At 66.7% G+C, this 41187-nt stretch carries 38 protein-coding genes; 20 read left to right on the top strand and 18 right to left on the bottom strand.

The window, feature by feature from the left end; genetic code table 11:
* Nucleotides 1-130: 130 nt before the first annotated feature.
* Complete coding sequence (locus V3B41_RS08675; RefSeq protein ID WP_180849142.1) at nt 131-292, bottom strand: hypothetical protein; 162 nt, start codon at nt 290-292, stop codon at nt 131-133.
* A 209-nt stretch (nt 293-501) separates the two neighbouring features.
* On the opposite strand from V3B41_RS08675, the gene V3B41_RS08670 reads away from it, so the two are divergent.
* The 3 genes from V3B41_RS08670 to cfa are packed head-to-tail and all read left to right on the top strand — an operon-like array spanning nt 502 to nt 2858.
* A complete protein-coding gene (locus V3B41_RS08670) occupies nt 502-804 on the top strand; it encodes a GNAT family N-acetyltransferase (RefSeq protein WP_005417588.1) in 303 nt (100 codons plus the stop codon).
* 37 nt (nt 805-841) lie between these two features.
* Nucleotides 842-1723, top strand: coding sequence for a DUF3298 and DUF4163 domain-containing protein (locus V3B41_RS08665; RefSeq protein ID WP_049429120.1), 882 nt, complete (start codon nt 842-844; stop codon nt 1721-1723).
* Nucleotides 1724-1742: 19 nt separating this feature from the next.
* Nucleotides 1743-2858, top strand: a complete 1116-nt coding sequence (gene cfa, locus V3B41_RS08660; RefSeq protein WP_049429113.1) for a cyclopropane fatty acyl phospholipid synthase — start codon at nt 1743-1745, stop codon at nt 2856-2858.
* Nucleotides 2859-2964: 106 nt separating this feature from the next.
* Here the strand turns inward: cfa and V3B41_RS08655 are convergent, their stop codons facing one another.
* A complete protein-coding gene (locus V3B41_RS08655; RefSeq protein WP_049429114.1) occupies nt 2965-5133 on the bottom strand; it encodes a M3 family metallopeptidase in 2169 nt (722 codons plus the stop codon).
* A gap of 130 nt (nt 5134-5263) precedes the next feature.
* Here V3B41_RS08655 and V3B41_RS08650 point away from each other — a divergent pair, with 130 nt between their 5' ends.
* Nucleotides 5264-5743 (top strand): glutathione peroxidase, encoded by a 480-nt coding sequence (locus V3B41_RS08650; RefSeq protein ID WP_049429115.1) that lies wholly within the window; start codon nt 5264-5266, stop codon nt 5741-5743.
* 94 nt (nt 5744-5837) lie between these two features.
* Here V3B41_RS08650 and V3B41_RS08645 read toward each other — a convergent pair whose 3' ends face one another.
* From V3B41_RS08645 to V3B41_RS08630, 4 genes are all read right to left on the bottom strand, one after another.
* Nucleotides 5838-6617 (bottom strand): ferredoxin--NADP reductase, encoded by a 780-nt coding sequence (locus tag V3B41_RS08645; RefSeq protein ID WP_049429116.1) that lies wholly within the window; start codon nt 6615-6617, stop codon nt 5838-5840.
* An 80-nt stretch (nt 6618-6697) separates the two neighbouring features.
* A complete protein-coding gene (locus V3B41_RS08640; protein WP_049429117.1) occupies nt 6698-8551 on the bottom strand; it encodes an ABC transporter ATP-binding protein in 1854 nt (617 codons plus the stop codon).
* A gap of 360 nt (nt 8552-8911) precedes the next feature.
* Entirely contained in the window at nt 8912-9361 is a 450-nt protein-coding gene (locus V3B41_RS08635; RefSeq protein WP_049429431.1) for a carboxymuconolactone decarboxylase family protein, read from the bottom strand.
* A gap of 36 nt (nt 9362-9397) precedes the next feature.
* On the bottom strand, nt 9398-10294 hold the full coding sequence (locus V3B41_RS08630; protein WP_049429430.1) for an RNA polymerase sigma-70 factor: 897 nt from the start codon (nt 10292-10294) through the stop codon (nt 9398-9400).
* Between the two features lie 148 nt (nt 10295-10442).
* On the opposite strand from V3B41_RS08630, the gene V3B41_RS08625 reads away from it, so the two are divergent.
* From V3B41_RS08625 to V3B41_RS08615, 3 genes are all read left to right on the top strand, one after another.
* Nucleotides 10443-11960, top strand: a complete 1518-nt coding sequence (locus V3B41_RS08625) for a fumarate hydratase (RefSeq protein WP_049429429.1) — start codon at nt 10443-10445, stop codon at nt 11958-11960.
* Nucleotides 11961-12082: 122 nt separating this feature from the next.
* Nucleotides 12083-12421 carry a hypothetical protein gene (locus tag V3B41_RS08620; RefSeq protein WP_049429428.1) on the top strand — a complete coding sequence of 113 codons (339 nt, stop codon included), beginning with the start codon at nt 12083-12085 and terminating at the stop codon, nt 12419-12421.
* Between the two features lie 58 nt (nt 12422-12479).
* Entirely contained in the window at nt 12480-13115 is a 636-nt protein-coding gene (locus V3B41_RS08615; protein WP_049429427.1) for a glutathione S-transferase family protein, read from the top strand.
* Between the two features lie 93 nt (nt 13116-13208).
* On the opposite strand, the gene arsC is transcribed toward V3B41_RS08615, so the two are convergent.
* The 3 genes from arsC to V3B41_RS08600 form a co-directional block, all read right to left on the bottom strand.
* Entirely contained in the window at nt 13209-13550 is a 342-nt protein-coding gene (gene arsC / locus V3B41_RS08610; protein ID WP_049429426.1) for an arsenate reductase (glutaredoxin), read from the bottom strand.
* Nucleotides 13550-14704, bottom strand: a complete 1155-nt coding sequence (locus V3B41_RS08605) for a phospholipase A (protein WP_049429425.1) — start codon at nt 14702-14704, stop codon at nt 13550-13552. The genes arsC and V3B41_RS08605 overlap by 1 nt, the downstream gene beginning before the upstream one ends.
* 119 nt (nt 14705-14823) lie before the next feature.
* On the bottom strand, nt 14824-15309 hold the full coding sequence (locus V3B41_RS08600) for a DUF456 domain-containing protein (protein ID WP_049429424.1): 486 nt from the start codon (nt 15307-15309) through the stop codon (nt 14824-14826).
* Nucleotides 15310-15545: 236 nt separating this feature from the next.
* Here V3B41_RS08600 and V3B41_RS08595 point away from each other — a divergent pair, with 236 nt between their 5' ends.
* Nucleotides 15546-15755, top strand: a complete 210-nt coding sequence (locus V3B41_RS08595) for a cold-shock protein (protein ID WP_005410290.1) — start codon at nt 15546-15548, stop codon at nt 15753-15755.
* 73 nt (nt 15756-15828) lie between these two features.
* Here the strand turns inward: V3B41_RS08595 and V3B41_RS08590 are convergent, their stop codons facing one another.
* Nucleotides 15829-16323 (bottom strand): glycine zipper 2TM domain-containing protein, encoded by a 495-nt coding sequence (locus V3B41_RS08590; protein ID WP_005410289.1) that lies wholly within the window; start codon nt 16321-16323, stop codon nt 15829-15831.
* 136 nt (nt 16324-16459) lie between these two features.
* A complete protein-coding gene (locus V3B41_RS08585) occupies nt 16460-16894 on the bottom strand; it encodes a cytochrome c (protein ID WP_049429423.1) in 435 nt (144 codons plus the stop codon).
* A gap of 80 nt (nt 16895-16974) precedes the next feature.
* On the opposite strand from V3B41_RS08585, the gene V3B41_RS08580 reads away from it, so the two are divergent.
* Entirely contained in the window at nt 16975-17799 is an 825-nt protein-coding gene (locus V3B41_RS08580) for a tRNA threonylcarbamoyladenosine dehydratase (protein ID WP_049429422.1), read from the top strand.
* 64 nt (nt 17800-17863) lie between these two features.
* Here the strand turns inward: V3B41_RS08580 and V3B41_RS08575 are convergent, their stop codons facing one another.
* Entirely contained in the window at nt 17864-18637 is a 774-nt protein-coding gene (locus tag V3B41_RS08575; protein ID WP_197620240.1) for a TatD family hydrolase, read from the bottom strand.
* Nucleotides 18634-18852 (bottom strand): DUF6116 family protein, encoded by a 219-nt coding sequence (locus V3B41_RS08570; RefSeq protein ID WP_005410285.1) that lies wholly within the window; start codon nt 18850-18852, stop codon nt 18634-18636. The genes V3B41_RS08575 and V3B41_RS08570 overlap by 4 nt, the downstream gene beginning before the upstream one ends.
* A gap of 163 nt (nt 18853-19015) precedes the next feature.
* Between V3B41_RS08570 and V3B41_RS08565 the strand changes: the two genes are divergently transcribed.
* The 11 genes from V3B41_RS08565 (at nt 19016) to V3B41_RS08515 (ending at nt 32686) form a co-directional block, all read left to right on the top strand.
* Nucleotides 19016-19858, top strand: a complete 843-nt coding sequence (locus V3B41_RS08565) for a glycine zipper 2TM domain-containing protein (protein ID WP_049429434.1) — start codon at nt 19016-19018, stop codon at nt 19856-19858.
* A 126-nt stretch (nt 19859-19984) separates the two neighbouring features.
* Nucleotides 19985-20533, top strand: a complete 549-nt coding sequence (locus V3B41_RS08560) for a GNAT family N-acetyltransferase (protein WP_049429420.1) — start codon at nt 19985-19987, stop codon at nt 20531-20533.
* A gap of 155 nt (nt 20534-20688) precedes the next feature.
* Nucleotides 20689-21345, top strand: coding sequence for a glutathione S-transferase family protein (locus V3B41_RS08555; RefSeq protein WP_329860692.1), 657 nt, complete (start codon nt 20689-20691; stop codon nt 21343-21345).
* 62 nt (nt 21346-21407) lie between these two features.
* Entirely contained in the window at nt 21408-23687 is a 2280-nt protein-coding gene (locus V3B41_RS08550) for a transketolase C-terminal domain-containing protein (RefSeq protein WP_329860690.1), read from the top strand.
* A gap of 3 nt (nt 23688-23690) precedes the next feature.
* Entirely contained in the window at nt 23691-25634 is a 1944-nt protein-coding gene (gene asnB, locus V3B41_RS08545; protein ID WP_049429418.1) for an asparagine synthase (glutamine-hydrolyzing), read from the top strand.
* Nucleotides 25635-25700: 66 nt separating this feature from the next.
* Nucleotides 25701-26261 carry an NAD(P)H-dependent oxidoreductase gene (locus V3B41_RS08540; RefSeq protein WP_197620681.1) on the top strand — a complete coding sequence of 187 codons (561 nt, stop codon included), beginning with the start codon at nt 25701-25703 and terminating at the stop codon, nt 26259-26261.
* Nucleotides 26262-26607: 346 nt separating this feature from the next.
* Nucleotides 26608-28038 carry a replicative DNA helicase gene (locus V3B41_RS08535; RefSeq protein ID WP_005410278.1) on the top strand — a complete coding sequence of 477 codons (1431 nt, stop codon included), beginning with the start codon at nt 26608-26610 and terminating at the stop codon, nt 28036-28038.
* 172 nt (nt 28039-28210) lie between these two features.
* Nucleotides 28211-30454 carry a TonB-dependent receptor gene (locus V3B41_RS08530; protein WP_197633734.1) on the top strand — a complete coding sequence of 748 codons (2244 nt, stop codon included), beginning with the start codon at nt 28211-28213 and terminating at the stop codon, nt 30452-30454.
* A complete protein-coding gene (locus tag V3B41_RS08525; protein ID WP_197633733.1) occupies nt 30454-32046 on the top strand; it encodes an alkaline phosphatase D family protein in 1593 nt (530 codons plus the stop codon). Before V3B41_RS08530 ends, V3B41_RS08525 begins: the two co-directional genes overlap by 1 nt.
* Before the next feature lie 173 nt (nt 32047-32219).
* Nucleotides 32220-32432 carry a hypothetical protein gene (locus V3B41_RS08520; RefSeq protein ID WP_010486834.1) on the top strand — a complete coding sequence of 71 codons (213 nt, stop codon included), beginning with the start codon at nt 32220-32222 and terminating at the stop codon, nt 32430-32432.
* Nucleotides 32429-32686: a hypothetical protein gene (locus V3B41_RS08515; protein ID WP_197620686.1), complete on the top strand. Its 258-nt coding sequence runs from the start codon at nt 32429-32431 to the stop codon at nt 32684-32686. The genes V3B41_RS08520 and V3B41_RS08515 overlap by 4 nt, the downstream gene beginning before the upstream one ends.
* Before the next feature lie 161 nt (nt 32687-32847).
* Here the strand turns inward: V3B41_RS08515 and lpdA are convergent, their stop codons facing one another.
* The 5 genes from lpdA to V3B41_RS08490 all read right to left on the bottom strand — a co-directional run bounded on the left by lpdA (nt 32848) and on the right by V3B41_RS08490 (nt 40928).
* A complete protein-coding gene (lpdA, locus tag V3B41_RS08510) occupies nt 32848-34284 on the bottom strand; it encodes a dihydrolipoyl dehydrogenase (RefSeq protein ID WP_197620688.1) in 1437 nt (478 codons plus the stop codon).
* 63 nt (nt 34285-34347) lie between these two features.
* Complete coding sequence (sucB, locus tag V3B41_RS08505) at nt 34348-35550, bottom strand: dihydrolipoyllysine-residue succinyltransferase (RefSeq protein WP_005410272.1); 1203 nt, start codon at nt 35548-35550, stop codon at nt 34348-34350.
* A gap of 39 nt (nt 35551-35589) precedes the next feature.
* The gene (locus V3B41_RS08500) at nt 35590-38421 is read right to left on the bottom strand and encodes a 2-oxoglutarate dehydrogenase E1 component (RefSeq protein WP_049429412.1); all 2832 of its coding nucleotides are present in this window, start codon (nt 38419-38421) and stop codon (nt 35590-35592) included.
* Between the two features lie 186 nt (nt 38422-38607).
* Nucleotides 38608-39504, bottom strand: coding sequence for a GNAT family N-acetyltransferase (locus V3B41_RS08495; RefSeq protein WP_295551243.1), 897 nt, complete (start codon nt 39502-39504; stop codon nt 38608-38610).
* An 8-nt stretch (nt 39505-39512) separates the two neighbouring features.
* Nucleotides 39513-40928, bottom strand: a complete 1416-nt coding sequence (locus V3B41_RS08490) for a cupin domain-containing protein (protein WP_329860680.1) — start codon at nt 40926-40928, stop codon at nt 39513-39515.
* Between the last annotated feature and the right edge of the window lie 259 nt (nt 40929-41187).

Here is a 41187-nt window from a genome sequence, read left to right as displayed (position 1 = left end):
CCCCCCCCCCCCCCCACCCCCCCCCCCCCCCGCCCCCCCCCCCCCCCCCCCCCCCCCCCCCGCGGGGGGGGGGGGGGGCCGGGGGGGGGCCCCGGGGCCCCCCCCCCCGGGGCAGGGCCTCCGCTCCTGGTCAGGCGCGGGTCTGCTGGCCGTAGGTGTCCAGCAGACGGGCGAACACTTCTTCGCCGATGCGCTGGAAATCCTGGTCTTCGGTCTGCCCTTCCACCGCCAGTTGCAGCAGGCCCTCCAGCAGGGCGTGGTCGGTATCGGAATGGGAATCGCTGGGGTGCATCGGGGCCTCCGCGGTGATGCGCATGGTCAACGGTCGCAAGGGCCGTGCCAGCCTGGCCGTACCCCTCCACAGGCGATAGCGGCCGTCCTCCCTCCAGCTTGAGGGTCGAAATCTGACGTGAATGGATTGGACTTGCCCCTGTTCAGGCTTCACGCGATCATGGCGCCCGGCTGCGCACCATCCACGCAGTCGCCGCAGGAGACAGTTCCATGGCTTCGGTCACGCCCCCCGGTCTGGCCTACGAGGTCGAACACGACCTGGCCAACCATCGCTTCACCGCCCGTGTGCGCGGACAGCTGGCGGTGCTCGATTACCAGATCAAACGCAAGCGCATGGTCATCACACATACCGAAGTGCCCGAGCCGATTGCCGGCCGTGGCATCGCAGGCGAGCTGACCCGTGTGGCGCTGCGCTTTGCGCGCGAGCAGAAGTACAAGGTGGTGCCGGCATGTTCGTATGCCGAAGCCTTCCTGCAGCGGCACGAGGAGTACCACGACCTGCTCGTTGGCTGAATGCCAGCGGGCCACGCTTCAGCCATGGCAGGCGATGATGTACAAACATGAACAGGGGATCCCGATGAAGATTGGAAACAACCGGCCATTGCGCGGCAGCGTGCTGGCCGGCGTGGTGGGCGTGCTGTTGCTGGCCGGTTGCCAGCGCGAGAGCGAGCCGGCACCGGCGACCGATGCGGCCCCCGCCGCCGAGGCCAGCGCTGCAGGTGAGACGCCGGCCACGGAGGCGCCGCTTGACCTGCGCGACGTGATCGAGAACAACGAACGCGAGGTGGTGGGCATCAGCTACCCGGCCGGCATCGACCGTTACCCGGGCCTGGCGCGCGCGCTGCAGGACTATGCCACCAGCGCGCGCAGCGACCTGCAGCAAGCGCTGGACGGACTCGGCAACGACAAGCCGACCATGCCCTACGAGCTGTCACTGAGTTTCGAGAAGCTGCTGGAAACCCCGCAGCTGGTGGTGGTCAGTGCCGATGGCAGCCGCTACACCGGTGGCGCCCACGGCGAGCCGCTGGTGGCCCGCTTCGTATGGCTGCCGCAGCACCAGCAGATGCTCAGCGCGGAGAAGCTGGTGGCCGATGCCAAGGGATGGAAGGCAATCAGCGATTTCGTCGCCGACCAGCTGCGCGAACGCGTGGCCACCCGCCTCAGCGGCGAGGACATGGACCCCGCCCAGCTGCAGGAATCACTGCGCAACGCATCGCGCATGATCGCCGACGGTACCGGCCCGCAGGCCGACAATTTCAGCCAGTTCCAACCGCTGACCGACGACAAGGGGCAGATCACCGCGCTGCGCTTTGTGTTCCCGCCGTACCAGGTGGGCCCATACTCGGACGGCACCCAGACCGCCGATGTACCGGCGGCGGTGCTGTTGCCGCACGTGGCCAAGGACTACGTGGAGCTGTTCGCACGCGGTTGACCGCAGTCGAGGAGGTGGCGTGGATACAGGGTTGCAGGAGCGGGTCGCCGGCCTGCTGCAGGAAGCCGGGGTCCGCATCGGCGGTACCCAGCCACAGGACATCCAGGTGCATGACCCGCGCTTCTTTGCGCGGGTCATGGGCCACGGCTCGCTGGGTCTCGGCGAGAGCTACATGGAGGGTTGGTGGGATGCCAACGTCCTCGATGAATTCCTCGTCCACCTGATGCAGGCGCACCTGGACGAACGGGTACATGGCTGGCGCGAGGTGGCCGATGCCCTGAAGGCGCGCCTGTTCAATCTGCAGGCCGGGCAGGGCAGCTACGAAGTTGGCCGCCGCCATTACGACCTCGGCAACGACCTGTACCAGGCCATGCTCGGGCAGCGCCTGGTGTACAGCTGCGGCTACTGGCGCACTGCCGATGATCTGGACGCCGCGCAGGAGGCCAAGCTCGACCTGGTCTGCCGCAAGCTGGGACTGCGTCCGGGGCAGCGCGTGCTGGACATCGGCTGTGGCTGGGGCGAGGCGCTGAAGTTTGCCGCCGAGCGCTATGGCGTCAGCGGTGTCGGCGTGACCATTTCGCAGGAGCAGGCCGAATTCGCCCGCCAGCTGTGTGCCGGCCTGCCGATCGAGATCCGCCTGCAGGACTACCGCGAGCTGGACGAACCGTTCGATGCGATTTTTTCGATCGGCATGTTCGAGCATGTCGGCGACAAGAACTACGCCAGCTTCTTCGAGGTGGCCCGGCGCTGCCTGTCGCCGCGTGGCCTGCTGCTGTTGCACACCATCGGCACCAACATCTCCCGGCATCGCACCGATCCGTGGATCGCGCGCTACATCTTCCCCAACTCGATGCTGCCTTCGGCGGTGCAGATCACCCGGGCGTTCGAAGGTCGGTTCGTGCTGGAAGACTGGCACAACTTCGGCACCGACTACGACCTGACCCTGCAGGCCTGGCGACGCAACGTGGAAGCCGCGTGGCCGCGGCTGGATGCCCGTTACGACGAGCATTTCCGCCGCATGTGGCGCTTCTACCTGGCCGGATCGATGGCCACCTTCCGCTGCCGGCATGCGCAGCTGTGGCAGCTGGTGCTGTCGCCGGAAGGCGTGCCGGGCGGGTACGTGGCGCCGCGCTGAAGAGCGGGGTCAGATCCCTTTTCGCAGAAGAGGGCTCTGACCCAGCCACAACAAAAAACCGCCCGGTCTCCCGGGCGGTTTCCGTTTCAGGCCGGTACGCGGGCGATCAGTTGCCAGCGCCGGTCAGGCCACGCTTTTCCAGCAGCGGTTCGATCTGCGGCTCGTGGCCGGCGAAATCGCGGAACAGCTGCATCGCATCCACGCTGCCGCCCTTGGACAGCAGGGTGGCGCGGAAGTGGTCGCCGTTCTTGCGGCTCAGGCCACCGTTGTCCTTGAACCACTTCTGGGTGTTGGCGTCGAGCACTTCCGACCAGATGTAGGCGTAGTAGCCGGCCGAGTAGCCGCCCATGATGTGGCTGAAGTACGGGGTCTTGTAGCGCGGCGGAACCGGCGCGTAGTAGATGCCGTCCTTCTCCAGCGCGGCGCGCTCGAAGGCCATCACGTCCTTGGCGGCCGGCACCTGGTCGGCGCCGATCTGGTGCCAGCGCTGGTCCAGCATGGCCGCACCCAGGTACTCGGTGGTGGCGAAGCCCTGGTTGAACTTGGCGGCAGCCAGCACCTTGTCCAGCAGTGCCTGCGGCATCGCCGAACCGTTCTGGTAGTGCTTGGCGTAGTTCTTCAGGATGACCGGGTTGTCGGCCCACATCTCGTTGACCTGCGAGGGGAACTCGACAAAGTCACGCGGCACCGAGGTGCCCGAGAAGTACGGGTACTTCACGTTGGAGAACATGCCGTGCAGGGCGTGGCCGAATTCGTGGAAGGTGGTGTTCACCTCATCCCAGGTCAGCAGGGTCGGCTGGCCCGCCGGCGGCTTCGGGATGTTCAGGTGGTTGGCGACCACCGGCTTGAAGCCGGTCAGCTTGGACTGCGAGACGTAGGAGTTCATCCACGCGCCACCGCGCTTGGAGGCACGCGCATACGGGTCGAAGATGAAGATCGCCAGCTGGCTGCCGTCGGCGTCGAACACGTCGTAGACAGTGACGTCATCGTGGTAGACCGGCAGGTCGGTGCGCTGCTTGAAGGTCAGGCCGAATTCCTGACCAGCGGCGTAGAACACGCCGTTCTCAAGCACGTTCTTCATTTCGAAGTACGGCTTCAGCTGCGACTCGTCGAAGTTGTACTTGGCCTGGCGTACCTTCTCGCTGTAGAAGGCCCAGTCCCACGGTTCCAGCTGGAAGGTCGGCTTGCGCGCAGCCTTCTGTTCCTTGTCGATCATCGCCTGCAGGTCGGCGGCTTCGCGCTTGGCGTTGGCCACGGCGGCCGGAGCCAGCTTGCCCAGCATCGCGTTGACCGCTTCGGGCGTCTTGGCGGTCTGGTTGGTCAGGTTGTAGGCGGCGAAGTTCGGGAAGCCCATCAGCTTGGCCTTGTCGGCACGCAGCTGCATGATGCGCGAGACCAGCGCGGTGTTGTCGAACTCACCGCCGCGGCTGCCACGGCTGACCGACGCTTCGTAGATCTTCTGGCGCAGGGCGCGGTTGGCCAGGTTGGTCAGCGGCGGCTGCCCGGTGGTGTTGAGCAGAGTGATCACGTACTTGCCGTCCTGGCCGCGGGCCTTGGCGGCTTCGGCGGCGGCGGCGATCTGCTCCTTGGACAGGCCGTCCAGTTCCTTGACGTCATCGACGGTGATCGCCGAAGCGTTCACTTCCGACTGCACGTTCTGGCTGAACTTGGTGCCCAGGTTGGCCAGCTCGGCATTCATCTCCTTCAGCTTGGCCTTGTCGGCCTCGGACAGCTTGGCGCCTGCGCGCACGTAGTTGTCGTAGTACTTCTCGACCAGGCGCACGCCTTCGGCGTCCAGGCCCAGCTGGCTGCGGGTGTCGTACAGCGCCTGGATGCGGGCGAACAGCTTGCCGTTCAGCGCGATCGCATCGCTGTGCGCGGCGAACTTCGCCGAGTAGTCGGCCTGCAGCTTCTTGCGGGTGTCGTTGGTATCGGCGCCCACCAGGCTGAAGAACACGGTGGTCGCGCGGTCGAGGATGTCACCGCTCTTTTCCAGGGCGATGATGGTGTTGTCGAAGGTCGGCTTGGCCTTGTTGTTGGCGATGGCCTCCACTTCCTTCAGCTGCTGCGCCATGCCGGCGTCGAAGGCCGGGGCGAAGTCGCTGTCCTTGATCTTGTCGAACTGCGGGAAGTGCAGCGGCAGCGGGCTTTCGGCAAAGAACGGGTTGGCCTGCTGGGCGGCGGTGCTGGCGGCCGGGGTGGCGGCGCCGGCCGAGAAGGCGGGCAGGGCAAGGCCGAGGGACATGGCCACGGCAAGGGCAAGGCGAGTGGTCAAGGTAGGAACTCCGGTAAGGCAGGCAAGGGCCCGAGGTTAACCCGACCGGCGGCGCCTGCACTTGTGTCAAAAGGCATGTTGCCGGCTCGGGTCGCGGGTACCATGCATTCACCGCCCACGGCCGGCCATCATGACCAGCGCCTACGATTTCAGCTTCCGTGACCTCGACGGCCAGCCGCAGGCGCTGGCCCGTTATCAGGGCCACCCGTTGCTGCTGGTGAACGTCGCCAGCCGCTGTGGCTTCACCCCGCAGTACACCGGCCTGGAACAGTTGTGGCAGGACTACCGCGAGCGCGGCCTGGTGGTGATCGGCTTCCCGTGCAACCAGTTCGGTGCGCAGGAGCCGGGGGACGCGGCGCAGATCCGCCAGTTCTGTTCGCTGGACTATCCGGTCAGCTTTCCGCTGTCGGAGAAGATCAAGGTCAACGGCGAGGGCGCTGATCCGTTGTGGGCCTGGATGACGCACGAAAAACGTGGCCTGCTCGGCAGTGCCCGCATCAAGTGGAATTTCAGCAAGTTCCTGGTCGATCGCCAGGGGCAGGTGGTGTCCCGGCATGCGCCCAACACCAGGCCGGAGCAGTTGCGCAGCGCGATCGAAGCGCTGTTGTAGAGCCGAGCCCACGCTCGGCTGCTCGTCCGGCCGACATTGAGGGCGCGCGGTGCGCGCGAGCCGAGCGTGGGCTCGGCTCTACAGGCGCAACGGTTTACTTCTCGACGAACGCGCGCTCGAACACGTAGTGGCCCGGTTGGCCGATGCGCGGCGAAACCTGGAAACCCCGGGCATCGAGCACGGTGCGAAGGTCGGCCAGCATCTGCGGGCTGCCGCAGATCATCGCGCGGTCGTTCTCCGGGCTCAGTTCCGGCAGGCCGAGGGTGCGCTGCATCTCGCCGCTCTCCATCAGCTGGGTCAGGCGGCCCTGGTTGGCGAACGGCTCGCGGGTAACGGCCGGGTAGTACAGCAGCTTGTCGCCGATCATCTCGCCGAGGAACTCGTGCTCGCGCAGTTCCCTCTCGAAGTAATCGCGGTAGGCCAGGTCCTTTTCGTAGCGCACGCCGTGGCACAGGATCACCTTCTCGAAGCGCTCGTAGGTTTCCGGGTCCTTGATGACCGACAGCCACGGCGCCAGGCCGGTGCCGGTGCCCAGCAGGTACAGGTTCCTGCCGGGATGCAGGTCGCTGATCAGCAGGGTGCCGGTGGGCTTCTTGCCGACCAGTACCTTGTCGCCCGGCTTGATGTGCTGCAGGCGCGAGGTCAGCGGGCCGTCCTGCACCTTGATGCTGAAGAACTCCAGCTGTTCTTCCCAGTTGGCACTGGCAATGGAATAGGCGCGCAACAGCGGTCGCGCCTCGGTTTCCAGGCCGATCATCACGAACTGGCCGTTCTCGAAGCGGAAGCCGCTGTCGCGGGTGAGGGTGAAGCTGAAGTAGGCGTCGGTCCAGTGGCGGACCTCAAGCACCGTTTCGGCGCCGAAAGCGGAGGACATGGGCGTATCTATCGAAAGTCGTCGGGGATGATTCTATCTCAAATGAGACAGGTTCTCATTAGGCGGAACGAGAGGCGTTCTCAGCGGTAGCCCGCTGCCTGCAGCTCGAACAGCTCGGCGTACCGCCCTCCCTGGGCCATCAGTTGTTCATGGGTGCCGCTGGCCTCGATCCGGCCATCGGCCAGCACCAGGATGCGGTCGGCCATGCGTACCGAGGAAAAGCGGTGGGAAATCAGTACTGCGGTGCGATTATCCGCCAGTTCCCTGAACCGCTGGAACACCTCGAACTCACTGCGGGCATCCAGCGCTGCCGTTGGCTCATCCAGGATCATCACCTGCGCATTGCGCATCCATGCGCGGGCAATGGCGATCTTCTGCCACTGGCCACCGGACAGGTCCACGCCCTGCTTGAAGCGGCGGCCGATCTGCTGGTCGTAGCCGCCGGGCAGGTCGTCGATGACTTCCTCGGCCATGCCGCGTCGCGCCGCGTCAGCGATGCGTGCCTGGTCGTCCATCGCCTCGACCTGGCCGACGCCGATGTTCTCGCCGGCGCTGAGGTTGTAGCGCACGAAGTCCTGGAAGATCACCCCGAGGTTGGCACGCAGGTCATCCAGGTCGTAATCGCGCAGGTCGCGGCCATCGAGCAGGATGCGGCCTTCGTCCGGTTCGTACAGCCGCGCCAGCAGCTTCACCAGGGTGGTCTTGCCGGCGCCGTTCTCGCCGACCAGGGCCAGCACTTCGCCGGCGTGCAGCTGGAAATCCAGATGGCGCACCGCCCACTGTTCGGCATCGGGGTAGCGGAAGCCGACGTTCTCGAATACGAAGCCCTGGCGGATCGGTTGCGGCACGCGCACGGCCCCATCGCGCGAGTGGATTTCCGGCTGGATCTGGAAGAACGAGAACAGGTCATCCAGGTACAGCGCCTGGCTGGCCACCTGCGAGAAGCCGATCAGCAGGCCTTCCAGCAGCTGGCGCAGGCGCAGGAAGCTGCCGGCGAGGAAGGTCAGGTCGCCGATCGAGAAGTCGCCGCGCACCGTGCGCCAGGCGATGTAGGCGTAGGCGGTGTAGTACCCCAGTGTGCCCAGCGCAGCCAGCAGCGTGCCCCAGAACGCGCGGCGCCGGGCCAGGGCTCGGTTGGCCTGGAACAGCGCCACCGACAGCCGCCGGTAGCGTTCCACCAGGAAGCGGTGCAGGTTGTAGATCTTCACTTCCTTGGCCGTTTCCACGCTGGCGCCGAGCTGGCGCAGGTAGTCGAGCTGGCGGCGCTCGGGCGTCCACTGGAAGTTGAGGCTGTAGCCGGCCGCATTGAAGTGCGATTCGCCGATGAAGGCCGGCACCAGCGCCAGCGCCAGCAGCAGGATCAGCCACGGCGCATACACCAGCAGGCCGACGGCGAGGCTGGCCACGGTGATCGCATCCTGCACCTGGCCGAACAACTGGCTCATCAGGTTCATCCGGCCCATGGTCTGGCGCCGCGCACGGTCCAGCTTGTCCTGCAGGTCCGGGTCCTCGAAGTCCTCCAGGTCCAGCGTGGCGGCATGTTCCATCAAACGGATGCTGGTGACGTTGGCGAACAACTCCGAGAGCAGGGCATCGGCATAGCTGACCAACCGGCCGAGCAGGTCCGAGGCGATGGCCAGGCCGAACTCCACCGCCAGCAGGCCCAGTAGCGGGTTGAGCAGGCCGCTGGACAGTGCCTCGGCCAGCGGCGGGAAGCCGGCATCGTGCTGGCTCAGGTGCAGCGCGCTGTCGATGATCAGCTTGCCGACGTAGAGCATCGCCACAGGCAGCAGGGCGCGGATCAGGCGCAGCCCGAGGCTGGCCAGTGTGAGCGCGGGGCTGGTCTTCCAGACCATGCGCAGGAACGGGGGCAGGTTGCGCATCGCCCTGAAGCGCTGGCGCAGGCTGGGTTTCTTTTCGGAGGCAGCAGGCATCCGTTTATTGTGCGCGCCCCGGCCGTGCAGAGGGGGTCAGTGCAGGCGTGCGGCCCGGGGTCAGATCCCTTTGTCCTGCAACGGGATCTGACCCTGCTGCATCCACGCATGGCGTGGATCTACCGTGTCGACCAGGGTCGACACCTACCAGCAGCAGTAGAAGTCCGTGGAGGGCGGGGTGGGTCCGGTTGCGGGAGTGTCAGCCGCATGGATGCGGCTGCCAAGCCCCCAAGGACGGGTTTACGGCGTCTCCCGTAACCGGATCCACCTCGCCATCCCTCAGGAAACCAGCTTCTGACGTTGCTGTTGTTTCGGCTGTTGCCTCTGCGGGTGCCGGGCGGCAGCCCGGCCAGCCCCCCTTTACGGCAGCGGCGGCAGCAGCCCCGCACCCAGCCGGTTCCAGGCGTTGATCACCGCAATGCCCATGCTCAGGTCACTGATGCCCTTCTCATCGAAGTGCGGGGCCAGTGCATCGAACACTTCCTGCGACGGTGCACCGTCGGTCAGCCGGGTCAGCGCCTCCGCCCAGCCCAGCGCCGCGCGTTCGCGCGCATCGAAGAAGCGGCTTTCATGCCAGGCCGGCAGCGTGTCCAGCTTGCGCGGCTCGATGCCGCCCTTGCGCAGCGCAGTGCCGTGCATGTCCATGCAGTAGCCACAGCCGTTGAGCTGCGATACGCGCAGGAACAGCAGTTCCATCAGGGTCGGATCAATCGAGCTTTCATGCACCGCCTTGCTGGTGGCCAGCAGGCCCTTGAAGGCCTCGGCGGCCAGGCGGGTGTACGGAACGCGGGGAGAGGCGTGGTCGGACATTTTCGGCTCCACGGCGGCCACAGTGGCCGCCTTTCACTACCAGGACGCCGTACCGTCGCCGCGCGTGACAACATCCGGCAGCTTTTCCGGATTCAGCACGCTGTACACATTGGCAATACGGCCATCGACCACCTCGATGGTGGTGACTGAGTGCAGGCGGTCGCCGATGAAACGCAGGATCGCCGGCTCGCCGTTGACGTAGCCCAGCTGCGCTGGATGCACCGCGCCACGACGTGCGATCGCCCAGAACAGGCGGCCGATGCGCTCGGCGCCCAGCAGTGGACGCACTGCCGCGGTGACCACGCCGCCGCCGTCGGACACCAGCAACGCGTTGGTGTGCAGCAGAGCCTGGATCGCCTCGCTGTCGCCACGTTGCGAAGCATCCATGAAGCGCGCCAGCAACTGCCGGTGCTGGCTGGCGTCGGCGTTGAAGCGGGGCCGCCCGGACTGCAGGCGCTGTTTCGCTCGGTGCACCAGCTGCCGGCAGTTGGCCTCGCTGTGGCCGATCAGGTCGGCGATCTCGCGATAGTCGTGGTCGAAGGCTTCCTTCAGCAGGAAAGCGGCGCGCTCTTCAGGGCCCAGCTGCTCAAGCAGGGTCAGGAAGGCGACCGAGACATCGTCGGCCAGCGCGTGCAGCTGGGCCGGGTCGGGCGCAGGATCGGGCTCCAGCGTGACTGCCAGCGGCTCCGCGAGCCAGGGGCCGACGTAGTGCGCGCGCTCACGCTTGGCGGCACGAAGGCGGTCCAGGCCGAGTCGTGTGGTGGTGGTGACCAGCCAGGCCTCGGCATCGCGGACCCCGGTCGGATCGGCGCCGGACCAGCGCAGCCAGGCATCCTGGACCACGTCTTCGGCGTCGGCGCGGCTGCCGAGCAGGCGGTAGGCCAGCGCCATCAGGCGCGGGCGGTGGGTCTGGAAAGCGGTTTCGGCGTTCATGTAGGCAAGGACGCCGCAGCGGCGCGTGGCGTGACAGGGGGCCAGGGTCAGATCTTGCCGGCCAGCGGCCGGCACTACCACCCTGCGGCCGGGGGAGGGGGTAAAATGGGTGGATTACCCCCGCCAGCCTCGAGCAAGCGAGCAAGCCGTGACATCGATCAAGCAGGAAGACCTCATCCAGTCCATCGCCGACGCGCTGCAGTACATCTCGTACTACCACCCGGTCGACTACATCAAGAACCTCGCCGCCGCCTATGAGCGCGAGGAGTCGCCGGCCGCGAAGGAAGCGATGGCCCAGATCCTGATCAATTCGCGCATGTGCGCCGAAGGCCACCGTCCGATCTGCCAGGACACCGGCATCGTCACCGTGTTCCTGGAAATCGGCATGGACGTGCGCTGGGACGACGCCACCATGGGCGTGGAAGACATGGCCAATGAAGGCGTGCGCCGCGCCTACATGCACCCGGACAACAAGCTGCGCGCCTCGGTGCTGGCTGATCCGGCCGGCAAGCGCATCAACACCAGGGACAACACCCCGGGCGTGGTGAACGTGAAGGTGGTGCCGGGCAACACGGTCGATGTGATCGTGGCCGCCAAGGGCGGTGGTTCGGAAGCCAAGACCAAGTTCGCCATGCTCAACCCGTCCGACTCGATCGTCGACTGGGTGCTGAAGACCGTGCCGACCATGGGCGCTGGCTGGTGCCCGCCGGGCATGCTTGGCATCGGCATCGGTGGCACCGCCGAGAAGGCGATGCTGCTGGCCAAGGAAGCGCTGATGGAGCCGATCGACATCACCGAGCTGCAGGCCCGTGGTGCCTCCAACCGCATCGAAGAGCTGCGCCTGGAGCTGTACGAGAAGGTCAACGCCCTGGGCATTGGCGCCCAGGGCTTGGGCGGCCTGACCACCGTGCTCGACATCAAGATCAACGATTACCCGACCCACGCGGCCAACCTGCCGGTGGCGATGATTCCGAACTGCGCTGCGACCCGCCATGCGCATTTCACGCTGGATGGCAGCGGCCCGGTGATGCTGGACCCGCCGTCGCTGGAAGACTGGCCGAAGCTGACCTACGACGCGTCCAAGGGCACCCGAGTGGACCTGGACACGATCACCCCGGAAGACGTGGCCAGCTGGAAGCCCGGCCAGACCCTGCTGCTCAACGGCAAGCTGCTGACCGGCCGCGACGCCGCGCACAAGCGCATGGTCGACATGCTCAACAAGGGCGAGGAACTGCCGGTCGACCTGAAGGGGCGCTTCATCTACTACGTCGGCCCGGTCGATCCGGTGCGCGATGAAGTGGTGGGCCCGGCAGGTCCGACCACGGCGACCCGCATGGACAAGTTCACCCGCCAGGTGCTGGAGCAGACCGGCCTGCTGGGCATGGTCGGCAAGGCCGAGCGCGGCCCGGCGGCCATCGAGGCGATCCGTGACAACAAGTCGGCCTACCTGATGGCCGTCGGTGGTTCGGCCTACCTGGTGTCCAAGGCGATCAAGGCGGCCAAGGTCGTCGGCTTCGCCGACCTGGGCATGGAAGCGATCTACGAGTTCACCGTGCAGGACATGCCGGTGACCGTGGCGGTTGATTCCACCGGCGAGTCGGTGCACAAGACCGGCCCGCGCGAATGGCAGGCCCGCATCGGCAAGATTCCGGTAGTGGTGGAGTAAGCCTTCCGCCGCGGACCAGGAAACGGCGCCCGTGTGGCGCCGTTGTTGTGTGGGCAGAAGGATTAACGCTCCTGTAGCGGTTACTCTGCTACGGTCGGCGCACGCTCGCACAGGACGTGTCCATGGCCCTGCATCGATTCATCGTGGTAGGCGTGCTGCTGGCCCTGGCCGGCTGCAGCACCCCTGCGTCGTACGAAGGCGCGGATTTCCCCGCATCGGCGCAATGCCGTGTGCAGTGCCAGGCCGGCTATCGCAGCTGCATGGCGCAGAATGACTCCCTCGGCAGCCGCCAGGGCAATTGCGAGCAGCAGGTGGTGCCGGCGCCGGACAAGCGTTGCAAGGACGTGGACAACCCGGACCTGCGCCGTGCCTGCGAACTGAAGGCGCATGACTGCACGATGCGCGCACCGATGATGTCCTGTGGCGAACGCCGGGATTCCTGCATGAGCAGCTGCGGCTGAGCAACGATCGCGCGCGTGGGCGCATAATCGGCTGATCCACCTGCACAGGATCTTCCGCATGAGCACCACGCTGTATGGTTCGACCAGTACCGCCGCCCTGGTTGTGCACTGGCTGCTGATCGAGCTGGGCATCGAGCATGAACTGGTGCTGCTGGATTTCGATACGCGCGAGCACAAGTCGGCGCAGTACCTGGCGCTCAATCCGGCCGGTGTGGTGCCGACACTGCTGATCGATGGCCTGGTGCTGACTGAAGCGGCGGCCATCGCGCTGTATCTGGCCGATCGCCATCCGGACGCCGGCCTGCTGCCCGCGGTGGGTACACCGCAGCGCGCCGATGCCTATCGTTGGATGTTCTGGTGCGCCAATACGCTTCAGCCGGCCTACCGTGCCTGGTTCTATCCGAACGAGGTGGCGGGCGAGGCGAACGTCGAGGCCAGCCGCGAGATGGCACGTCAGCGCCTTGAAGCGGCCTGGCAGCATGTCGCCACGCACCTGCAGTCACATGGTCCCTACCTGCTGGGCGCCACGCCCTGCGTGGTCGATTACATGCTGGTGATGCTGATGCGCTGGTCGCGCAACATGCCCAAACCCAGCGACACCTGGCCGGTACTGAAGGCGCACGCCGCGTCGATGAAGGCGCGCCCGGCGTTCGCCGAGGTGTATCGCCGCGAAGGCATCACCGACTGGCTGTAGCCGTTCTGTAGAGCCGAGCCATGCTCGGCTGCATTCACGGGTTGCACGCGAAGCGCAGCCGAGCATGGCTCGGCTCTACCAGAGCGGTGCGGGTTACAGGATCTCCAGCACCGTTTCCGGTGGACGGCACAGGCGCGTGCCCTTGTCGGTGCGCACCACGGGGCGGTTGATCAGCCGCGGGTGTTCGGCCATCGCCGCCAGCAGCCTGGCCTCGTCCGCATCTTCCAGGCCCAGTTCGGTGAACTGCGCTTCCTTGCTGCGCACCAGCGCCTGCGCGTCCAGCCCGGATTCGGCCAGCACCTGGCGCAGCGCGGCGACGTCCGGCGGGCTGTCCAGGTAGTCGACCACCACCGGCTCGAAGCCCGCATCACGTATCAGCTTCAGTGCGCCGCGCGAGTTGCTGCAGGCCGGGTTGTGCCAGATCGTCACGTGCATCAGAACCACTCCAGCAGGGATACGCCCACGCCCACGTAGGTGGCCTTGTGGTTGTAGTCGATCAGGCTTTCGCCGTAGCCGTCGAACACCTGTACATGGCCGCGCAGCAGGTTGCTGATCGGGAAGCCGTAATCCAGCTGCAGGGCACCGTGCGAGCGGCTGCCGGTGCGCAGCGAGTGGCGCGCCATCAGCGAGACCTCATGGCCGTTGCGGTTCCAGGTCAGGGTCGCATCACCGCGGCCCATGTAATCCTCGATGTCCGGGTTGTTGTCGTCGCTGCGGGTCTCGGGAATGCGGTACCAGGGGCGCAGCACCAGCGCCCAGTTCTCACGGTCCAGGCCGATGTTGAGCATCACCCGGTTCCAGCTGCGCGACAGCGGGTCGGCGCGGCCATTGGACTGGTGGTTCAGCGCGATGCCGGTCATGCGCCCGCGCCAGCCACCGATCGAGTAGCCATTGCGGAACACCATCATCACTTCCGGCTCGTAGTTGGTTTCGCGGAACGGGCGCGAATCCTCGCCGTTGTAGGCCTGCCAGCGCGAGCTCTGGGTGTAGCCGGCCCAGATGTCGCCGTTGTCGCCGAACAGGTTCTCGGCGATCTTGGTCTTGAAGCTGATCTGGAATTTCAGTTCGGCACTGTCCAGCACCTGCGGCGTGGTGACCGTGTTGGCCGGGTTCGGCGAGTGCGGCGTGGTGTTGCGGTCGCTGGTCCAGAACGCCGGCAACAGGTACACCGGCTTGTAGGCGCGCAGCTGGAACGGGCCGAGCTTGGAGTCTTCGGCCAGCTCCCAGCGGCTGTCCAGCAGCGAGCCACGGCCGGCATTGGCCAGTGCGCTGTCAGGGGCCGCTGGGCGGAACAGGTCACTGACCCGCTCGCGCAGTTTCTCTTCGCCCTGGCTGACGCGTGCAGTCTGGCGTTCTTCGCGACGGGCCTGCGCGGCTGCCTCGGCCGCAGCGTCGGCCTCGGCGGTGGCCTGCGGGGTACGCCCGAACTGGCGGTCATAACAGGCCAGGCGGGCAGCGTCGGTGGTAATTGCCGCGCACGCGGCCGGCGAGGCGTCGGCACTGGGCGCGAACTCCTGCGCGGCCAGTGGCGCACTGGCCAATGCCAGCGCCAGCGGCGCGAAGCGGGGAAGCAGCGGAGACAGGGTCATTGCAGCAGGCCCTTCGGTGAATACGGGAATCGCACAGTGTGGAGGCTGCACCGGATCACGGCCAGCCCCCACGGTTTATGCACGGCCACCGCGTGCGCGTGGCGTGAAGGAGAGGTTGGTCACAGGAACCAGGCGAACGCAAACAGCCCCAGCATCGCGATCACCACCGCCAGCTTCAGCGCCAGGCCGAGCAGGATGCCAAGCCATGTGGCCAGGCCTACCTTGGTCGAGCGCCCCAGTTCGCGGGTGTGCCAGTACTCGCCCAGCAGGGCGCCGATCAACGGGCCGGCGAACAGGCCGATCGGCATGAAGAACAGGCCGACGATGCTGCCGACGAAGGTTCCCCACAGTGCCTTGCGGCTGGCACCGACCCGCTGCGCCCCCACCACGGTGGCCAGCACGTCCACCAGCAACGAGAGCAGGGTCAGTACCCCCAGCGCAACCAGGGTCGGCCAACCAACGTGGGCGAAGCCGTCCGCCCACGCTGCCAGCAGCAGTCCGATGAACACCAGCGGGATGCCGGGCAGGGCCGGCAGGATGATTCCGGCGATGCCGACAAGGACGAAAATGACCGCTAGCAGATATAAGATGAATGAGAGTCCCATGCTGTCCCGTATGGTGGCCGTTTTGGGGTTGACAGTGAAAGATTTTGCCAGTTGCTTTTTCGTTTTGGGCGGGTTAAGTTGCAGTCGCTGAGCTTGGCAAGGTCACCGTGGATCGTGGCCTGATGAAGCAAGATCTTCCCGATCCGCTGCATCGATGCACCTCGCTTCCCCCTTGCTTGTCAGCCGCCCACCAGGCGTTTCCTACAACAAGAGAGAGTCACCAGGGAGTTAGTGAGATGTCTGATCGCGAGACCGGTACCGTCAAGTGGTTCAACGATGCAAAGGGCTTCGGCTTCATCAGCCGTGAAAACGGCGAAGACGTGTTCGTGCACTTCCGTGCCATCCAGACCCAGGGCTTCAAGAGCCTGAAGGAAGGCCAGAAGGTCACCTTCACCGTCGTGCAGGGCCAGAAGGGCCTGCAGGCCGACGCCGTGCAGCCGACCTGATCGCGCTGCAAGCCGTCACATGAAAAAGGCCCGCGCAAGCGGGCCTTTTTCTTTGCCGTCGGCCCGGTGCAGGTCAGCGCAGGATGACCTTGCCGTTGACCACGCGCACATAGGTGTTTTCGCGGATGCCGCCGAGGTCGCGCTGGTTGACCACGATGGTGCGGCCATCATCCATGCGCACGCTGATGTCGTAGGTATCGCTGGTGACGTTCTTCTGGATCTGGTTGCCCGCCAGCGCACCGCCGACCGCGCCTGCGGCCGCGGCAATGTTCTTGTTGCCACGGCTGCCGCCGGTGTGATCGGAAATCTCATGGCCGGCCACGGCACCGACGATGCCGCCGAGGATGGCGCCGGTCGCGCTGGGCGCGGTGCGGCCCGACGGCACGGTGTTGATGCGGGTGACGATGCCGCAGTCGGCGCAACGGCCCTGATTGTAACCGCCGTTGTTGCCGTAGCCGCCATTGTTGTAGCCGTTGTTGTAACCACCGCCACCGTAGCCGGGCGAGGTGGCACAGCCAGCCAGGGCGAGGGTAGCGATGGCGCTGGCGGCAATGAGCTGGATCTTCATGGGGCGTCTCCTGGCCGTGAAGGCGGGTGCGTTGGGTGGTACTGCGTCATGCAGCAGGGTGGACGAATCCTCTCCTTTCGAACGTGAACAAGGTGCCAACCAGGCGTGGCTTGCCCGGCTACAGGATGAATGCGCGTCAGCGGAAGTCCTGGTGGCAGGCCCGGCAGTCGGCCTGCACGGTTTCCACCACCTTGGCCAAGGCGGTGCAGTCACTGGGCGGCGCCGCCAGCGCGGCGTTGAGGTTGCCGCGCAGCTGGCTGGCGTGCTGCTGGAACCGGCTATTGTCCTTCAGCCCGGGAAAGGCCAGGTCGAGGTCGTTGGACAGAAGGCGCAGGGCCTGCAGCCGCGGCACGCTGTCGGCCAGGCTGCAGCGGTTCTGCTGCTGGGCCTGCTGCAGCAGCTGCGATTGCCGCTGCATCACCTGCATCAGGCTGTCCGGGAACGGGTCGCGGCGGGCCTGCAGGGCGCGGCCGACCATGACCGTGGCAACCAGGCCGATCAGCAGGCCCAGGCACAGCACGAACAGGTAGCGATGGGCAGTGGACGGGCGGCGGGGCGGGCTGGCGTTCATGGCGGGCTCTCCGGGCGTGCAACGGTGGGTTCGATGCCGGCGCGCTGTAGGCGCTGACGCCTGCACGTTAAAATAGCCGGATGAACGAACAGGTCAAACAACGCTTCGCCGGCATCGAACGGCTGTATGGCGTAGGTGCGCTTGAGCGCCTGCAGGGCAGCCGCGTGGCGGTGGTGGGCATGGGCGGGGTCGGCTCGTGGGTGGTGGAAGCGCTGGCGCGTTCGGCGGTCGGCCACCTGACCCTGATCGACGCCGATGACATCTGCGTGTCCAACACCAACCGGCAGCTGCCGGCGATGGAGGGCAACTACGGCCGCAACAAGGCCGAGGCAATGGCAGAGCGCTGCCGCGCGATCAACCCGGACATCGAGGTCGATGCCGTGCAGGCGTTCCTGACCGTGTCCAACATGGCCGAGTTGCTGGACCGTGGATTCGATCTGGTGATCGATGCCTGCGACAGCTTCCGGGTCAAGGTCGAGACGATCGCCTGGTGCCGTCGCCGCAAGCTGCCGCTGCTGACCGTGGGGGCTGCCGGTGGTCGCACCGATCCGACCCTGGTGCGGATCCGCGATGTCTCTCGCACCGAGCATGACGCCATGCTGGCGCTGATCCGCAAGAAGCTGCGCAGCGAGTTCAATTTCCCGAAGAACGCCAAGCGCTATTTTGGCGTGCCGGCGGTGTACTCGCTGGAAAACGTGAAGTATCCGCAGGCCGATGGCAGCGTCTGCGGCATCCGTCCGAACCTGGGTGCGGATGCAGCACTGAAGCTGGACTGCGGCGCAGGCCTCGGTGCGGCAACGCACATCACCGGAGCGTTCGCGTTCGCTGCGGTGGGCAAGGCGCTGGAAATGCTGCTGGAGCCGAAGAAGGTGAAGGCCGGGGTGGCTGAGGCCAGCGAGGCCTGATGGATCGTGCCGGCCGAGGTCGGCACCTACCGGATGGCGTGCCGGCCAGCGGCCGGCACGACCGTCAGATGGCTGGCAGGCCGAACAATCGGCGCGCGTTCTCAGTCGTGGCATGTGCCACGGCTTCAACATCCATTCCGCGCAGTGCGGCCACGTGGCGGGCGATGACCGCCAACCGCGCCGGTTCGTTGCGCTGGCCGCGGATGCCGGCATCGGGCTGATCCGGTGCATCGGTTTCCAGCAGCAGTTGTTCCAGCGGCATCCCGCGCACCAGGCGCTGCAGCCGTTGCGCGCGTTCGTAGGTCAGTGGACCGCCAAGACCAAGCAGGAAGCCTTGCCGATGCAGTTGCGCGGCCTGTTCCGGGCTGCCGGAAAAGCTGTGCACCACGCCACGCAGGCCGCCGATGCGACGGATCGCGGCGATCACTGCGTCCACCGCGCGTCGCGCATGCACGATCACCGGCAGCTCGAACTCGCGGGCCAGTTCCAGTTGGCCGATGAAGTACGCCTGCTGTGCCTCTGCGTCCAATCCCTCGACGAAGAAATCGAGCCCGCATTCGCCGATCGCACACGGTCGTTCGCGCTCGATCCACTCGCGCAGCAGCGGCAGATGCTCGGGCCGGTGCTCGGTCAGGAACATCGGATGCAGGCCGTAAGCCGGGTACAGCCCCGGTGCCTGCCGGCAGACCTCGCGCAGCTTCGGCCAGCTGGCGGCGGTGACGGCCGGTACCACCTGCTCGCGCACGCCTGCGGCGCCTGCGCGCTCGATCACCGCCGTGCGGTCAGCATCGAATTCACTGGCATCCAGATGGCAGTGGCTGTCGACCAGCGGGGTCAACGCTGTTCCAGCGGCGGCGGGGCCGGGACGGTATTGCGGCTCTTCCAGTTGGCCAGCAGCAGGGTACCGAAGCCCAGTACCAGTTCGTCGACGAACGGGATCGGGTCGGGGATGAACAGGGTCAGTACGAACAGGCCGGCGGTGAGCTTGAACAGGGTGGGGTAGCGCAGCCGGCGGGCCCACTGCAGTACCGGCAGCAGCATCGGGTTGGCCATGGCGTGGATCCTCCTGGGGAATATGCAAACGCTACCACGGGCCCAGCATTTCCCGATGCTGAATGGGTTACAGGAATGAGCAGGAAATGTGGAGATTCCGTTCAGGCAGTGCATGCTGCAATCTGGCCCGAGAACGTTGCGGATGGTCCGCAAGGAGCAGGTCATGAAAAGCACAACTACAACTGTCCTGGTCGCAGCGGGCGCGCTGCTGGTCGGTGGCATCGCCACCGCCGCCTTCATGAAGAGCGGCGACAAATCGCCAGATTCCATCAGCGCCGGAACCCCCAACGGTGAATCACGCCTGGTTGACGGCAACGCCGTTGACGATGGCGCACGTGGTGACAAGCTCGACCCGTCTGCGCCGCGCGGGCTGGAATATGCCGACGTGCTGAAGGTCGACCCGATCACCGAGAAGCAGAAGGCCTACGCCACCGTGATCGGCACCGATGCCGTGCGCGAGACCTCCACCACCCAGACCCCGCACGAGGTCTGCCAGGACGTGACCGTGCAGGAGCGCCTGCCGGAGCGTGACGGCAATGTCGGCGGCACCGTGGTCGGCGCGGTGGTCGGCGGCCTGCTCGGCAACCAGGTTGGCGGTGGCAACGGCAAGAAGGCCGCGACCGCCGCCGGTGCCGTGGCCGGTGGCTTCATCGGCAACCAGATCGACAAGCGCCACGTGGGTGGCCGCGTGGTCAACCGTACCGAGCGCCAGTGCCACACCGAGACCGCCACCTCCGAGTCGAGCCGTGTTACCGGCTACAACGTGACCTACCGCAACGAGGACGGCACCACCGGCACCATGCGAATGGCCAGCAAGCCGGGCAACCGCATCGCCATGGGCACCAATGACGTGGTGAAGGGGTACAACGTGACCTACCGCTACGACGGCGCCGAGAAGACGGTGCGCATGGACAACAAGCCGGCCAGCGATCGCCTGCCGGTGGTCGATGGCCAGCTGGTCACGCAGACCGCCGCTGCCGGCGCCACTGCGGCCACGCGCCAGTAATCCAGAACACCCCCTGCTGTACCCGACGGGCCGGCTCATGCCGGCCCGTTCTTTTGTGAGCGCGGGCATTCATCCGTGTGGACGCGGAATCCACCATCATGGTGGCCCCTTCGACATGGAGTCGGCATGAGCATCTTCGACCTGCGCATCGAAACAGAGCGCCTGATCCTGCGCCCGCTGCTGCGCGAGGACTACGAACCTTACCTGGCGTTCTGCGCCGACGAGGAAACGATGCGCACCCTGGGTGGCGTGCAACCGGCGTCGGTGGCATGGCGCGGTTTCTGCAGCCTGGCCGGCGCCTGGCAGCTGTTCGGCTTCTCGATGTTCAGCGTGATCGAGAAATCCAGCGGAGACTGGATCGGGCGGCTGGGCCCCTGGCAACCGCAGGACTGGCCGGGTACCGAGGTGGGTTGGGGCATCCGTCATGCCAGCTGGGGCCGGGGCTATGCGCCGGAAGCTGCCGTGGCGGCGATCGACTGGGCCTTCGACACGCTGGGTTGGGTCGAGGTGGTCCATACCATCGCCGAGAACAACGACAACTCGCGGGCGGTCGCGCGCAAGCTCGGCAGCACGCTGTTGCGGATGGGCGAACTGCCGCCGCCGTACAACGACAAGCCGATGCAGATCTGGGGCCAGTCGCGCGAACAGTGGCGGCAGCGCCGTTCACCGTTGTAGAGCCGAGCCCATGCTCGGCTGCTGTCCGCCAAATGCAGCCGAGCATGGGCTCGGCTCTACAGATTGTCGGCATGCTGCACCCGCGCTTGGCATTCCCTGGCGCACTTGCCAGACTGCACGCAGCCGGCCGCCGGCCGGATTCGATGGAGCAGGCAATGGTGGAAGCGCGCGTCCCACTGACGGTGCATGGCATGTCGGTCTCGGGCAATTGCCACAAGGTCCGGCTGCTGCTTGAGCAGCTCGGCAGCCGTTACCGCTGGGTGGAGGTGGACAGTGCCCATGGCCAGACCCACACGCCCGAATTCCTGGCGCTCAACCCGAATGCCAAGGTGCCGCTGATCGTGCGCGACGACGGCCGCGTGCTGACCGAATCCAACGCGATCCTGTTCTGGCTGGCAGAAGGCACGCCGTACCTGCCCAACGATGGCTGGGAGCGCGCGCAGGCATTGAGCTGGATGTTCTTCGAGCAGTACACGCATGAGCCCTGTGTGGCAGTGGCGCGCTTCATCCGCGGCTGGACCGCGCCCGATTCGCCGCGCCGAGCCGAACTGCCGCGCCTGCACGAGCGTGCCGCCACTGCACTGGCAGTGATGGAGCAGCACCTGCGCCAGGCACAGTGGTTCACTGGCGGCGAGTACGGCATCGCCGATATCGCGCTGTTCGCCTATACCGATGTGGCGGGCGAGGGCGGCATCCGCCTGGAGCCGTTCCCGGAAGTTCGCGCCTGGCTGCAGCGCGTGCGCGAGCAGCCACGCTTCCTGCCGATGCCGGCAGTGACGGCCGAGGTGCGCGCGCGCTTCGAAGCCGCGTGATCCGAACAGGGTAACGCCGGGGCAGGCCCGGCCGAACGCAACAACGACACGGAGGGTGTTCGATGTTCGCTGTGGTTCCCGATCCGATCCCCGCACGCATGCGCGTGCTCAACCGCGCCGATGTGTGCGATGTCAATTTCCTCGAGGCGGTGCGCGGTTGGCGCGGTACGCCACGCCCGCGACCCGCAGCGGATGCCCCGATCCTGCCGGACAGTACGCTCAGTGCCGCCGCGTTCGGTGAACTGTTCGAGTCGCAACTGGTCAGCCGCCAGCTGGACCTGATGGCACGCGTACTGCGCGTGCAGAACAAGGTCTTCTACACCATCGGTTCCTCCGGCCATGAAGGCAACGCGCTGCTGGCGCGGGCCTGCCGTCATACCGATCCGGCCTTCCTGCACTACCGTTCCGGCGCCTTCATGGCCGAGCGTTCGCGGCAGGTGCCGGGCATCGACCCGCTGCGCGATGCCGCGCTCTCGTTCGCCGCCAGTGCCGAGGATCCGGCCAGCGGTGGCCGCCACAAGGTGTGGGGCAGCAAGCCGTTGTGGGTGCTGCCTCAGACCTCGACCATCGCCTCGCACCTGCCCAAGGCGCTGGGCACCGCGCTGGCCATCGAGAGTGGCAAGCGCTTGGGGCAGGCGCTGCCGGTTCCGCCCGACAGCATCGTGCTGTGCTCGTTCGGCGATGCTTCGGCCAACCACGCCACCGCGCAGACCGCCTTCAATACCGCGATGTGGTCGGCCTACCAGAAGCTGCCGGCGCCGATCCTGTTCGTCTGCGAGGACAACGGCCTGGGCATCTCGGTGAAGACCCCTGACGGCTGGATCGCCGAGCGCTTCAGCCATCAGCCGGGGCTGGACTATTTCTTTGCCGATGGCCTGGATCTGGCCATCGGCCACACGCAGGTACAGGCGGCGGTGGAGCACTGCCGGCGCACCCGGCGGCCGACCTTCCTGCATCTGCGCACCACGCGCCTGATGGGCCATGCCGGTACCGACTTTGAAGTGGAATGGCGCGCGCTGCCGGAGCTGTGTGCAGCCGAAGCCCAGGACCCGCTGCTGCGTTCGGCGCAGATCGCACTTGAATCAGGCTGGATGGATGCGGCCGCCATCGAAGTGGCCTACGAGACGATGCGCGCGCGCTGCATGGCCGCCGCCGCCGATGCCGAAGGCAGTGCGAAGCTGCAGTCGCTGCGGGAGGTGATGGCGCCGCTGGCACCGTACACGCCCGCAGCGGTGCAGGCCGAAGCGCAACGCGAGGTCGCTGCCGAAGCGCGCGAGGCACTCTATGGCGATGCCGAGGCATTGCCCGAACGACAGGCGCCGCGGCATCTCGCGATCCAGATCAACCATGGCCTGCAGGAACTGCTGGCCAAGTATCCGCAGAGCCTGTTGTTCGGCGAGGACGTGGCGCAGAAGGGCGGTGTCTACACCGTCACCAAGGATCTGCTGCGCCGCTTCGGGCCGCGCCGGGTGTTCAACACCCTGCTGGACGAGACCATGATCCTGGGCATGGCACAGGGCCTGGCCAACATGGGCATGCTGCCGATTCCGGAAATCCAGTACCTGGCCTACCTGCACAACGCCATCGACCAGCTGCGCGGCGAGGCCTGTTCGCTGCAGTTCTTCTCCAACGACCAGTACCGCAACCCGATGCTGGTGCGGGTGGCCGGGCTGGGCTACCAGAAGGGTTTCGGTGGCCATTTCCACAACGACAACTCGATCACCGCGCTGCGCGACATCCCCGGGCTGGTGGTCGGCTGCCCATCGCGCGGCGACGATGCCGTGATGATGCTGCGCACGCTGGCGGCGCTGGCGCGGGTGGATGGGCGCGTGGCCGTGTTCCTGGAGCCGATCGCGCTGTACATGAGCAAGGACCTGCACGCACCCGGCGACGGCCAGTGGCTGTTCGACTACCCGGCCCAGGGCCAGGCGCTGGTGCCGGGCGAGGGTCGTGTGTACGCGCCGGAGGCTGGCGACCTGGTGGTCTACACCTACGGCAATGGCGTGCCGATGGCGTTGCGTGCGGCGCGGGCCATCGAGCAGCAGCTGGGCTGGGAGGTGCGGGTGGTGGACCTGCGCTGGCTGGTGCCACTGGATGCCGGCTTCATTGCCGCCCAGGCCGCCAGTGCGCGGCGGGTGCTGGTACTGGACGAAGGACGCCACAGCGGCGGAGTAGGCGAGGGGGTGGTCACCGCACTGGTCGAGGCCGGTTTCGGCCACCTGCCGCTGCGCCGGGTCTGCGGTGCCGATACCTATACCCCGCTGGCGGGGGCAGCAATGTTCGGGCTTCCAAGCGACAATGCAGTGATTGGCGCCGCCCTTGAACTGGCGCAGGAACCCTGATGCATGTGTGGATTGGCGGGAATGTTGTTGCCGGCGCCGGTGGCGTCGGCCGAGGTGCTGCAGGCGCAGGTCCTGGCCATGGGCGAGGCACTGCACCACCGCGGGCCGGATGATGGCGGCAGCTGGGTCGACGCCACGGCCGGCATCGCGCTGGCGCATCGCCGCCTGAGCATCCTCGACCTGTCGCCGCTGGGGCATCAGCCGATGGCCTCGGCCGATGGCCGTTACGTGATGGCCTACAACGGCGAGGTCTACAACTTCGCTGCCCTGCGTGCCGAACTGGAGCCGCTGGGGCACACCTTCCGTGGCCATTCGGATACCGAGGTGCTGCTGGCAGCGATCCTGCAGTGGGGTATCGAGGACACCCTGCAGCGCTGCAACGGCATGTTCGCCATCGCCCTGTGGGACCGCCAGCAGCAGTGCCTGTGGCTGGCCCGCGACCGCGTCGGCAAGAAGCCGCTGTACTACGGCTGGGCGGGTGACAGGCTGGTGTTCGGCTCTGAACTGAAGGCGCTGTGGCAGCACCCGGCGTTCGACAACGACATCGACCGGGATGCACTGACGCTGCTGCTGCGGCTGGACTACATTCCTGCACCGCACAGCATCCACCAGCGCTGCTACAAGCTGATGCCCGGGCGCGTGCTTCGGCTGGACGCCGAAGCCGTAGCGGCGGGTGCGGCCGCGCACCGCCCGGAGCAGGCACAGCGCCCCTACTGGGATGCGCGTGCGCGCATGCAGGCCGCGCTGGCGGCCCCGTTCCAGGGTCGCATCGAGGAGGCCGAGGAACAGCTGGACACGCTGCTGCGCGATGCGGTCGCGCTGCGAATGGTGGCCGACGTGCCGGTGGGCGTGTTCCTGTCCGGTGGTACCGATTCGTCACTGGTGGCCGCGCTGATGCAGGCGCAGAGCGGGCAGCCGGTGCACAGCTTCAGCATCGGCTTCACCGATTCGGGCCACGACGAGGCACCGCTGGCCAGGGAACTGGCCACGCATCTGGGTTGCGACCACACCGAGCTCTACGTCAGCGGCGCGGATGCACTGGCAGTCGTGCCACAACTGCCGGCAATGTTCGACGAACCTTTCGCCGACGCTTCGCAGGTGCCGACCGCGCTGGTCGCGCGCCTGGCGCGTCAGGGCGTGACTGTGGCGTTGTCGGGTGACGGCGGTGATGAGCTGTTCTTCGGCTACACCCGCTACGTGCGCGCACTGCGCAACTGGCAGATGCTGGGCCGCGTGCCGGGCCCGCTCCGGCGCTGGATGGGCGCGCGCGCGCAGCAGCAGGGCGAGGCCTCGCGGACCGGCGGACTGGCCGCGCTGCTGGCCGAGTCCGGCGCGCGTGGCATCGGCGACGTGTACCGCAACCGCATCTCGCGCTGGCGCGATCCGGCGGCGGCAGTGCCGGGCGCGCAGGCTGCCGGCAGCTTCTACGACCTGGCCGATCCGTTGCACGGCGCCGGCACACCGGCCGACGCGATGATGCTGGCCGATTACGTGACCTACCTGCCGGATGACCTGCTGTGCAAGGTCGACCGCACCTCGATGGCAGTCAGCCTGGAGGCACGCGCGCCGCTGCTGGACTGGCGCGTGGCCGAGTTCGCCTGGTCGCTGCCGCTGGGCTTCAAGCGCAGCGAAACCACCAGCAAGGTGCTGCTCAAGCGGGTTCTTGGCCGCTACGTGCCGCAGTCGATGGTGCACCGGCCCAAGCGCGGATTCGGTGCGCCGGTCAGCGACTGGCTGAAGGGCGACCTGCGGCCGTGGGCCGAAGACCTGCTGCAGCCGGCACGCCTGGAGCGCGAGGGAGTGCTGTCGGCGTCGGCGGTGCAGCCGCTGTGGCAGCAGTTCCTGGGGGGGCAGCGCAAGTGGCATACCCACCTGTGGAACGTGCTGATGTTCCAAGCCTGGCAGGCGCATTGGCGGCAGGTGCGGGCCGGCGTGACCGGCGGCTGATCTTCACCGGACGACACGGGCCCGGCGTCTAGGCTGGGCCTCCCGCACCGTGAGGAGTATGTCCCGATGTCCGTCCCTACCATCGCCGTGTTCGTCGGCAGCCTGCGCAAGGATTCCTGCAACCGCAAGCTGGCCCATGCGCTGGAGAAGATCGCTGGCGACCGCGCGCGCTTCCAGTACGTGCAGATCGGCGATCTGCCGCTGTACGACCAGGATTTCGATGGCCAGTACCCGCCGCAGGGCACCCGGCTGAAGGATCAGGTGCGTGCCGCCGACGCGGTGCTGTTCGTGACCCCCGAATACAACCGGTCGGTGCCGGGCGTGCTGAAAAACGCCATCGACATCGGCTCGCGCCCGTACGGTGACAGTGCGTTTGCCGGCAAGCCGGCGGCGGTGATCGGCGCCTCCATCGGCCAGATCGGTACCGCCGTGGCCCAGCAGCACCTGCGCATCAGCCTGGCTTTCCTGGACATGCATGTGCTCGGCCAGCCCGAAGCGTTCATCCACTTCAAGGACGGCCTGATCGATGCCGACGGCACGATCCACAACGAGGGCACGCAGAAGTTCCTGCAGAGCTACGTGGACCGGTTCCTGGCACTGATCGCGGTGCACGTGAAGGGCGATTGAGGCCGATGGGTCAGAGCGCTCTGCGTTGCAGAGGGATCCGACCCCAACCACGCCCGGGGTCGGATCCCGGCGCGCAGCGACGGGCTCTGACCCCACGCCCCGCTAAGCGGGCCAGAGCGCGTACGCTGCACGGAATCCGACCTTGGTGGCCTGATCTGCGATAATGCTCAACTCGGGCGTCGCAACGGCGCCCGTCGCAGGCACTGCGACGCCCCCGCGCCAGAGTGGCCAGGCACTGGCGGATATCCCCCGTTTCTCCACGGCTTATCCACAGGCTTGTCCATGGCTGCCGGGGTCGGCGCATGACTACACTCGTCCGGCCCACTTTTGCAGGAAACACCGCAGCATGTCCGCTCGTTCCGGCTTCCGTTCCAACCGCAGAGAGCGCGGTGATGGCTTCGATCGCGATCGCGACGAATCGCGTATCGACCAGCTGCGCGTGCCGCCGCATTCGGTGGAAGCCGAGCAGGCGGTGCTGGGGGGCCTGATGCTGGCGCCGGAGGCCTATGATCGGGTCAACGATCAGCTGACCGAGGGTGATTTCTACCGCCGCGACCACCAGATGATCTACCGCGCGATCCGCGAACTGTCCGAGCGCGAGCGGCCGTTCGACGCGGTGACCCTGGGCGAGTGGTTCGAATCGCAGGGCAAGCTGGAGCTGGTGGGCGATGGCGCCTACCTGATCGAGCTGGCGAGCACTACGCCATCGGCGGCCAACATCGTGGCCTATGCCGAGATCGTGCGTGACAAGGCGGTGCTGCGGCAGCTGATCCAGGTCGGCACCGACATCGTCAACGATGGCTTCCAGCCCGAAGGCCGTGACAGCAGCGAGCTTCTGGCATCGGCGGAAAAGAGCGTGTTCGCCATCGCCGAGCAGGGGGCACGCGGACGTACCGACTTCGTGGCCATGCCTGGCGCGCTGAAGGATGCCTTCGAGGAGCTGCGCAACCGCTTCGAGAACGGCGGCAACATCACCGGCCTGCCGACCGGCTACAACGACTTCGATGCGATGACCGCCGGCCTGCAGCCGACCGACCTGATCATCCTCGCCGCGCGCCCGGCCATGGGCAAGACCACGTTCGCACTGAACATCGCCGAGTACGCGGCGATCAAGTCGAAGAAGGGCGTGGCGGTGTTCTCGATGGAAATGTCGGCCTCGCAGCTGGCGATGCGCCTGATCTCCTCCAACGGCCGCATCAACGCGCAGCGCCTGCGTACCGGCCAGCTGGAAGACGAGGACTGGAGCCGCGTCACCAGCGCGATCAAGATGCTGAAGGAAACCAAGATCTTCATCGACGATACGCCAGGCGTGTCGCCGGAAGTGCTGCGTTCCAAGTGCCGCCGCCTCAAGCGCGAGCACGACCTGGGCCTGGTGGTGATCGACTACCTGCAGCTGATGAGCGTGCCGGGCAACAGCGAGAACCGCGCGACGGAAATCTCGGAAATCTCGCGTTCGCTGAAGGGCCTGGCCAAGGAACTGCACGTGCCGGTGATCGCGCTGTCGCAGCTCAACCGCTCGCTGGAAACGCGTACCGACAAGCGCCCGGTGATGGCCGACCTTCGCGAATCGGGCGCAATCGAGCAGGATGCGGACATGATCGTCTTCATCTACCGCGATGATTACTACAACAAGGAAAATTCGCCGGACAAGGGCCTGGCCGAGATCATCATCGGCAAGCACCGTGGTGGCCCGACCGGTTCGTGCAAGCTGAAGTTCTTCGGCGAATACACCCGCTTCGACAACCTGGCCCACGACTCGGTCGGTTCGTTCGAGTAACGACCGTGCCGGCCGCCGGCCGGCACCACCTCCTGGTCGGCAAACCATTCGAAACGCCCATCTTCCGTATGTGGCGTGTAAATGACATGTAACGCGACGCTTCTACGATTCCGCCGCTGCTGCCCTTCGACGCCGCCCTTCGGCGTCCAGCGTGCCCAAGGAATCCGCCCCCATGTCGTCCCACGCTCCGCTCCGCCGCAATCTGCTGGCCTTGCTGGTCTGTGCTTCGCTCCCCTCGTTGGCCGCTGCTGAAACCGCCCCCGGCACTGATGCCCAGTCGGCCACCACGCTCGATTCGATCTCGGTGATCGGTCGCGGCGAAGCCCGGCAGGTGCAGCGCGTGACCGCCGAGGACATGAAGGTGCTGCCGCCCGGCGCCAACCCGCTGAAGCTGCTGGCGACCAAGCCGGGCGTGCATTTCGAATCGGCCGATGCCACCGGCGCCTACGAATGGTCCACCACCATCAGCCTGCGTGGCTTCAACCAGAACCGCCTGGGCTACACGCTCGATGGCATTCCGCTGGGCAACATGGCCTACGGCAACAGCAATGGCCTGCACATCAGCCGCGCGGTGATCAGCGAGAACCTGGGCGGTGCCGAAGTCTCCACCGGCATCGGTGCGCTGGGCACGCCGTCGACCAGCAACCTCGGCGGCGTGTTCCAGTTCTATTCGATCGATCCGTCCACCGAGTATGGCGTGGTGCTGGCACAGAGCTTCGGCAGCGACAGTGCGCGCCGCAGCTATGCGCGCCTGGAGACCGGTGAACATCAGGGCTTCGCTGCCTACCTGTCCGGCGTGTATTCAGAAGGCGACAAGTGGAAGGGCAAGGGTTCGCAGGAGCTGAAGCAGTTCAACGGCAAGGCCACCTACAACTTCGGTGCGGACAGCAGGATCACCGCACTGTTCAACGCATCGCGCCGCGTCGAGGCCGACTACCAGGACCTGTCGCTGGAGATGATCGATCGCCTGGGCTGGGACTGGGACAACTACGCCCCGGACTGGGATCGCGCGGTGGCCGCCGCACGCGGCACGTTCAGCGGCGGCGTCAACAGCCCGTGGGACGCGTATTACTCCGGCCACGGCCTGCGCAATGACGATCTGTCCAGCATTGCCGGCGATTTCGGCCTGAACGAGTCGATGCGCCTGAAGGTGAACGTCTACAACCACAGCAACCGTGGCCAGGGCCACTGGTTCAGCCCGTCCAATCCGTCGAACCCGGGCACCAGCCGCGAGATCCCGATCTCGATCCGCACCACCGAGTATGCGATCGACCGCACGGGCGTGACCTCAGCGTTCACCTGGAACGTGGCGGGCCACGAACTGGAAGCGGGCCTGTGGTACGAAGACAACGGCCACAGCGTGCAGCGCAACTTCTATTACATCGACGGCCCGATCACCGACGATTTCTTCCTGCGCAATCCGGACCAGCGCGTGTGGCACCAGCGCTACACCACCATCACCCGCCAGTTCTACGTGCAGGACCGCTTCCGCCTGTTCGATGACCGCCTGACCATCGACATCGGTGCAAAGTCACCGAACACCCGCACCCGCGTGCGCACGCCGCTGGGCAGCTATGCCAGCAACAGCAGCCTGACCTCGAAGAAGGGTTTCCTGCCGCAGGCCGGCTTCAACTTCAAGCTCAACGAAGGCAACGAGATCTTCGGCTCGTTCGCCAAGAACATCGCCGCCTATGCGCTGGGCGTGGGCAGCCCGTTCAACGTACCGCAGGCCGCATTCGATGCCAGCGCGAAGAACCTGAAGCCGGAACAGTCGCGCACCCTCGAGCTGGGCTGGCGCGGCTACGGCCAGGGCTATGAAGCCTCGGTGGCGGTGTACGACGTGAAGTTCGACAACCGTCTGCTGGCCATCGCGCAGTGCGTGGGCATCCTCGGTTGCCCGGCGCTGTTCTCGAACGTCGGTTCGGTGACCAGCCGCGGCGCCGAGGCGACCCTGCAGCTGAAGCCGATGCAGGGCCTGACCTGGTCCAACGCGCTGTCGTGGAATGACAGCACCTACGACAACGACTACGTGAACAACGGCGTGGTGCCGACCCGGGGCAAGAAGACCGTCGACACCCCGGAATGGATGTTCGCCAGCACCCTGGCCTGGACGCCGGGCCCGTGGGACCTGCGCCTGGCCGCCAACCATGTCGGCAAGCGTTACGTGACCTATACCAACGACGTGTCGGTGCCCAGCTACTGGCTGGTCAACGCTTCGGCGGCCTATGACTTCGGCAAGCTCGGCCCGGCACAGAACCTGACCGTGGCGCTGAACCTGACCAACCTGACCGACAAGCGTTATCTGTCCTCGATCAACACCAACGGCACCTACGCCGCCGACCCGACCCGCAGCCTGGCGACCATGCAGGTGGGCGCGCCGCGGCAGGTGATGGCGACCGCTACCGTGCACTTCTGATGCGCGGGCCAGTCGATCCGGAAAGCCGTCGTCGCCTGCTGCGCATGGCGTGGCAGGGTACGGGAGCGGCGATCGCGCTGGCAGCGATGCCGGGGCTGGCTACGGCCGGCCCACGCCCGCGGTTGGGACGTGATCCGTTCACCTTGGGCGTCGCCGCCGGCGATCCGGATCCGCAGGGAGCGGTGCTGTGGACGCGGCTGGCGCCGGACCCGCTCAACGGCGGCGGCATGCCGTCGCGGGCGGTGCCGGTGCGCTGGTTCGTGGCCGAAGACCCGGGCATGCGCCGGCTGGTGCAGCGTGGTGTCGCCGCGGCGGTGCCCGAGCTGGCGCACTCGGTACATGTGGAGGTCAACGGCCTGCGCCCGGGCCGTGACTACTACTACCGTTTCGCCTGCGATGGCGATGAGGAAAGCGCGGTCGGTCATTTCCGCACCGCGCCGCTGCTGGACACGCAGCTGCAGCAGCTGCGGCTGGCACTGTGCACCTGCCAGGCCTGGAACAGCGGCTACTACCCGGTGCTGCGTGACATCGCGCAGACCGACGTCGACCTGGTGCTGCATGCCGGTGACTACCTGTACGAATACAGCCCGCTGCAGAATGCGCGCGGACGCACGCTGGATGCCGGGCGCTTCAGCGGCGAGACCGTCAGCCTGGAGCGCTATCGCAACCAGTATGCGCTGTACAAGCTCGATCCCGATCTGCAGGCCGCGCACGCCGCACACGCGTTCGCGGTGATCTGGGACGACCACGAAGTGCAGAACGATTACTCCGGCATCCATCCGGAGAAGCCTGGCGTCTCGACGGAGGACTTCATCGTTCGCCGCGCGGCGGCCTACCGCGCGTTCTACGAGCACCTGCCGATGCGCGGCACGCCTGCGGGCAACGGTGGCCTGCGCGTGCATCGGCGCCTGCGTTACGGCGATCTGGCACAGCTGACCCTGCTCGACTGCCGCCAGTTCCGTCCGGCCAACCCCTGTGGGGTGGGCGAGTCGCCGCGCTGCGAGGCGGCCCTGGACCCGCGCATGAGCATGCTGGGCGTGGGCCAGGAAGCCTGGTTCGCGCAGTCGATGGCGGCCGCACGCGGCACGCGCTGGAACGTGGTGGTGCAGCAGCTGCTGATGGCGCAGCTGCGGCTGGACGGCGGCAAGCCGCGCGAACGTTTCTGGAACGATGCCTGGGACGGTTATCCGGCGGCACGCAACCGCCTGCTGCAGGCGATGCAGGCGGGTGGGCAGGGTAATGCCATCGTGCTGGGCGGGGACTGGCATTCCACCTTCGTCAACGACCTGAAGCTGGACTTCGATGCCGCCAGTGCGCCGGTCGTGGCCACCGAATTCATCGCTCCGGCGATCAGCAGCGGCGGCGACGACACACCGTATGGACCGTATTACGGGCCATCGATTCCGCAGAACCCGCACATCCGTTACTTCGACGGCGACCGCCGCGGCTGGTGGAAGCTGCAGCTGAACCGGCAGACCGTGGACGCCGAGCTGCGCTTCGCCGACAGCGTGCTGCGCGCGGATGCGCCGGTGCGTACTGCGGCGCGCTTCCAGGTCACCCACGGCCGTCCGGGCGCAGTGCAGCTCCTGTAGAGCCGAGCCCACGCTCGGCTGCTTCTGGAAAGCCGAGCGTAGGCTCGGCTCTACAACGGCGCTGGATCGCTTTCATCGCCCCCAGCCCGGTTTCGTCGCAAACCATTTGCGGCCGCCGGGGCAGGGCGCCAAGGTGGTCCCAGGCGGCAGGGTGCCGCCCCAAGGAGACCGTGATGAAGACCCTGTTCGCGCTCGGTGTGTGGTGCCTGCTGTTCGTGCTGTGCTGGCCGCTGGCGATCCTCGCCCTGATCGCCTGGCCGTTCGTCTGGCTGCTGAGCCTGCCGTTCCGCCTGGTCGGCATCACCTTCTCGGCCCTGTTCGCCTTCCTGCGCGCGCTGTTCATGCTGCCGGCGCGGTTGCTGGGTGGCCGGGCGGTGGCCGCATGAGGATGGTGCTGCTGGTCGGTCTGGCCCTGTTGTCAGGCCCGGTGCTGGCCGCACCGCCCGCGCCACCGTCGGCGTGGCTGGAGCGGCAGCAGGCAGCCGGTGCTGATGAAGCGAATGCTGCGGGGGCGAAACCCTCGACGGTACCGAAGGCCAAGGAGCGCTGCCGGGTCACGAAGGAGTGGAAGGTCGGCGAGACGGTGGTGCAGCACAGGGTCTGCGACGATCCACCGAAGAAGCCGGCTGGAAAGGTGTAGCGCCGAGCCGATGCTCGGCTGTGCCTTCACGGACCGCCAAGTGCGCAGCCGAGCGTAGGCTCGGCTCTACATGAAGAAGGGCAACAAAAAGCCCCGCCGAGGCGGGGTTTTCTGTTTGCAGGAGTGTGCCGACCAACGGTCGGCACGCACCCGGATGCAGGTCAGTTCGCCTTGTGGATGGCGCGCTTGCTGACCGCCATCGCCGCGTCGTGGATCACTTCCGACAGCGACGGGTGGGCATGGCAGATGCGGGCCAGGTCATCGGCCGAGCCGCTGAACTCCATGGTCAGCACACCTTCGTGCACCAGCTCGGAGACGTTGGCGCCGACCAAGTGCATGCCGAGGATGCGATCGGTTTCGGCGTGGGCCAGGATCTTCACGAAGCCGGCCGGTTCGATCATCGCCACGGCACGGCCGTTGGCGGCGAACGGGAAGCTGCCAGCCTTGTACGGAATGCCTTCGGCCTTCAGCTGGGCTTCGGTCTTGCCGACCCAGGCCAGTTCCGGCTCGGTGTAGATGACCCACGGGATGGTGTCGAAGTTGACGTGGCCCGGCAGGCCGGCGATCAGCTCAGCCACCGCGATGCCTTCCTCGAAGCCCTTGTGCGCCAGCATCGGGCCGCGCACGCAGTCGCCGACCGCCCACACGCCGTTGACGCCGGTGTGGCAGTGCGCGTCGACTTCGATCTGGCCGCGCTCGTTGATCTTGACGCCGGTGCCTTCGGCCAGCAGGCCCTTGGTGGCGGCGCGACGGCCGACGGCCACCAGCAGCTTGTCCACGGTCAGGGTCTTTTCGCCTTCAGCGTCGGTATAGGTGACGATGACTTCCTTCTTCTTGCCCTTGCCGGTGATCTCGGTCTTGGAGACCTTGGCGTTGAGCTTGATGTCCAGGCCCTGCTTCTTGAATTCCTTGGCAGCGGCCTTGGCCACTTCGGTGTCGGCAGCCGCCAGGAACTCCGGCATGGCTTCGAGGATGGTGACTTCAGCACCCAGGCGCTTCCACACGCTGCCCAGTTCCAGGCCGATCACGCCGGCGCCGATCACCGCCAGGCGGTTCGGCACTTCGGTGAAGTCCAGGCCGCCGACGTTGTCGACGATGGTCTCGCCGTCGAACTTGGCAAACGGCAGTTCGATCGAATCCGAACCGGCCGCGATGATGACGTTGGTGCCCTTCAGCTCGACGATGGAACCGTCATGCTGGGTGACCTTGACCACGTTGCCCGGCTGCAGTTCGCCGAAGCCGTAGTAGGCGGCGACCTTGTTGGCCTTGAACAGCATGCCGATGCCGCCGGTGAACTGCTTGACGATCTTGTCCTTGCGGCCAACCATCGCCTCGACGTCGATCTTGGCATCCTTGAAGCTGATGCCGTGGTCGCCAAAGATGTGGCCCATGTTCCAGAACTGGCGCGAGGAATCCAGCAGCGCCTTGGACGGGATGCAGCCCACGCGCAGGCAGGTGCCGCCGAGGGCCGGCTTGCCGTCCTTGCCCAGCGCTGCGTCGATGCAGGCGGTCTTCAGGCCCAGCTGGGCCGCGCGGATGGCAGCGTGGTAACCGGCCGGGCCGGCACCGATGACGACGACGTCGAATTGTTCAGCCATTGAATTATTCCTTGATGCATTACCAGAACCCCTCCGCGCAGGCGCGGAGGGGCGGGAGGTTTCTTACAGGCCGAACAGCATGCGGCCCGGGTTTTCCAGCTGGTTCTTGATGTCCACCAGGAACTGCACCGAATCCTTGCCGTCGATGATGCGGTGGTCGTACGACAGCGCCAGGTACATCATCGGCGCGATCACGACCTGGCCGTTCTGGGCGATCGGACGCTCCTTGATGGCGTGCATGCCCAGGATGGCGCTCTGCGGCGGGTTGATGATCGGGGTCGACAGCAGCGAACCGAAGGTGCCGCCGTTGGTCACGGTGAAGGTGCCGCCCTGCAGTTCATCCAGGCCCAGCTTGCCGTCACGCGCCTTCTTGGCGTAGTCGGCGATGGTCTTCTCGATGTCGGCGAACGACATGCGCTCGACGTTGCGCAGGACCGGGGTGACCAGGCCCTTCTCGGTCGACACGGCGATCGAGATGTCCGAGTAGCCGTGGTAGATGATGTCGTCGCCGTCGATCGAGGCGTTGACCAGCGGGAAGCGCTGCAGCGCATTGGCCGCGGCCTTCACGAAGAAGCTCATGAAGCCCAGCTTGATGCCGTGGGCCTTGACGAACTCGTCCTGCAGTTCCTTGCGCGCCGCCGACACCTTGGACAGGTCGACTTCGTTGAAGGTGGTCAGCATGGCAGTGGAGTTCTTCGACTCCATCAGGCGCTCGGCGATGCGCTTGCGGATGCGGGTCATCGGCACGCGTTCTTCCGGACGTGCGCCACCGGCCTTGCCGGCGCCGCCATTGCGAGCGAAGTTGACGATGTCTTCCTTGGTGACCGCGCCGCGACGGCCGGTGCCGTCGACGTCGGCCGGGTTCACACCTTCGGTGATGGCGGTGAAGCGGGCGCCCGGCGGCAGGGCATCGGCAGCCGACTTGGCAGCCGGGGCCGGAGCGGCGGCAGCCGCCGGAGCAGCAGCGGCCGGGGCAGCGGCTGCTGCCGGAGCGGCTTCAGCAGCCGGAGCCGGGGCAGCAGCCACGGCGCCTTCTTCGATGATCGCCACGACCTGGCTGGAGGTCACGGTCGAGCCTTCGGCGAACTTGATTTCCTTGAGCACGCCGTCGACCGGCGACGGCACTTCCAGGACGACCTTGTCGGTTTCCAGGTCAAGCAGGTTTTCGTCGCGCTTGACGGCGTCGCCCACCTTCTTGTGCCAGGTGGCGATGGTGCCGTCGGCGACGGATTCGGGCAGTACCGGGGCTTTGACTTCGGTGGCCATTGCGGGAGCTTCCTGGTTTGTCTTCTAAATAGGGGAGGATTATTCAGCGAACGTGTCGTTGAACGGGTTGACCAGTGCGTCGGCGACCAGCTGCTGCTGTTCGCGGACGTGGTCAGCCATGTGACCGGCAGCCGGCGAAGCCGAACGTGCGCGACCGGCGTAGTGCAGGTTCTGGCCATCGGCCAGGCAGAACTGCAGGTGGTGGCGGATCTGGTACCACGCACCCTGGTTCTGCGGTTCTTCCTGCGTCCACACCACGTCGGTGGCCTTGCCGTACTTCTTCAGTTCGGCAGCCAGCAGCGCACGCGGGAACGGATACAGCTGCTCCACGCGGATGATCGCCACGTCGTCCTGGCCACGCTTGGTCTGGTCTTCCAGCAGGTCGTAGTAGACCTTGCCCGAGCACAGCACCACGCGCTTGACCTTCTTGGCGTCCGCGTTGGCGTCGCCGATCAGGTGCTGGAACTCGCCGTTGGCCAGTTCGTCCAGGGTCGACACGGCCAGCTTGTGGCGCAGCAGCGACTTCGGCGACATCACCACCAGCGGCTTGCGGGTGGTCATGTGCAGCTGGCGACGCAGCATGTGGAAGGCCTGCGCCGGGGTCGACGGCACGACCACCAGCATGTTCTCCAGCGCGCACAGCTGCAGGAAGCGCTCCAGGCGCGCCGAGCTGTGTTCCGGGCCTTGCCCTTCATAGCCATGCGGCAGCAGCAGGGTCAGGCCGGAAATGCGGCCCCACTTGGCTTCACCGGCGGCGATGAACTGGTCGATCACCACCTGGGCGCCGTTGGCGAAGTCGCCGAACTGGCCTTCCCAGATGCACAGCGTGTTCGGATCGGTGGTGGAGAAACCGTACTCGTAGGCCATCACCGCTTCTTCGCTCAGCAGCGAATCGATGACGGTGGCCTTCTCCGGCGAATCCACCAGCTGCCGCAGCGGCATGTAGTAGTTGTCGGTCTTCTGGTCGTGCAGGATCGCGTGGCGGTGGGTGAACGTACCGCGGCCCACGTCCTGGCCGACCAGGCGCAGTGCGTTGCCCTCGTCGAGCAGGGTGGCGTAGGCCAGGTTCTCGGCAAAGCCCCAGTCGCCCGGGATCTCGCCGGCAGCCATCTTGCGGCGGTCGTCGTAGACCTTGGCCACGCGCGAGTGCAGCTGCACGTCTTCGGGAATGGTGTTGATCAGCTTGGCCAGCTCGACCAGCTTGTTCTTCTCGACCTTGGTCGAGATCGGATCGGACAGCTTGCCTTCCAGCAGCTTCGGCCAATCGACGAACAGCGGGCTCGTCGGCGGGGTCTTCTCGACCTTGGCCAGCTCGGTGGTCACTTCACCGGCATCCAGCTTCTCGCGGTAGGCATCGACCATCGCCTTGCCGGCGCCGGCGGCGATCACGCCTGCCTTTTCCAGCTGCTCGGCGTACATCTCGCGGGTGGTGGCGTGCTTGCGGATCACCTGGTACATCAGCGGCTGGGTGATCGCCGGCTCGTCGGCCTCGTTGTGGCCCCAACGGCGGTAGCACATCAGATCGATGACCACGTCCTTGGCGAACTTCTGGCGGAACTCGAAGGCCAGCTGCGCGGCGAACACGACGGCTTCCGGATCATCACCGTTCACGTGAAGCACCGGGGCGGCGATCATCTTCGCCACGTCGGTGGCATAGCGCGTGGAGCGCGTATCCAGCGGGTTGGAAGTGGTGAAACCGACCTGGTTGTTGACCACGATGTGCACGGTGCCGCCGACGGCGAAGCCGCGGGCCTGCGACATCTGGAACAGCTCCATGACCACGCCCTGGCCGGAGAAGGCCGCGTCGCCGTGGATCAGGATCGGCATGACCTGCTTGCGGGCAGTGTCCTTGCGGCGCTCCTGGCGCGAACGCACGGAACCGGCCACGACCGGGTCGGCGATTTCCAGGTGCGACGGGTTGAACGCCAGCGCCAGGTGCACCGGGCCACCGTCGGTAGCCACATCGGCCGAGAAGCCCATGTGGTACTTCACGTCGCCGGCCGAGGCGTGCTCGTCGTGCTCGAACTTGCCTTCGAACTCGTCGAACAGCTTGCGCGGGTTCTTGCCCAGGGTGTTGACCAGCACATTCAGGCGGCCGCGATGGGCCATGCCGATCACCACGTCCTTGACGCCATCCTTGCCGGCGCTGCGGATGATGGTGTCCATCATCGGGATCAGCGAGTCGCCGCCTTCCAGCGAGAAGCGCTTCTGGCCGACGTACTTGGTGTGCAGGTAGCGCTCCAGGCCTTCGGCCGCAGTCAGGCGCTCCAGGGTGCGGCGCTGGGTGTCAGCGTCCAGCTGGTAGTTGCCACCGGCCGCTTCCAGCTTCTTGTAGATCCACTGGCGCTGCTCGACCTCGGAGATGTGCATGAACTCCGCACCGATCGAGCCGGTGTAGGTCGCCTTCAGGCGTGCCAGCAGGTCGCGCAGCTTCATGCGCGGCTGGCCGCCGACGCCGCCGGTGCTGAACTCGGTGTTGAGGTCGCCATCGGACAGGCTGTGGAACGGCAGGCCCAGGTCCGGGGTGTTGACCGGCGCGGCCAGGCCCAGCGGGTCCAGGCGGGCGTCCAGGTGGCCGCGCGAGCGGTAGGCGGTGATCAGACGACCGACATTGCGTTCACGCTCGTCGCCCGCACCGTTGCCGGTGCCGGCCTTCAGCGCTTCCTTGGCCGCGTCCGCAATGTGGGAGATGACGGCCGAGTGCGGAATGTCGCCTGCTTCGCGGCCCTTGAAGCCGTCGAAGTAGGTCTTCCATTTGGGATCGACACTGTCCGGGGAGACCAGGTACTGCTCGTACAGGTCCTCGACATAGGAGGCGTTGCCGCCGGCGAGCTGCGAAGATTGCGCAAACTGCTTCAGTTGATTGTCCACGATGGAGGGTGTTGATTCGCTTTGTGGGGTATGGCTTCAGAAGGACCCGGCAGGAAGATGAATAGCCCTGCGCGGGCGCGTTCAAACAGCCAAATTGTACCCCCATCCGGACAGGAAGGGGCACCAAAACGGGCATCCCGGGTCCCCCGGTGCCGCTTCCAGACAGGTTGAGTGGGCGGTACCCGCTCAGATGCCGAGCGCACGCAGTTCGCTGCAATCGCGCGAACGGTCCCAGACGCGCTGCAATTGCTGCTCGAACGGCTGCGAACGTGCAGGCAGCGCAATGCCGGCCTCGCCGTCGAGGCGATGACCGATCAGACGAAAGTAGAAGTCGCCTGCATCGTTGAGCAGGCAGGCCGAGGCCAGCGCACGGTCGACCCGGTCGGTGACCTCGCGGAACTGGATCACACTGGGCAGGCGCTGGGCCAAGGCCAGCAGCGGTGCATCGGCGGAGGCGATCGCCGCTGCATCGTGCACGATCACCCGCAGCAGCTTGTCGTGGCGGGCGGTGACGAAGCGGCGCAGGGCGGCCTGTACCGGCGGCGCGTCCAGCAGGCCGGGGTCCAGCTGGCGGCTGTGCAGCCACAGCTGGCGACGGGCGCGGTGGATGATGGCCGTGGTGATCGCCACCGCCTCGGCGCGGTCGTCGATGGCGCTGGCCGCGCCCAGTCGGCGACGCATCTGCTGGTGGCCGATGCCGGCCTCGTCGAACACCCCGCCCTCCGGCAGGAAGCCCTGGCGGGCGTAGAAATCACGCGCCGGCAGCTGCGCGTGCAGGTGCAGCTCGTCCAGGCCGAGCCGGCGCCCGGCCTCGACCAGCGCCTCCAGCAGGGCTTCACCGACGCCGCGGCTGCGATGGCTGGCCAGCACCGCCATGCGGCCGATGCGACCATCCGGGGCCAGCCGGCCGGTGCCGATCGGTTCGCCGTCGGTGTCCAGCGCCAGCACGTGGGCGCTGACCGGGTCCAACGCATCGCGTTCCAACTCGGCGGCGATGCCCTGTTCCTGCACGAAGACGCGCTGGCGTACCTCGTGGATGGCGAAGTGGGCGTCGGCGTGGCTGACCTGCTGGACCCGGATCATGGCAAGGCTCAGGCGCGGCCGTCGTCGCTGTCGTCTTCGTCGTGGTCTTCGAAGTTGACGATGACCTCGATGCCGTCGTCGTGCACGGTCACGGTGTGGACATCGTCGGATACCGCATCGGCGTCGATCGCGTCGACACGGTCACGGCACTCGACCACTTCGCCGAGCACCACGGCGTCCTCGCCGTCGTCCTCGTCTTCAGCGTCATACGTCTCGTTCGGATCGATCAGCTGGAACACACCACCGACCAGCAGCTGCTGGACCACCGCGCGGCCCTTGTCGGACAGGCCGCGATAGGCGGCGGCGTCGAGCTGCTCGGCACCGGCCAGGCGCTGTGCGTCCTTCACCGGCAGCGCGAAATCCTGGCCGCTGACATACAGGCTGGCGCCACGCTTGGCCCGGCGCCAGGCCAGGCGCGCCCACGGGTGGCGCTGCAGCAGCAGGCCGGACGCCAGTGCTTCGACGACTTCCTCCTGTGCCGGTGCGGCCTGATGCGCCATCACCTCACCGGCAGCGCGGTAGGTGGTGATGAAGCGGCCGAACCAGTCGCCCAGCTTGTCCGGGTCGTTCATGCGGATGGCGTTGAGCGCAGTGATCACGCGCGCCATCGCCACCGTGTCGATTTCGTTCGGGTCGGCCGGCACCTTCAGGTCGGCATCCTGGTAGCGGATGTTCTCGTCGGCATCGGCGATCAGGGTGTCCAGGTAGTCGCTGATCAGCTCGGCCGAGGCCGGTGCGCGCATGCCGAACGAGAAGGTCAGGCACGGATCTTCGGCGACACCGTGGTGCGGCACGTTCGGCGGCAGGTACAGCATGTCGCCCGGCGCCAGCACCCAGTCGTGGGTCGGCTTGAACACCTTCAGCAGCTTCAGTTCCACGTCCGGGCGGAAGCCCAGCGGCGGCTGCTTGCCCTTGATCGATTCGCTGGCATCGATCTGCCAGCGGCGGTGGCCATGGGCCTGCAGCAGGAACACGTCGTACTGGTCGACATGGGCACCGACCGAGCCACCGGTGGCGGCGAAGCTGATCATCACGTCATCCATGCGCCAGCGCGGCAGGAAGCTGAAGTGTTCGATCAGGGCGCGCACGTCCTTGTCCCACTTGTCCACGTCCTGCACCAGCAGGGTCCAGTCGTGGTCGGGCAGGGCGGGGAAGATGTCTTCCTGGAACGGGCCGCTGCGCACGCGCCAGCTGTCCTGGGCCTTGTCGTGTTCGATCAGGCGCGCCAGCACGCCCTCCTCGCAGGCCAGTCCGGCCAGGTCTTCCGGCTGCACCGGGGTCTGGAAGTCCGGGAAGGCGTTGCGGATCAGCAGCGGGCGTTTCTGCCAGAAATCGCGCAGGAACACGGCCGGGGACATGCCCAGCGGTTGGCCGCGGCGGGCGGTAACTTCGATGAGCGGAGCGGAGGACTTGCGGGCGGCCATGGGGGAATCCTTGCAGCGGAAAGCGGGAGGGGCGGCGCGGCGGGCCGCCAAGGCCTCCATTGTCCGACGTTCGCTGGGATTGCGCACGTGTGGTGGTTTGTCGCGGGGTTCCGGCCAACGGCGGAGCCCCTCGTGGCGGGGTGGGTTCACAAGCAAAAGCCGCGCTTGGCCGGGCGGGTGGGCTGCGCGGGGGACGCTGCAAGTACGTCCATGTAAGCTCGATCGCCGCATCCATGCGGCTCACGCCCCCGCGCAGCCC

This window comes from Stenotrophomonas sp. SMYL89 (genome assembly GCF_036319985.1).
In the GTDB taxonomy this organism is placed as follows: Bacteria; Pseudomonadota; Gammaproteobacteria; order Xanthomonadales; family Xanthomonadaceae; genus Stenotrophomonas; species Stenotrophomonas maltophilia_Q.
The sequence above is the reverse complement of the archived record's forward strand: the minus strand, read 5'-3'. Positions and strand labels throughout refer to the sequence as shown.

Excerpts from the sequence above, each read along its gene's own strand:
- V3B41_RS08595 (WP_005410290.1), top strand. The coding sequence starts at position 15,546 with ATGTCTGATCGCGAGACCGGTACCGTCAAGTGGTTCAACGATGCAAAG.
- V3B41_RS08520 (WP_010486834.1), top strand. The coding sequence starts at position 32,220 with ATGAAGACCCTGTTCGCGCTCGGTGTGTGGTGCCTGCTGTTCGTGCTG.
- V3B41_RS08570 (WP_005410285.1), bottom strand. The coding sequence starts at position 18,852 with ATGGCCAACCCGATGCTGCTGCCGGTACTGCAGTGGGCCCGCCGGCTG.
- V3B41_RS08560 (WP_049429420.1), top strand. The coding sequence starts at position 19,985 with ATGAGCATCTTCGACCTGCGCATCGAAACAGAGCGCCTGATCCTGCGC.
- V3B41_RS08555 (WP_329860692.1), top strand. The coding sequence starts at position 20,689 with ATGGTGGAAGCGCGCGTCCCACTGACGGTGCATGGCATGTCGGTCTCG.
- V3B41_RS08670 (WP_005417588.1), top strand. The coding sequence starts at position 502 with ATGGCTTCGGTCACGCCCCCCGGTCTGGCCTACGAGGTCGAACACGAC.
- arsC (WP_049429426.1), bottom strand. The coding sequence starts at position 13,550 with ATGCACGTGACGATCTGGCACAACCCGGCCTGCAGCAACTCGCGCGGC.
- V3B41_RS08600 (WP_049429424.1), bottom strand. The coding sequence starts at position 15,309 with ATGGGACTCTCATTCATCTTATATCTGCTAGCGGTCATTTTCGTCCTT.
- lpdA (WP_197620688.1), bottom strand. The coding sequence starts at position 34,284 with ATGGCTGAACAATTCGACGTCGTCGTCATCGGTGCCGGCCCGGCCGGT.
- V3B41_RS08675 (WP_180849142.1), bottom strand. The coding sequence starts at position 292 with ATGCACCCCAGCGATTCCCATTCCGATACCGACCACGCCCTGCTGGAG.
- V3B41_RS08640 (WP_049429117.1), bottom strand. The coding sequence starts at position 8,551 with ATGCCTGCTGCCTCCGAAAAGAAACCCAGCCTGCGCCAGCGCTTCAGG.
- V3B41_RS08615 (WP_049429427.1), top strand. The coding sequence starts at position 12,480 with ATGAGCACCACGCTGTATGGTTCGACCAGTACCGCCGCCCTGGTTGTG.
- V3B41_RS08650 (WP_049429115.1), top strand. The coding sequence starts at position 5,264 with ATGACCAGCGCCTACGATTTCAGCTTCCGTGACCTCGACGGCCAGCCG.
- V3B41_RS08515 (WP_197620686.1), top strand. The coding sequence starts at position 32,429 with ATGAGGATGGTGCTGCTGGTCGGTCTGGCCCTGTTGTCAGGCCCGGTG.
- asnB (WP_049429418.1), top strand. The coding sequence starts at position 23,691 with ATGTGTGGATTGGCGGGAATGTTGTTGCCGGCGCCGGTGGCGTCGGCC.
- V3B41_RS08550 (WP_329860690.1), top strand. The coding sequence starts at position 21,408 with ATGTTCGCTGTGGTTCCCGATCCGATCCCCGCACGCATGCGCGTGCTC.
- V3B41_RS08585 (WP_049429423.1), bottom strand. The coding sequence starts at position 16,894 with ATGAACGCCAGCCCGCCCCGCCGCCCGTCCACTGCCCATCGCTACCTG.
- sucB (WP_005410272.1), bottom strand. The coding sequence starts at position 35,550 with ATGGCCACCGAAGTCAAAGCCCCGGTACTGCCCGAATCCGTCGCCGAC.
- V3B41_RS08490 (WP_329860680.1), bottom strand. The coding sequence starts at position 40,928 with ATGGCCGCCCGCAAGTCCTCCGCTCCGCTCATCGAAGTTACCGCCCGC.
- V3B41_RS08525 (WP_197633733.1), top strand. The coding sequence starts at position 30,454 with ATGCGCGGGCCAGTCGATCCGGAAAGCCGTCGTCGCCTGCTGCGCATG.
- V3B41_RS08665 (WP_049429120.1), top strand. The coding sequence starts at position 842 with ATGTACAAACATGAACAGGGGATCCCGATGAAGATTGGAAACAACCGG.
- V3B41_RS08535 (WP_005410278.1), top strand. The coding sequence starts at position 26,608 with ATGTCCGCTCGTTCCGGCTTCCGTTCCAACCGCAGAGAGCGCGGTGAT.
- V3B41_RS08540 (WP_197620681.1), top strand. The coding sequence starts at position 25,701 with ATGTCCGTCCCTACCATCGCCGTGTTCGTCGGCAGCCTGCGCAAGGAT.
- V3B41_RS08605 (WP_049429425.1), bottom strand. The coding sequence starts at position 14,704 with ATGACCCTGTCTCCGCTGCTTCCCCGCTTCGCGCCGCTGGCGCTGGCA.
- V3B41_RS08645 (WP_049429116.1), bottom strand. The coding sequence starts at position 6,617 with ATGTCCTCCGCTTTCGGCGCCGAAACGGTGCTTGAGGTCCGCCACTGG.
- V3B41_RS08580 (WP_049429422.1), top strand. The coding sequence starts at position 16,975 with ATGAACGAACAGGTCAAACAACGCTTCGCCGGCATCGAACGGCTGTAT.
- V3B41_RS08630 (WP_049429430.1), bottom strand. The coding sequence starts at position 10,294 with ATGAACGCCGAAACCGCTTTCCAGACCCACCGCCCGCGCCTGATGGCG.
- V3B41_RS08620 (WP_049429428.1), top strand. The coding sequence starts at position 12,083 with ATGGCCCTGCATCGATTCATCGTGGTAGGCGTGCTGCTGGCCCTGGCC.
- V3B41_RS08530 (WP_197633734.1), top strand. The coding sequence starts at position 28,211 with ATGTCGTCCCACGCTCCGCTCCGCCGCAATCTGCTGGCCTTGCTGGTC.
- V3B41_RS08565 (WP_049429434.1), top strand. The coding sequence starts at position 19,016 with ATGAAAAGCACAACTACAACTGTCCTGGTCGCAGCGGGCGCGCTGCTG.
- V3B41_RS08495 (WP_295551243.1), bottom strand. The coding sequence starts at position 39,504 with ATGATCCGGGTCCAGCAGGTCAGCCACGCCGACGCCCACTTCGCCATC.
- V3B41_RS08635 (WP_049429431.1), bottom strand. The coding sequence starts at position 9,361 with ATGTCCGACCACGCCTCTCCCCGCGTTCCGTACACCCGCCTGGCCGCC.
- V3B41_RS08590 (WP_005410289.1), bottom strand. The coding sequence starts at position 16,323 with ATGAAGATCCAGCTCATTGCCGCCAGCGCCATCGCTACCCTCGCCCTG.